Annotated in this window: 54 protein-coding genes, 1 tRNA gene and 1 other RNA gene (2 of these 56 running past the window's edge); 24 read left to right on the forward strand and 32 right to left on the reverse strand. The window is 53.4% G+C overall.

Annotation, left to right across the window (positions count from 1 at the left end):
- Both J1778_RS08995 and J1778_RS09000 read left to right on the forward strand, forming a co-directional pair.
- On the forward strand, positions 1-1,661 hold the 3' portion of the coding sequence (locus tag J1778_RS08995) for a carbon starvation CstA family protein (RefSeq protein ID WP_217172884.1). It extends 406 nt beyond the left edge of the window; 1,661 of the gene's 2,067 nt are visible here — the last part of the coding sequence; its start codon lies beyond the left edge, outside the window; its stop codon occupies positions 1,659-1,661.
- On the forward strand, positions 1,654-1,959 hold the full coding sequence (locus J1778_RS09000; RefSeq protein WP_217172885.1) for a YbdD/YjiX family protein: 306 nt from the start codon (positions 1,654-1,656) through the stop codon (positions 1,957-1,959). The genes J1778_RS08995 and J1778_RS09000 overlap by 8 nt, the downstream gene beginning before the upstream one ends.
- Positions 1,960-2,000: 41 nt before the next feature.
- Here J1778_RS09000 and J1778_RS09005 read toward each other — a convergent pair whose 3' ends face one another.
- On the reverse strand, positions 2,001-2,570 hold the full coding sequence (locus J1778_RS09005; protein WP_217172886.1) for a GNAT family N-acetyltransferase: 570 nt from the start codon (positions 2,568-2,570) through the stop codon (positions 2,001-2,003).
- 161 nt (positions 2,571-2,731) lie between these two features.
- On the opposite strand from J1778_RS09005, the gene dapF reads away from it, so the two are divergent.
- From dapF to aroQ, 5 genes are all read left to right on the forward strand, one after another.
- On the forward strand, positions 2,732-3,571 hold the full coding sequence (gene dapF, locus J1778_RS09010; protein ID WP_217172887.1) for a diaminopimelate epimerase: 840 nt from the start codon (positions 2,732-2,734) through the stop codon (positions 3,569-3,571).
- 323 nt (positions 3,572-3,894) lie between these two features.
- On the forward strand, positions 3,895-5,274 hold the full coding sequence (locus J1778_RS09015; protein WP_217172888.1) for an MFS transporter: 1,380 nt from the start codon (positions 3,895-3,897) through the stop codon (positions 5,272-5,274).
- Between the two features lie 125 nt (positions 5,275-5,399).
- Entirely contained in the window at positions 5,400-6,662 is a 1,263-nt protein-coding gene (locus J1778_RS09020) for a gallate dioxygenase (protein WP_217172889.1), read from the forward strand.
- Positions 6,659-7,492 (forward strand): amidohydrolase family protein, encoded by an 834-nt coding sequence (locus J1778_RS09025; RefSeq protein ID WP_217172890.1) that lies wholly within the window; start codon positions 6,659-6,661, stop codon positions 7,490-7,492. The genes J1778_RS09020 and J1778_RS09025 overlap by 4 nt, the downstream gene beginning before the upstream one ends.
- A 15-nt stretch (positions 7,493-7,507) precedes the next feature.
- Positions 7,508-7,948: a type II 3-dehydroquinate dehydratase gene (aroQ, locus tag J1778_RS09030; protein ID WP_217172891.1), complete on the forward strand. Its 441-nt coding sequence runs from the start codon at positions 7,508-7,510 to the stop codon at positions 7,946-7,948.
- 1 nt (position 7,949) lies between these two features.
- Here aroQ and J1778_RS09035 read toward each other — a convergent pair whose 3' ends face one another.
- Entirely contained in the window at positions 7,950-9,164 is a 1,215-nt protein-coding gene (locus J1778_RS09035; RefSeq protein WP_217172892.1) for a LysR family transcriptional regulator, read from the reverse strand.
- A gap of 152 nt (positions 9,165-9,316) precedes the next feature.
- Between J1778_RS09035 and galB the strand changes: the two genes are divergently transcribed.
- From galB to J1778_RS09060, 5 genes are all read left to right on the forward strand, one after another.
- Positions 9,317-10,063, forward strand: a complete 747-nt coding sequence (gene galB / locus J1778_RS09040; RefSeq protein WP_217172893.1) for a 4-oxalmesaconate hydratase — start codon at positions 9,317-9,319, stop codon at positions 10,061-10,063.
- The gene (locus tag J1778_RS09045) at positions 10,060-10,785 is read left to right on the forward strand and encodes a 4-carboxy-4-hydroxy-2-oxoadipate aldolase/oxaloacetate decarboxylase (protein WP_217172894.1); all 726 of its coding nucleotides are present in this window, start codon (positions 10,060-10,062) and stop codon (positions 10,783-10,785) included. Before galB ends, J1778_RS09045 begins: the two co-directional genes overlap by 4 nt.
- 9 nt (positions 10,786-10,794) lie before the next feature.
- Positions 10,795-11,919, forward strand: a complete 1,125-nt coding sequence (locus tag J1778_RS09050; RefSeq protein WP_217172895.1) for a 4-oxalomesaconate tautomerase — start codon at positions 10,795-10,797, stop codon at positions 11,917-11,919.
- The gene (locus J1778_RS09055; RefSeq protein ID WP_217172896.1) at positions 11,912-12,799 is read left to right on the forward strand and encodes an NAD(P)-dependent oxidoreductase; all 888 of its coding nucleotides are present in this window, start codon (positions 11,912-11,914) and stop codon (positions 12,797-12,799) included. Before J1778_RS09050 ends, J1778_RS09055 begins: the two co-directional genes overlap by 8 nt.
- A gap of 134 nt (positions 12,800-12,933) precedes the next feature.
- Positions 12,934-13,015: non-coding RNA, RtT sRNA (locus J1778_RS09060), on the forward strand.
- Between the two features lie 192 nt (positions 13,016-13,207).
- Here J1778_RS09060 and J1778_RS09065 read toward each other — a convergent pair.
- The 7 genes from J1778_RS09065 to J1778_RS09095 form a co-directional block, all read right to left on the reverse strand.
- Positions 13,208-14,164 carry an oligopeptide/dipeptide ABC transporter ATP-binding protein gene (locus J1778_RS09065; RefSeq protein WP_217172897.1) on the reverse strand — a complete coding sequence of 319 codons (957 nt, stop codon included), beginning with the start codon at positions 14,162-14,164 and terminating at the stop codon, positions 13,208-13,210.
- Complete coding sequence (locus J1778_RS09070; protein ID WP_217172898.1) at positions 14,164-15,192, reverse strand: ABC transporter ATP-binding protein; 1,029 nt, start codon at positions 15,190-15,192, stop codon at positions 14,164-14,166. Before J1778_RS09070 ends, J1778_RS09065 begins: the two co-directional genes overlap by 1 nt.
- Before the next feature lies 1 nt (position 15,193).
- Positions 15,194-16,105: a D,D-dipeptide ABC transporter permease gene (gene ddpC, locus J1778_RS09075; RefSeq protein WP_217172899.1), complete on the reverse strand. Its 912-nt coding sequence runs from the start codon at positions 16,103-16,105 to the stop codon at positions 15,194-15,196.
- Between the two features lie 3 nt (positions 16,106-16,108).
- Complete coding sequence (locus J1778_RS09080) at positions 16,109-17,125, reverse strand: ABC transporter permease (protein WP_120161840.1); 1,017 nt, start codon at positions 17,123-17,125, stop codon at positions 16,109-16,111.
- Positions 17,126-17,265: 140 nt separating this feature from the next.
- Positions 17,266-18,846 carry an ABC transporter substrate-binding protein gene (locus J1778_RS09085; protein WP_217172900.1) on the reverse strand — a complete coding sequence of 527 codons (1,581 nt, stop codon included), beginning with the start codon at positions 18,844-18,846 and terminating at the stop codon, positions 17,266-17,268.
- Between the two features lie 47 nt (positions 18,847-18,893).
- Positions 18,894-19,475 (reverse strand): D-alanyl-D-alanine dipeptidase, encoded by a 582-nt coding sequence (gene ddpX, locus J1778_RS09090; RefSeq protein ID WP_217172901.1) that lies wholly within the window; start codon positions 19,473-19,475, stop codon positions 18,894-18,896.
- Positions 19,476-19,502: 27 nt separating this feature from the next.
- On the reverse strand, positions 19,503-20,375 hold the full coding sequence (locus tag J1778_RS09095; RefSeq protein ID WP_217172902.1) for a MurR/RpiR family transcriptional regulator: 873 nt from the start codon (positions 20,373-20,375) through the stop codon (positions 19,503-19,505).
- A 395-nt stretch (positions 20,376-20,770) separates the two neighbouring features.
- Between J1778_RS09095 and J1778_RS09100 the strand changes: the two genes are divergently transcribed.
- A tRNA-Asn gene (locus tag J1778_RS09100) sits at positions 20,771-20,846 on the forward strand.
- Between the two features lie 86 nt (positions 20,847-20,932).
- Here J1778_RS09100 and J1778_RS09105 read toward each other — a convergent pair.
- The 3 genes from J1778_RS09105 to J1778_RS09115 all read right to left on the reverse strand — a co-directional run bounded on the left by J1778_RS09105 (position 20,933) and on the right by J1778_RS09115 (position 21,957).
- The gene (locus J1778_RS09105) at positions 20,933-21,235 is read right to left on the reverse strand and encodes a helix-turn-helix domain-containing protein (RefSeq protein WP_217172903.1); all 303 of its coding nucleotides are present in this window, start codon (positions 21,233-21,235) and stop codon (positions 20,933-20,935) included.
- On the reverse strand, positions 21,235-21,594 hold the full coding sequence (locus J1778_RS09110) for a type II toxin-antitoxin system RelE/ParE family toxin (protein WP_217172904.1): 360 nt from the start codon (positions 21,592-21,594) through the stop codon (positions 21,235-21,237). The genes J1778_RS09105 and J1778_RS09110 overlap by 1 nt, the downstream gene beginning before the upstream one ends.
- A gap of 210 nt (positions 21,595-21,804) precedes the next feature.
- The gene (locus J1778_RS09115; protein ID WP_217172905.1) at positions 21,805-21,957 is read right to left on the reverse strand and encodes a Hok/Gef family protein; all 153 of its coding nucleotides are present in this window, start codon (positions 21,955-21,957) and stop codon (positions 21,805-21,807) included.
- Positions 21,958-22,303: 346 nt separating this feature from the next.
- Here J1778_RS09115 and J1778_RS09120 point away from each other — a divergent pair, with 346 nt between their 5' ends.
- The gene (locus tag J1778_RS09120; RefSeq protein ID WP_217172906.1) at positions 22,304-23,617 is read left to right on the forward strand and encodes an NAD(P)/FAD-dependent oxidoreductase; all 1,314 of its coding nucleotides are present in this window, start codon (positions 22,304-22,306) and stop codon (positions 23,615-23,617) included.
- Positions 23,618-23,659: 42 nt separating this feature from the next.
- On the opposite strand, the gene J1778_RS09125 is transcribed toward J1778_RS09120, so the two are convergent.
- From J1778_RS09125 to J1778_RS09165, 9 genes are all read right to left on the reverse strand, one after another.
- Complete coding sequence (locus tag J1778_RS09125; protein WP_120161833.1) at positions 23,660-24,316, reverse strand: methionine ABC transporter permease; 657 nt, start codon at positions 24,314-24,316, stop codon at positions 23,660-23,662.
- The gene (locus J1778_RS09130; RefSeq protein WP_217172907.1) at positions 24,297-25,451 is read right to left on the reverse strand and encodes a methionine ABC transporter ATP-binding protein; all 1,155 of its coding nucleotides are present in this window, start codon (positions 25,449-25,451) and stop codon (positions 24,297-24,299) included. Before J1778_RS09130 ends, J1778_RS09125 begins: the two co-directional genes overlap by 20 nt.
- Before the next feature lie 10 nt (positions 25,452-25,461).
- Positions 25,462-26,304 carry a MetQ/NlpA family ABC transporter substrate-binding protein gene (locus J1778_RS09135; protein ID WP_217172908.1) on the reverse strand — a complete coding sequence of 281 codons (843 nt, stop codon included), beginning with the start codon at positions 26,302-26,304 and terminating at the stop codon, positions 25,462-25,464.
- Between the two features lie 245 nt (positions 26,305-26,549).
- A complete protein-coding gene (gene opgB, locus J1778_RS09140) occupies positions 26,550-28,862 on the reverse strand; it encodes a phosphatidylglycerol--membrane-oligosaccharide glycerophosphotransferase (protein WP_217172909.1) in 2,313 nt (770 codons plus the stop codon).
- A gap of 416 nt (positions 28,863-29,278) precedes the next feature.
- A complete protein-coding gene (locus tag J1778_RS09145; protein ID WP_217172910.1) occupies positions 29,279-29,995 on the reverse strand; it encodes an ABC transporter ATP-binding protein in 717 nt (238 codons plus the stop codon).
- Positions 29,992-30,885: an ABC transporter ATP-binding protein gene (locus J1778_RS09150; protein ID WP_217172911.1), complete on the reverse strand. Its 894-nt coding sequence runs from the start codon at positions 30,883-30,885 to the stop codon at positions 29,992-29,994. The genes J1778_RS09145 and J1778_RS09150 overlap by 4 nt, the downstream gene beginning before the upstream one ends.
- Positions 30,882-32,171 carry a high-affinity branched-chain amino acid ABC transporter permease LivM gene (gene livM / locus J1778_RS09155; protein ID WP_217172912.1) on the reverse strand — a complete coding sequence of 430 codons (1,290 nt, stop codon included), beginning with the start codon at positions 32,169-32,171 and terminating at the stop codon, positions 30,882-30,884. The genes J1778_RS09150 and livM overlap by 4 nt, the downstream gene beginning before the upstream one ends.
- Before the next feature lie 10 nt (positions 32,172-32,181).
- A complete protein-coding gene (locus tag J1778_RS09160) occupies positions 32,182-33,096 on the reverse strand; it encodes an ABC transporter permease subunit (RefSeq protein WP_217172913.1) in 915 nt (304 codons plus the stop codon).
- A gap of 189 nt (positions 33,097-33,285) precedes the next feature.
- On the reverse strand, positions 33,286-34,410 hold the full coding sequence (locus J1778_RS09165; RefSeq protein ID WP_217172914.1) for a branched-chain amino acid ABC transporter substrate-binding protein: 1,125 nt from the start codon (positions 34,408-34,410) through the stop codon (positions 33,286-33,288).
- A 456-nt stretch (positions 34,411-34,866) separates the two neighbouring features.
- Here J1778_RS09165 and J1778_RS09170 point away from each other — a divergent pair, with 456 nt between their 5' ends.
- Positions 34,867-35,082, forward strand: coding sequence for a YgdI/YgdR family lipoprotein (locus J1778_RS09170; RefSeq protein ID WP_217172915.1), 216 nt, complete (start codon positions 34,867-34,869; stop codon positions 35,080-35,082).
- Positions 35,083-35,208: 126 nt separating this feature from the next.
- On the opposite strand, the gene J1778_RS09175 is transcribed toward J1778_RS09170, so the two are convergent.
- From J1778_RS09175 to J1778_RS09190, 4 genes are all read right to left on the reverse strand, one after another.
- On the reverse strand, positions 35,209-37,038 hold the full coding sequence (locus tag J1778_RS09175; RefSeq protein WP_420804072.1) for a methyl-accepting chemotaxis protein: 1,830 nt from the start codon (positions 37,036-37,038) through the stop codon (positions 35,209-35,211).
- Between the two features lie 337 nt (positions 37,039-37,375).
- Complete coding sequence (gene hemB / locus J1778_RS09180; protein WP_217172917.1) at positions 37,376-38,350, reverse strand: porphobilinogen synthase; 975 nt, start codon at positions 38,348-38,350, stop codon at positions 37,376-37,378.
- 216 nt (positions 38,351-38,566) lie between these two features.
- Entirely contained in the window at positions 38,567-40,666 is a 2,100-nt protein-coding gene (locus J1778_RS09185) for a peptidase domain-containing ABC transporter (protein WP_217172918.1), read from the reverse strand.
- Entirely contained in the window at positions 40,653-41,939 is a 1,287-nt protein-coding gene (locus J1778_RS09190) for an HlyD family secretion protein (RefSeq protein ID WP_217172919.1), read from the reverse strand. Before J1778_RS09190 ends, J1778_RS09185 begins: the two co-directional genes overlap by 14 nt.
- Before the next feature lie 423 nt (positions 41,940-42,362).
- On the opposite strand from J1778_RS09190, the gene J1778_RS09195 reads away from it, so the two are divergent.
- Positions 42,363-42,554, forward strand: coding sequence for a hypothetical protein (locus J1778_RS09195; protein ID WP_015697753.1), 192 nt, complete (start codon positions 42,363-42,365; stop codon positions 42,552-42,554).
- Positions 42,555-42,681: 127 nt separating this feature from the next.
- Here J1778_RS09195 and J1778_RS09200 read toward each other — a convergent pair whose 3' ends face one another.
- The 6 genes from J1778_RS09200 to pspA all read right to left on the reverse strand — a co-directional run bounded on the left by J1778_RS09200 (position 42,682) and on the right by pspA (position 46,801).
- Positions 42,682-43,749, reverse strand: a complete 1,068-nt coding sequence (locus J1778_RS09200; protein ID WP_217172920.1) for a YcjF family protein — start codon at positions 43,747-43,749, stop codon at positions 42,682-42,684.
- Entirely contained in the window at positions 43,746-45,143 is a 1,398-nt protein-coding gene (locus J1778_RS09205) for a YcjX family GTP-binding protein (protein WP_217172921.1), read from the reverse strand. Before J1778_RS09205 ends, J1778_RS09200 begins: the two co-directional genes overlap by 4 nt.
- Complete coding sequence (locus J1778_RS09210) at positions 45,118-45,369, reverse strand: phage shock protein PspD (protein WP_217172922.1); 252 nt, start codon at positions 45,367-45,369, stop codon at positions 45,118-45,120. The genes J1778_RS09205 and J1778_RS09210 overlap by 26 nt, the downstream gene beginning before the upstream one ends.
- Positions 45,370-45,453: 84 nt before the next feature.
- Positions 45,454-45,813: an envelope stress response membrane protein PspC gene (gene pspC / locus J1778_RS09215; protein ID WP_120161817.1), complete on the reverse strand. Its 360-nt coding sequence runs from the start codon at positions 45,811-45,813 to the stop codon at positions 45,454-45,456.
- Positions 45,813-46,040, reverse strand: coding sequence for an envelope stress response membrane protein PspB (gene pspB / locus J1778_RS09220; RefSeq protein WP_013576050.1), 228 nt, complete (start codon positions 46,038-46,040; stop codon positions 45,813-45,815). The genes pspC and pspB overlap by 1 nt, the downstream gene beginning before the upstream one ends.
- Positions 46,041-46,129: 89 nt before the next feature.
- Positions 46,130-46,801, reverse strand: coding sequence for a phage shock protein PspA (pspA, locus tag J1778_RS09225; protein ID WP_112287897.1), 672 nt, complete (start codon positions 46,799-46,801; stop codon positions 46,130-46,132).
- A gap of 233 nt (positions 46,802-47,034) precedes the next feature.
- On the opposite strand from pspA, the gene pspF reads away from it, so the two are divergent.
- A complete protein-coding gene (pspF, locus tag J1778_RS09230) occupies positions 47,035-48,042 on the forward strand; it encodes a phage shock protein operon transcriptional activator (RefSeq protein WP_217172923.1) in 1,008 nt (335 codons plus the stop codon).
- Between the two features lie 220 nt (positions 48,043-48,262).
- Here the strand turns inward: pspF and zigA are convergent, their stop codons facing one another.
- Positions 48,263-49,450 carry a zinc metallochaperone GTPase ZigA gene (zigA, locus tag J1778_RS09235; protein WP_217172924.1) on the reverse strand — a complete coding sequence of 396 codons (1,188 nt, stop codon included), beginning with the start codon at positions 49,448-49,450 and terminating at the stop codon, positions 48,263-48,265.
- A gap of 238 nt (positions 49,451-49,688) precedes the next feature.
- Between zigA and sapA the strand changes: the two genes are divergently transcribed.
- From sapA to dtpA, 7 genes are all read left to right on the forward strand, one after another.
- The gene (sapA, locus tag J1778_RS09240; protein ID WP_217172925.1) at positions 49,689-51,371 is read left to right on the forward strand and encodes an ABC transporter substrate-binding protein SapA; all 1,683 of its coding nucleotides are present in this window, start codon (positions 49,689-49,691) and stop codon (positions 51,369-51,371) included.
- Positions 51,368-52,333: a putrescine export ABC transporter permease SapB gene (gene sapB / locus J1778_RS09245; protein WP_217172926.1), complete on the forward strand. Its 966-nt coding sequence runs from the start codon at positions 51,368-51,370 to the stop codon at positions 52,331-52,333. Before sapA ends, sapB begins: the two co-directional genes overlap by 4 nt.
- Entirely contained in the window at positions 52,320-53,210 is an 891-nt protein-coding gene (gene sapC / locus J1778_RS09250; protein ID WP_217172927.1) for a putrescine export ABC transporter permease SapC, read from the forward strand. The genes sapB and sapC overlap by 14 nt, the downstream gene beginning before the upstream one ends.
- Entirely contained in the window at positions 53,210-54,202 is a 993-nt protein-coding gene (gene sapD / locus J1778_RS09255; RefSeq protein WP_217172928.1) for a putrescine export ABC transporter ATP-binding protein SapD, read from the forward strand. The genes sapC and sapD overlap by 1 nt, the downstream gene beginning before the upstream one ends.
- Positions 54,202-55,011: a putrescine export ABC transporter ATP-binding protein SapF gene (sapF, locus tag J1778_RS09260; protein ID WP_217172985.1), complete on the forward strand. Its 810-nt coding sequence runs from the start codon at positions 54,202-54,204 to the stop codon at positions 55,009-55,011. The genes sapD and sapF overlap by 1 nt, the downstream gene beginning before the upstream one ends.
- 252 nt (positions 55,012-55,263) lie before the next feature.
- Positions 55,264-56,466, forward strand: coding sequence for a CMD domain-containing protein (locus J1778_RS09265; protein ID WP_217172929.1), 1,203 nt, complete (start codon positions 55,264-55,266; stop codon positions 56,464-56,466).
- Positions 56,467-57,047: 581 nt separating this feature from the next.
- Positions 57,048-57,501: the 5' portion of a dipeptide/tripeptide permease DtpA gene (gene dtpA, locus J1778_RS09270; RefSeq protein ID WP_217172930.1), read on the forward strand. 1,061 nt of this gene lie beyond the right edge of the window; only the first 454 of its 1,515 coding nucleotides appear in the window; it begins with the start codon at positions 57,048-57,050; its stop codon lies off the right edge, out of view.

The following is a 57,501-nucleotide window of genomic DNA, read 5'->3' on the forward strand; positions in this document are numbered from 1 at the left end:
TGTTCATATCCACCCGCCGCGACGGGCGTTCATTAGGTGAAATGGCTAAACAGGAACTGGGCGATTTTGCCGGCGTGATCACTATGCTCGGCGCACTGGGCGTGATGATCATCATTCTTTCCGCGCTGGCGCTGGTGGTGGTCAAGGCACTCGCCGACAGTCCGTGGGGTCTGTTCACCATCGCCGCCACTATTCCCATCGCCCTGTTCATGGGCATCTACATGCGTTTTCTGCGTCCGGGAAAAATCGCTGAAGTGTCAGTGATTGGTTTCGTGCTGATGATGCTGGCGATTGTGTACGGCGGTAACGTGGCGGCAGATCCTTACTGGGGACCGTTCTTCACCCTGCACGGCACCACGCTGACCTGGGTTCTGGTGATTTACGGCTTTATTGCTTCGGTATTGCCGGTGTGGCTGCTGCTGGCACCGCGTGATTATCTCTCGACGTTTCTGAAAATCGGCGTGATTGCCGGTCTGGCGGTCGGTATCGTCTTCGCTATGCCGGAAATGAAAATGCCCGCCGTCTCACGCTTTATCGACGGCAGCGGTCCGGTGTTCTCCGGCAGCCTGTTCCCGTTCCTGTTTATCACCATTGCCTGCGGGTCGATTTCCGGTTTCCACGCGCTGGTTTCCAGCGGTACCACGCCAAAGCTGATTGAACGCGAAAGCCATATCCGTTTTATCGGCTACGGCGCGATGCTGATGGAATCGTTCGTGGCGATCATGGCGCTGATTTGTGCGTCGGTTATCGATCCGGGCGTATATTTTGCGATGAACTCACCGGCGGCGCTGATTGGCACCACGGTGGAAAGTGCTTCGCAGGTGATTAATGGCTGGGGCTTTGTCATTACGCCGGACGTTCTGACGCAAATCGCCAAAGACGTCGGCGAGCAATCCATTCTTTCCCGTGCCGGTGGCGCACCGACGTTTGCGGTGGGTATGGCGCACATCATCACTGACGTGTTTAACAGCCGCGCGATGATGGCCTTCTGGTATCACTTCGCCATCCTGTTTGAAGCCTTATTTATCCTGACTGCCGTCGATGCCGGTACCCGCGCCTGCCGGTTTATGGTGCAGGATCTGGTGGGCGTCGCCGTTCCGTCGCTGGCGAATAACCGCTCATGGATTGGCACGTTTGCCGGTACCACCGTTGCAGTCGCTGGCTGGGGTTTCTTCGTTTATCAGGGTGTAGTCGATCCATTAGGCGGCATCAATACGCTGTGGCCGCTGTTCGGTATTGGCAACCAGATGCTGGCTTCAATGGCGCTGATTCTGGGTACTGTTGTGCTGTTCAAAATGAAGAAACAGCGTTACGCGTGGGTGACGATTTTGCCGACCATCTGGCTGTTTATCACCTCAATGACCGCAGGCTGGCAGAAGATTTTTCACGAAAAACCGTCGATTGGTTTCCTGGCCCAGGCGAAGAAATTCAACGCAGGCATCGACAGTGGTGAAATCATCAAACCGGCGAAAACGCTGGCGGATATGCACACCATCGTACTGAACAATCAGATCAACGCTATTCTGTGCGGCTTCTTCATGCTGGTGGCGGTGACCATGCTGATTTCCGCCTTCTTTGTTATCCGTCGTGCGCTGAAATCTGCTACGCCAACCGTGCATGAAACTGCCGTCGTCAACCGTCGCGAGGCCCGCCATGTCTGAATCACGTGCATTATTTAAGACACCACGCTTAGCGACATTTCAGGTGACGCGCTGTCAGCCGTTATTTGTACCGCAGGCGAAACCGCATAACGTGGCCGAGTGGCTGAAACTGGCCATGAAGCGCACCGCGCAGAGCTTCCGGCTGATGGTCGGCGTGCAGGATTATCAAAATTATGTCCGGCATATGCAGGTGCGACATCCTGACAGCACGCCGATGACGGAGCGGGAATTCCACCGCCGTTGTCTGGAGGCGAGATTCCCGAGCGAAGGCGGGAAAATGGGCAAATGCCCTTGCTGAAAATGAATGGCTCCCTCTGAAAAGAGGGAGCCATATTGGGTTCAGGAGCGCGGTAAACGGTACAGACAATGTTCCCGCAACCAGTGCCCTTCTTCCAGCGCCGGATGCATGAAGTTCTCTCCGGGATCACATATCATGCCGAGCTTCTTCATCACTGCCTGAGAACGTACATTCGGCAGCGCCGTAAATGCCACAATTTCGCTTAGCCCAAGATGGGTAAACCCGGCATCCAGCGCGGCGCGGGCTGCTTCGGTGCAATAACCTTTTCCCCAGGCATCCACTTTCAAACGCCAGGCAATTTCGACGCAAGGTACAAAAGGCAGATCGTATCCCGGCGTATGTAAGCCGACAAAACCAATAAATTCTCCCGTCTCACGCAACTCAACGGCCCATATTCCCCAGCCACGCTCATTGATCAAATTCTGACAGCGCATCAGCATTTCGTCACTTTTCTCACGGGTCATGGTGGCGGGGAAAAACTCCATGACCTGCGGGTCTGCATTCATTGCAGCAAATGGATCAGCATCGCTGTCCTGCCACTGACGCAGGATCAGGCGAGGTGTGGTGACAGCCAGCGGCGGAACAGCCACAGGAACAGTAAAAGCTTCCATCAATAACTCCTTGTTTATGGCGGGATCTCAGGGACATCCGCTGAGCATCTTTGTACTGATTATTTTGAATTTACGTGGCGCTATTGAAACAGGCAAGATTTCCTATTAAAGCTATTCACATCAATTATGTGTGAGCAGGAATTGCCAAAGGAAGAACTAACATGATTTTTCACCGCTATCACGGGCTGGGTAATGATTATCTGGTCTGCCATCACAGCGTAGCCGCCCTGCTCAGTAATGAGCAAATTCAGCGACTCTGCGACCGTCATTACGGTATCGGGTCCGACGGTTTGCTGATTGACCATGACGACGCTGATATTTCTTCCCTGCGCATCATCAATCCCGACGGTTCAGAGGCCGAGAAAAGCGGCAACGGCCTGCGGATTTACGCCCGCTATCTGTTTGATATTGGCCGCGTGAAGCATGAACCGTTTCTGGTGAATACCCCCGGCGGGCAGGTGCGTTGCGAAGTCACCGAAGGTGCGCATCAGGTGATTGTCGATATGGGGCAGGCAAAATTTTCTCCGGCGGCTTTACCGGCAACCGTTGAAGGTAATGAAGCCCTTGCCTTGCCACTGCTCGCGGGCGGACATAACCTCAGTGCGACGCTGGTGTCGATGGGCAATCCGCACTGCGTGATCCGCGTGGATAAACTGGATTTAGAACAGGTGAAACAACTGGGTTCTGAAATCGAAACACTGGCGATTTTCCCGAAACGTACCAACGTGCAGTTCGCGCAGGTGCTGGACAGAAACAACATCACGATCGGCATCTGGGAGCGCGGCGCGGGTTATACGCTGGCCTCCGGCAGCAGCAGTTGTGCGGCCGCCAGCGCGATGCGCAAACTGGGGCTGGTGGATGAAAATGTCACGGTACATATGCCGGGCGGAAAACTGGCCATCAGCTTCAGCGGCGATTTTCAGGTCAACATGCGCGGGCCGGTGCAGAAAATTGCCACAATTACCCTCGATAACGACTGTTTCTGGGATATGACGACGTAGTTCAGTCGCCTTCTGTAGGCTTCGTCTCCTTCTCTTCTGACGTCCTCTTTTGATTGCGGCAGTCCGACTGCCGCAATTTTAAACACCTCATCATAAATAAAACTCATACCTGCATAATGATTTTATGGCAGACAGCGCGCTTTACAGCCCCTAAGTTGGTTATCAGGAAGCACAACAATGAATAACCAACTCATTGTTTAATAAAAAAAATAATCTTAATAAAAACCCATCATGACCGGTCTTCGTGCTAAGCCGGTTAGTGAAATTTTGTCCAAAGTTTTAATCCGATCACATATTAATAAAAAAAACAGAGAGCGTACCCTATGAGCAACAACACCATCGTGGACGTGAAAACGTGGATAGACGAGCGCCCGATATCGAAATATCAATGGGTGGTTTTATCCCTGTGTTTCATCATCATCATGTTCGACGGTTATGACGCCGCGGTGATGGGCTTTATCGCCCCGGCGCTGATCGAAGACTGGGGCATCAGCCGCACTGAAATGGGGCCGATCCTGGGTGCTGCTATGTTTGGCGTGGCTATCGGTGCACTGATTGCCGGACCGAACGCGGATCGCTTCGGTCGCAAACGGGTGCTGATGTGGTCGATTTTCTGCTTCGCGCTGTTCAGCCTGCTGAGCACCTTTGCCCGCACGCCGATGGAAATGGCGATCCTGCGTTTTCTCACCGGCCTCGGTTTAGGCGCGGTGATGCCCAATACCGTGACGCTGGTGTCGGAATACATGCCCGAACGCCGCCGCAGCCTGATGATCACCGTGATGTACAGCGGCTTTAACGTCGGTTCCGGCGCGGGCGGTTTTGTCGCCGCGGGTTTACTGCCGCACTACGGCTGGAAGTCGGTCATTTTCGCGGGCGGGATTGTGCCCTTGCTGATGCTGCCTTTGCTGCTGTGGATCCTGCCGGAATCGGCGATGTACATGGTGGTGCGTAAAGTGGCGAAGGAAAAAATCGCCAAAGTACTGACCCGCGCCGGTGGCGTATTCAGCGAAGGCACCCGGTTCGTGCTGAAAGCGCCGGTGATCCAGAAAAAAGCCAAGGTCTTCCAGCTGTTCACTAACGGTTATGCCAAAGGCACGATTGTCCTGTGGGTCACTTATTTCATGGGACTGTTCGTGATTTATCTGCTCAACGGCTGGCTGCCAACCATTATGCGTAACGGCGGATTCTCGCTGGAACGTGCAGCTATCGTCGCCGGTTTGTTCCAGTTAGGCGGCACTTTCGGCGGCCTGATGGTCGGCGGGCTGATGGACAAATTCATCGCCAAACGGGTCATTGCCGGTTTCTACATGATGGGCGTGGTCAGCCTGCTGTCGCAGGGTATCGGCAACTTCGGCCCGGATATTCTTGCCCTGCTGGTGTTCATCAGCGGCGTTTGTATTAACGGCGCACAGACCGGTTTGCAGGCATTTTCTCCGGCTTTCTATCCGACGGAAATGCGTGCCACCGGCGTCTGCTGGATGCACGGTATCGGACGCAGCGGCGCCATTATCAGCTCGTCCATGGGCGGCGTCCTGCTGGGCGTTTTCTCCGGCCAAAACATGATCTTTATTATTCTGGCGCTGCCTGCATTGCTGGCGGGACTGAGCATTCTTTTACACCGTGCGGCGCACCCGGCCGAGATGATCAAAGGCGTTGATATTACTGACATCCCGGAGTTGTCGCGCACCATGAATATCCGCTAGTCTCTGGATTAGCCACCTTATAATTAGAAACCTATTAAGCAACATATTCATCAAGATATTCATCAACATAAATAAAACGCGACGCTGGTGTCGCAGTGACCCTACAAAAGTATTGAGGATTTAAGATGGCGAAAATCATAGGCGGTTTAGCAGTTTCACATACCCCGACCATCGGTTTTGCGGTTGACCACAACAAGCAGGAAGAAAGCGCCTGGGCACCCATTTTCGAAAGCTTTGCGCCGATGCAAAAGTGGCTGGATGAGAAAAAACCGGACGTGCTGGTGTACATTTTCAACGACCATGTCACCTCGTTTTTCTTCGATCACTATTCTGCCTTTACGCTGGGTATCGACGAGCAGTATGAAGTCGCTGACGAAGGCGGCAGCCCGCGTGATTTGCCTGCGGTTAAGGGCCATGCGGCACTGTCGCAGCATATCGGTGCCAGTCTGATGGCAGACGAATTTGATATGTCATTCTTCCAGGATAAGCCTTTGGATCACGGTTTGTTCTCGCCGCTTTCTGCCCTGCTCCCGCATGAAGGCGGCTGGCCGACGCAAATCGTTCCGCTGCAAATCGGCGTGTTGCAGTTCCCTATACCGACTGCCCGCCGCTGTTACAAACTCGGCCAGGCGCTGCGCCGTGCGATTGAAAGTTTCCCGGAAGATTTAAACGTGGCGATTGTTGCGACCGGTGGCGTTTCACATCAGGTGCACGGTGAACGCTGCGGCTTTAACAACCCGGACTGGGATGAGCAGTTTGTCGATATGATTGTTAACGACCCGGAACGTCTGACCGAAATGACGCTGGCCGAATTTGCCACGCTGGGTGGTATGGAAGGCGCGGAAGTCATTATGTGGCTGGTGATGCGCGGCGCGCTGTCGGCCAATGTGAAGAAACTGCATCAGGCCTATTATCTGCCGTCGATGACCGGTATCGCCACGCTAATCCTTGAAAATCAGTCACGTGAAGCACCGTATGACGTGCAGCAGCGCCAGCGTGACAAAATCGCGCAGCAAATGGCGGGGGTCGAAAAACTGCCGGGCACCTACCCGTTCACTCAGGCGCGCAGCCTGAAAGCGCTGCGTATTAACCGGTTCCTGCACCGTCTTATCCAGCCTGCATGGCGCGAGCGTTTCCTGACCGATCAGAAGGCTATGTTTGCTGAAAACAAACTGACGGACGAGGAACAAAAGCTGCTGCGTGAACTCGACTGGCGCGGCATGATCCATTACGGCGTCAGCTTCTTCCTGCTGGAAAAACTCGGCGCAGTAGTCGGTGTCTCCAATTTACATATTTATTCCGCGATGCGTGGCGAAACGCTGGAAGAATTCCAGAAAACCCGCAATCAGCAAGTTCTCTATTCAGTAGCAGGTAAAGCGAAAGCATGACGATTTTTGAGCAACCCAAGATCGACACACATCACCACGTGTTTGATCCGGCGCGCTTCCCGTACCTTCCGGACACGCCTTATCGTCCGGAAGGACACGAGATTGGCACCACCGATTATTACCGCGCCGTGATGCAGGCGTATAACATCCGCCACTCGCTGATTGTCGGCCCGACGTCGGGTTACAACACTGACAGTACATGTTTGCTGGATGCGCTGGAAAAGGGCAACGGCCGCTTCAAAGGCATCGCTGTCGTCCCGTTTGATATCAGCACTGAGCGGCTTGCCAGCCTGAAACAGGCCGGTGTGGTCGGCATTGCGATGAACGTTGCGATGCTCGGCACGGAGCCTTTTTTGCATCTCGATGGCCTGATGGGGCGTCTTGCCGAACTGGATATGTTCGCTGCCATTCAGGTGCAGAACGATCAGCTTCTGGCGTTATTGCCGCTGATCAACCGCAGTAAAACGCGGCTGCTGATTGATCACTCCGGACGCCCTGACATCACGCAGGGCCTGCAACAACCGGCGTTTCAGGCTCTGCTCAGTCTCGCTGACCAGCAAAGAACCTGGGTTAAGCTGTCTGGCTTAGCGAAATTCAGCCGCCAGCCTTTCCCTTATCAGGACGGGCACGCCTATCAGCATGCGCTCCTTAATGCGTTCGGCGCAGAACATTGCATGTGGGGTTCAGACTGGCCGTTCCTGCGGGCAGAACACCGGATGGATCTCGGCACGCTGCTGATGCTGGTTGAACAATTATTCCCTGACGAAAAAATCCGTCAGCAGATTTTGTGGCAGACGCCGAAAGATTTGTTTGGATTTACGGATTACTGAAGAAAGGAAAGACCGATGAACTATAAAATTGCCGTCTTTAACGGCCCGAATCTCAATCTGCTTGGCACCCGTGAACCGGAAACCTACGGCCACGACACGCTGGCGACCATCGAAAAGTTATGCCGTCAGACCGGTGAAAGCTGCGGCGCAACCATCGAATTCTTCCAGACCAATCACGAAGGCGATCTGATTGACCGCATTCAGGCCTGCCGGGGAACGGTGGACGCGATTGTGCTGAACGCCGCCGCGTGGACGCACACCTCCGTCGCCATCCGCGACGCTGTGACCGCCGTCAGCCTGCCACTGTACGAAGTCCACATCACCAACGTGCATAAACGCGACGCCTTCCGCCATCACTCATTTCTTTCCGATGTTTCCGTCGGTGTGATCTGCGGTTTTGGCATTCAGGGGTATGAATATGCAATCAGGCAGGCAGTGGTGAATTTGAATAAGTGATTTAGCTGCAAACCTTTCGGATTTCTGCCACCAGTGCTTCCGCCGCCGGTGACAGCAGGCTGCCGGCGCGGAATGTCAGGCCGATGGCGCGGTGCGTATCGGCCAGATCCAGCGGCAGTTTAACCAGTTCGCCGGACTCAAGTTCGTGCTCCAGCTGGCGGGCTGATACTGCTGCCAGCATGTCCGAACCGAGCAGCAACCCGCGTACAATCCCGAGATCGCCGCTTTCAACCACCGGATCGGGCGGTGGCATATTCATTGCGGCAAAACTGTTGTCCAGCAGTCGCCTTGCCGGTGTTTCGGCGCGCGGCAATACCCATCGCGCCTGGCGTAAATGTGCCTGCGTCACAGCGCCGCCCAGCAACGGATGTCCCTTTCTTGCCAGTATCACCATACTTTCGGTAAACAACGTTTCCGTCGCCATATCCGCCGCGTAATCACTGGAACGCAGCGCACCAAAAATGAAATCCACTTCGCCGGAACGCAGTTCCGATGCCAGTGCGCTGAAGGCACTTTCGTTAGTCACCACTTTAACGCCACTGTAGCGTTGCGTGAGGCCGATAATCGCCTGTGGCAACAGTCGCGTGCGCCCGAGCGGCAACGCACCCACCTGCACCATTCCTTCCAGTACACCGCGGCGGGCGGCAATATCAGCGGGAATATGCCGGAGTTCGTTGAGCGCGCGGCGCAGGTTCGGCACGATATCCTGCCCGGCAAGCGACGGCATCATGCCGTGCGGCGTACGCTCGAGCAGCGCCAGACCGGCTCCGTTTTCCAGCACTTTCAGGGCGGCACTGACCGCGGGCTGGCTGAGGCCGAGCAATGTGGCGACCGTCTGCATATGCCGCGTTTTGCACAGCGAGATAAAAATTTGCAAACGCCGGACGTTAAACAGATACAGCGGTTCGGTATCACCGCGCCGTTGCCCGCTTTTACCCTGTAATTTCGCCAGCTGTAAGGGGATCTGACGCAGCTCGGCAATCGCCCGTCGCGCACGTGGCAGCACGCATTTACCGAAATCGGTCAGCAACATGCCGTTGGCATGACGTTCAAACAACGGGACATCAAGCGCCTGTTCCAGGTCGCGGATCGCCCGTGTGACCGCCGACTGCGTGCGGTAAAGCTCATCGGCCGCGCGGGATACGCTTCCCTGATCGACAACCTGACAAAATGCCCGTATTTGCATCAGGTTACTCAGCACCTCAGACTCTGCCATCCCCTTCTCCCTTCTGGTTTTTTTTCGTGACCTCTCCCTGCAATATAAATAAAACGCATACCCCCTGCAATCAAATGAATTACCCGTCTCAGGCGCAGACTGACAGCATGGAACTCAGACATTTTGAGAACAATAAAACCAAGGACACCCTCATGACTCAGCCAAAAAAAGATGATGTTAAAAGCGCATTAGTCGTCAGCGCCCACTCCGCCGATTTCGTCTGGCGTGCGGGCGGTGCCATCGCCAAACATACCCAGGCCGGTTATGCCGTCCACATCGTTTGTCTGTCTTTCGGCGAGCGCGGTGAATCCGCCAAACTGTGGCGTAAAGGCAACATGACCGAAGAAATTGTGAAAGCGTCGCGTCGCGAAGAAGCCATGGCCGCCGCTGAAATTCTCGGTGCCACCGTTGAGTTTTTCGATATGGGCGATTATCCGCTGCGTGCCGATAAAGAATCGTTGTTCCGCCTGGCCGATGTTTACCGCCGCGTGCAGCCGCATTTCGTACTGACCCATTCGCTGAAAGACCCGTACAACTACGATCACCCGATGGCGACACATCTGGCGCAGGAGGCGCGGATTATCGCGCAGGCCGAAGGCTATAAACCGGGCGAAACCATTGTCGGCGCACCGCCGGTTTACTGCTTTGAACCGCATCAGCCGGAACAGTGCGACTGGAAACCCGATGTTCTGCTCGATATCACCGACGTCTGGGACAAGAAATATCAGGCCATTCAGTGCATGGCCGGTCAGGAACATTTGTGGGAATACTACACCCGCGTCGCCCAGCAGCGCGGCGTACAGGCCAAACGCAACGTCGGGATCACCAGCACAAAAAATATCGTTTACGGCGAAGGCTATCAGAGCCTCTTCCCGCGCGTGACGGAGGATTTAGCATGAGTCTGGTCGGCAAAAAAGGCGTCGTGGTTCGCCATATTCCACGGGCAAATAAAGCAGATGTGTCAGCCCTCGCGGCTTTTGGCGTCGCCACCGTGCATGAAGCGCAGGGGCGCAAGGGGTTGCTGGAGGCCGGCATCCGTCCGATTCAACAGGATTGTGCGATTTCCGGCAGCGCTGTCACCGTGCTGACCGCACCGGGCGATAACTGGATGTTCCACGTTGCCGTAGAGCAATGTCAGCCGGGCGACATTCTGGTAGTAGCGCCAACCTCGCCCTGTTCCGACGGTTTCTTCGGCGACTTGCTGGCAACGTCGCTGAAAGCGCGCGGTGTGACCGGACTGGTTGCCGATCTGGGCGTGCGTGATACCAAAACACTTCGCGATATGGGATTCCGCGTCTGGTCGCGCTCAGTTCATGCACAAGGCACTATTAAGGAAACGCTCGGTTCAGTTAACGTGCCGGTGGTCTGTGCCGGACAACTGGTGTATCCGGGTGATGCCATCGTGGCCGATGATGACGGCGTGGTGGTCGTTCGCCGCGAAGAGGTCGCGCGAGTGGCGCAGGCCAGTCGTGAGCGTGAAGCGCTGGAAGAAAGAAAACGCGCACGAATGGCAGACGGCGAACTCGGGCTGGATATCTACAATATGCGCCCGCGTCTGGCAGAAAAAGGCCTGAAGTATTTCGATTCCACTGAAGAATTAGAGCAAGCCGAAAAGCGCTGAGGAGCTGATATGCCGCAGACCCGAATTCCCTGCCTGCTGATGCGCGGCGGCACCTCGAAAGGCGCATTCTTTCTGGCGGACGATTTACCGGCAGACCAGACCCTGCGCGATAACGTGCTGCTGGCGGTGATGGGTTCGCCCGATCCGCGCCAGATTGACGGTCTTGGCGGTGCCGACCCGCTGACCAGCAAAGTGGCGATTGTGCGTCCTTCGGCACGTCCTGATGCCGACGTCGATTATCTTTTTGCACAGGTGAATGTCGATAAAGCGGGGGTGGATTACGGGCAAAATTGCGGCAATATTCTGGCCGCCGTCGGCCCGTTCGCCCTCGAACGTCAGCTGATCAGCGCGATCGAAGGGATAACGCCGGTGCGGATCTTCATGGAAAACACCGGCCAGATCGCGACCGCTCATGTGCCCGTAGAAGACGGTCAGGTTTGCTATCAGGGTGATTTGCGCATTGATGGCGTACCGGGCACTGCGGCGAAAATCAGCGTGGAATTTGCCGATATCGCCGGTTCCAGTTGCGGCGCGTTGCTGCCAACCGGTAACGCCCGCGACACGTTCGACGGTATCGAGGTCACCTGCATCGACAACGGCATGCCGGTTATTCTGCTGCGCGCAGCCGATTTCGGGCGCAGTGGTTATGAAACCCGTGAACAGCTCGATGCTGATACAGAACTGAAAAAACGCCTCGAATCGATCCGTTTGCAGGCGGGTCCGAAAATGAATTTGGGAGATGTCACGCAGCGCACGGTCCCGAAAATGACGCTGATCGCCGAACCGCGAAATGGCGGCGCTATCTCAAGCCGGACGTTTATCCCGCACCGCTGTCACGCGTCGATTGGCGTTCTCGGCGCGGTCAGCGTCGCCAGCGCCTGCCTGATCCCCGGTTCTGTTACCGAAGGGCTGGCACATGCGTCCGCCGGCGAAACACCTTTAATCAGCGTGGAACATCCGACCGGCGAATTCAGCGTGGAATTACAACTCGACCCGGCAAAAAGCGGTGCGGAACGCCTGAAAGGTTGCGCGTTGTTACGCACCGCCCGGCTGATTTTTGAAGGCCGCGTCGCGATCCCTGCCAGCATCTGGGACGGTAACCAGGACAACCATCAGGAACCCCATCATGAATAACGTGACCCGCATTACCCTCATTGGCCTTGGCGAAGTCGGCACCATTCTGGCAACGGATCTGAAAAAGCAAAATCCGGCGCTGGATGTTATGGCATTTGATAAGCAGACAGATTCAGCGGTTATCCTTCAGCACGCCCGTGATGCCGGAGTGAATTTTGCGCTTTCTGTGGAAGACGCCGTAAAAAACAGTCAGATCATTTTCTCTGCCGTGACCGCCGCCGAATCGCTGAATGTAGCCGACGCCGTCGCCCGGCATCTCGCCCCCGGACAGTTCTTTCTCGATCTGAATTCCGTTTCCCCGCACACCAAACGCGAGGCAATGGCGCTGATTGAACAGGCGGGTGGCCGTTATATCGACGTCGCGGTGATGGCGCCTTATCCGCCTGCCCGCCTGAAAACGCCGCTGTTGCTGGGAGGCACGCATGTTTACGCCATCAGCGAATGGCTGAATGAAAACGGATTTAACAGCAAAGTTCACAGCACCAGCGTCGGCGAGGCCTCGGCGATCAAGATGTGCCGCAGTGTGATGATCAAAGGCCTGGAAGCGCTGACTGCCGAATGCCTGAGTGCTGCGCGGCAATACGGCGTCGAGCAAGAAGTGCTGGCCTCGCTGCACGCCAGTTTCCCCTCACTCGGCTGGGACGCGCAGTTTCCGCACTATCTCATCAGCCGGATTGCAGAACACGGCAAACGCCGCGCCGAGGAAATGCGTGAAGTGGTGAAAACGCTCGAAGATGTGGGTATCGCACCGAATATGAGTTCCGGCACGGTGCTCGCCCAGCAGGAACTGGTGGATGCGCTGGCCGCGAAGGGGATCAGGTATTCGGATCTGCAGCCGTTTGACTGGGGGAAAACAGTGGATCTGTTGCATCATCGGTGATGCGAACCGGAACAGGCCTTAAGGTCAAGGTCGTGGGCGTCTGAATCGCCCGCAGGATCTTAAATTCAAAATCAAAATGGTTTTATCTTTAAAAATGTCGATTGGCGTGCTCAAAAATGGCACCGAATGAACGGTTCGAGACCTATGGCTCGAGCCGAGCGAAGCGAGACAACGTCACGAAGTGACGGCCCGAAGGGCGAGGCCGTAGGCCGAGTAAACCTGAAATGAGGGAATCGCGAAGCGATGACATTTTGCGCCACTCACTGATGCACCAGAACAAGTCCGTCATACCTGCGACAGCGCGCAGTGAAAGAGCCCGGGGGGTCTTGGGGGGTGGCGGCGATAGGCCGCCCCCCAGGTCGGTGTGGGCCGACGCCCACGACCTTGACCTTGACTTAAAAAGCGCCTTTATGCCCGCTCCGGCATAACCCGATGACATCTCGTCACCACACCCTCTGCCCCGCAGACAAGCTCCTGCGGCATCTGGCAGCCGTCACCTGCCAGCGGGCAACGCTCGCGGAAATAACATCCCATCGGCAGATTGCGGTTGCTGGGTAATTCGCCCTTTTTATCAACGATGCCCTCATCCAGTGCCCGTCCGGCGCGGGGCACAGAGTCGAGCAACAAACGGGTGTACGGGTGCTGCGGCTCGGACAGGACTTTTCCCGCCGCGCCCAGTTCAACAATTTGCCCCAGATACATCACCGCCACACGGTCGCTCATGTGGCGCACAACGGACACGTTATGGGAAATCAGCACGTAGGTCAGATTACGCTGGCGTTGCAGTTCCACCAGCAGATTGAGGATTTGCGCCTGCACTGAAATATCCAGCGCCGAGGTGGGTTCATCCAGCACGATGATGTCTGGCTCAGAAGATAACGCGCGGGCGATGGAAATACGCTGACGCTGGCCGCCGGAAAATTCATGCGGCAGGCGGTCGAGGTATTCTTTGCGGATCCCCACCTGCTCCGCCAGCGTAGCGGCCAGTTCGCGGCGTTCGCGGCTGCTGTTGTGTTTTTGCACATATACCGGCTCGGTGATGATTCGCCAGACCGGCAGACGCGGGTCCAGTGACGATTGTGGATCCTGAAACACCATCTGCATACCGGAACCAAACCACGAGTTGTCGTGTCGCGCACGGTGGATTTCTCCGCTGCTCGGTTTTTGTAATCCCATCAGCAATTGTGCCAGTGTGCTTTTTCCGCAGCCGGACTCGCCAACAATCCCCAGCGTTTCGCCGCGGATAATATTGAGATCAAGCCCGTTCAGCGCATGAACATAACCGGTGGGTTTACCCCGCCAGTTATAACTTGCAGGAAATCTCACGCGCACATCCTGCAACTCGACCAGGGCTTCAGCAATCATCAGAAATGCTCCTCAATGCGTTGAATGTTGATTTCGGCGGCATGACGCTGCGGATGCCAGCAGGCAACGGACTGCTGTGGAAACGGAGCCAGCGGGGACAACGCAGGTGTTATCAGACAGTGCTCGTCGGCGTGATGACAGCGGCCGCGAAACGCACAGCCTTGCGGCAGTTTTTCCAGATTCGGCACCGTGCCGGGAATGGCTTTCAGCAGGCTGCGTGGTTCACCGTTTTCAGGTGCCGCCTGTAATAAGCCAACGGAGTACGGGTGCGACGGCGTTTCTATTACGTCCGCCGTGTTGCCGCTTTCAATGACGTGCCCGGCGTACATCACATAAACCCGGTCACAAAGCTGAGACACCACGGCCATATCATGGGTGATAAATAACACCGCGGTGCCGCTGGCGCGGGCTTTACGCTGGAGCAAACGTAAAACCTGACGCTGCACCGTGACATCCAGTGCGGTCGTCGGTTCGTCGGCGATGATCAGTTCCGGCTCACAGGAAAAGGCCATCGCGATTAATACCCGCTGACGCATCCCTCCGGAAAGTTCGAACGGATAACGCGACATCACCTGTTCAGCATCAGCAATCTGCATGTCATCGAGCAGCCCGATGGCTTTTTGCCACGCCTGCGCCTTGCTGAGTTTCTGATGCAGACAGATGACCTCGCACATCTGACGGCCAATTTTTCGCGTCGGGTTCAGCGCATTCATTGGCTCCTGAAAAATCATCGCCACACGTGCGCCACGTAAGGTGCGCATCTGTTCTTCACTGGCGTGAACCACGTCAGTGCCCAGCATGCGTAACGCGCCCCCCGTGATGGTGAAACCGTCGGGCGGCAGCAGACGCATGGCCATCATCGCGGTAACCGATTTACCTGAGCCGGATTCGCCAACCACGCCGACGATTTCCCCGGCGTTCACTGACAGCGAAACCTGATTCAGTGCTTTGACTTCGCCGCCGTAAACCGGAAAGACCAGTTGCAGATTGTCGATTTCCAGTACCGGCGCGTGGGTTTGTTCAGTCATTTCAGCGCCCTCTGCTTTTCGGATCCAGCAGGTCGCGCAGACCGTCGCCGAACAGGTTAAAACCGGTGGCAGTGATCAGGATCGCCACCCCAGGAAATGCCGAATACCACCACTGGTCGAGAATATAATTGCGGCCATTGGACACCATCGCGCCCCATTCTGCGGTCGGTTGTTGCGCACCAAGGCCGATGAAGCCGAGCGTTGCCGCCATCAGAATCGAGGTACCGATATCCAGAGAAGCCTGCACCACCAGCGGCGGCATGACGTTTCGTAAAACGTGCCAGGTAATGAGATGCCAGCGCGATGCGCCGAACGTTCGCGTGGCCTGCATATACGCCTGATGACGCAACATCAGCGTCTGCCCGCGCGCCAGCCGCACATAAAACGGGATGCGGACTACGGCAATCGCCAGCATGGCGTTAAACAAACTCGGCCCGAGCGCGGCGGCCAGCGCCATCGTTAAGACCAGCGAGGGTACTGACAGCATGATGTCCATGCAGCGCATGATCAGCGCGTCCACTACGCCGCCCACCACACCGGAGAAACAGCCGACTAATGAGCCAATCGTGCCCGCAATCACCACCACCGCCAGCCCTGCCGCCACTGACTGCTGACTGCCAATCAGCACGCGGCTGAACAGATCCCTTCCGACTTCATCGGTGCCAAACCAGTGCTGCGCGGAAGGCGCCTGCAACCGGTCAGTCAGGCTGATAGCATTCGGGTCATGCGGCACCAGCCACGGCGAGAAAATCATGATGAAAAGCACAATCAGCATGATCGCCAGCCCCAGCATGGTCAGCGGACTGCGGCTCAGCAGATGAAATGTGCGCCGCCAGTTGGCGAAACGCGGTTTGACGTCCGGAGCCACGATGTCGGCCCGATGATTATTGACGCCCGGTTCAATCACAGACATGCTTCACCCCTCACGGCCAATGCGCGGATCAATCCACACATACAGTAAATCCACACATAAATTGACGATGACATAAGCGAACGACACCACCACCGCGAAGCCCATCACAGCCGGGAAATCCAGCGCCTGAATCGAGTTCACCACGTACGCGCCCATGCCCGGCCAGGCAAATACGGTTTCGGTCAGCACCGCCCCGTAAAGTAAATCGCCCATCGCAAGCCCGAGCACGGTGACCGACGGGATCAGCGCATTCGGCAAGGCGTGACTCAGGATCACCCGCCAGCGTGATAGCCCGTTAGCGCGGGCCGTACGGATGTAGTCTTCGCTTAGTTGCTCAAGCATCGCCGAGCGAATTTGCCGCGCCACGATACCCATATGTACAAACGCCAGCGTCAGCGCAGGCATCGCCAGATGTTGCAGACTGTTCCAGAAGGCGTCCCAGTTACCGGTCAGCAGCGAATCGAGGACATAAAAACCGGTGATATTGGCCGGCGGATCCATCCAGTCATCCAGCCGCCCGCCGCCCGGCAGCAGGTTCAGATGACCATAGAACAGGATAATAACGCCCAGCCCCAGCCAGAAAGCCGGTGTGGAAATCCCCAGCACGGAAAGCAGTCGCACCAGATGATCCGGGAATTTATTGCGATACACCGCCGACAGCACACCCAGCGGAATACCGAGCACAATCGCCAGAAACAGCGCACTGACCGCCAGTTCAAGCGTCGCCGGGAAAAATGCTTTCAGGTCTTCGAGTACCGGACGACCGGTACGGATCGAAGTGCCTAAATCGCCGTGCAGCAAATCACTGACGTAACGGAAGAACTGGACGTACAGCGGCTGATTCAGCCCCAGTTGCTCACGGATATGTTCGACCATTTCATTACTGGCACGATCGCCCGCCAGCAGGCGCGCCGGGTCACCCGGGATCATATGCGAGATGATAAAAGTGATAACGCAAACGCCTGCCATCACCAAAATCAAACCCCAGCATCTTTGTCGAATCAGAGTCCAAAAAGTCATCCTACCCCCCCCGCCAATCCCCAAAAATTCGGGCTGCAGGAAGGCGGCAAGCTCACAAGTCCCCGGGAGCATGGATATACCCTGTGACCGGGGCGAATGAGTGCAGCCAACGCATCTGCAGTTCGAAGTATGACGGGGATTTATTTTTTACTCATTTGACCCACGTTAAACACCTGCTCCAGCATCGGGTTGAAAACAAAGCCTTTTACGTCTTTGTTCATCGCCACCTGATAGTTTTTCTGGAACAGGTAAACGTACGCCGCTTCATCAATGACTATTTTCTGCGCCTGCTGGTAATCGTCAGTGCGCTGTTTCTGATCCGTGACTGAAACGGCCTTTTTCAGCAACGCATCCACGTCAGGATTTGAGTAGAAGGAACGGTTACCCGGCAGGCCTTTTTTGTCGGACTCAAACCAGTAGTTCATAAACATGTACGGGTCGGCGAAATCCGGGCTCCAGTTACCGATTGAAATGTCGTAATCGCCCTGCCCGATGCGGTCGCGCATGGTGGCGTTAGCCAGTTTTTCCAGCTTCACGTTGATACCGGCCTGACCGAGGCTGGCCTGCACGGAAAGCGCGATGGATTCCCAGTTCGGGTCGTTGTCGGAATACAGGAAGTCCAGCGTTTGCGGCTTGTCTTTGACTTTCCCGAGGTCAGCTTTGGCCTGCGTAAGATCTAAGGTGTATTGTTTCGCCGCCGGGTCGAAACCCCACATCCCCTCAGGGATTGGCCCGCGCATTTGCTTGGCATTACCGCCGAGAATGCCCTTCACCATGCCCTGATAATCCACGGCAGAAGAAATCGCCCGACGCAAATCCACCTGATTCAGCGGCGCTTTGGCGTTATTGAGATACAGATAGGTCACGCGCAATGAAGGGAATTCTTCCACCGCGACTTTGTCCTCTTTTTTCAGCGCGGCCAGTTGATCCATGGGCAGAGAATCGGCGATATCCAGATCCCCCCGCGACAGTTGCAGGCGGCGGGTGGCGCTTTCACCAATAATTTTCACGGTCACACGTTTGAACGCCGGTTTCGTGCCGTTGTAATGCGGATTCGGCACCAGTACCAGTTGCTGACCTTTTTGCCAGCGATCGAGCTTATAAGGGCCGGAACCGGCAGTATGACCGGCGAGCCATGCCTTGCCTTCATCAGCAGGATTGGCTTTGGCAATCGCCGGATTGACGATGCCTGCGCCGTCATTCGCCAGCGTGTAAAGGAAAGGCGCAAACGGCGTTTTAAGCGTAAAGGTCACGGTCATCGGATCGACGACCGTCACCGTCATGTCTTTCGGGAAAGCTTCAGACGGACCCTGACCGATTTTCATCAGACGCTCGAACGACCATTTCACCGCGTCGGCATTGACGTCGGACCCATCATCAAATTTAGCGCCCGGTTTGAGTTTGAACGTCCAGACCAGTTGATCGGGTGAAGCCGTCCAGCTGGCTGCAAGATCGCCTTCCACCTGCGTCGAGCCTTTGCCGTCTTCGGTTTTATACTGCACAAGACGCTGATACGCCGGATACGTGACTGTCCAGTCGTTGTTGTCGATAGTCACCGCCGGATCCAGCGTTTGCGGATCCGCCGCTTTACCAATGACCAGCATGTCTTTGGGTACGGCAGCCTGAGCGGCAAAACTTAAGCCTGACAAGGCGAGAAAAATAGCACCGGCCACCTGTGTTTTCGTATTTTTGCGGAACGTGTTGATTGCTGTGTTGCTCATCGGAGAACTCCTGGCTCTGTCAAAAAGTGATAAGAGACGTGCAATAATTACGCGGCATCCACCGGCGGATAGCAGCCGAACCGCTCTTCCAACAACGGATACGTTTTGGCATCCGGTAATTCAAAGTGCCACCACTCGCTGGTGATACCCTTAAAGCCGCCCGCTGCCATGACGGCGTTGAGCAACAGACGGTTACGCTGAATTTGCGGCGGTAAGTCGGGATAAAAAGGGTGCGAGACTTCAGTCATTTCATCAAAGCCCGCTCCCATATCCACCACTTCACCCTTCTCATCCAGCAAGGTCAGATCTACCGCCACACCGCGGCTGTGGTGCGAACCGAGTTTGATATCCACCACGTAATCAGGATTCGGAAAGGCCGCCCACAAACAGGCCTGTGCTGCCTGCGGCCGGTAAGCGTCATAGATTTTCAGGGTAAATCCGGCCAGTTTCGCCACGGCGTTGCAGCGGACCAGCGCGGCAGCCGCATCAGGATGTAACAGGCAGCGGGATTCGCGATAAATCGGCTGACCGGTCAGGTTATCGGCAGTGGCATATTTCAGGTCGATCACAGCGTCAGGCAGAATTTCAGCCAGATCGATCAGGTCAACATCAGGGGTTTTCGTATTCATCAATAACTCTGTCCGCAGGTTTAAAAGTCAGGATTCGAATTGTCCGAGCTGTTTTTGCAATATCCGGTTATTCGCCAGACGCTGTTCTACGTCGTTGCCACGCAGTTCGAGCACCGCCGAACACAGCAGATTGAACAGACAACTCAGCGGTGCCATCGAATCCCAGAACTGGCCGGTGTCAGTTTTCACCTGTAATAAATCCACCGGATAATCGCGCGCCCACGGACAATAAATGTCGGTGATCAGCGCCACGTTCAGCCCTCGCTCGCAGGCCGCTTCGCAATAGGTTTGTGCCATCTTCGAATACGCGCGGGTGTCGGTGACCACCAGATAAGGCTGGGTGAATTCCGAATTCAGGGATTCGACATACGTGCCCGACAGCCCGTCGGCGAAATAGACTTTTGGTCGTAAATACTCAAGATAACTGGAGAAATTATTGGCGATGCCGCGCACCGACTGAATGCCGAGAATAAATACCGCGTCTGCGTCAGCCAGACGACGGCTGACCTGGGCAAAAGCCTCAGTCTGCGCCAGCTGGTAAACGTGATTAATGGCTTCAAGTTCCAGCGCCAGTGACTGTTGCAACTTTTCCTGTTGCGGCTGTTTGCTGCGTTCGCGGTACGCGCCAAGGCGATCGGTGACAACCCAGGGCTGATAAGACGTTCCGCTCTGCAGACGCAACGTTTGTTTAAAATGATCCAGATTTCGATAGCCGAGACTGCGCAGATAACGCCCGACGGATATCCCGCTGGTCGCCGCGCTGCGCGCAATGCTGTCCGCCGTCTCAAAAGGGATCTGCGCCAGATTGGCCAGCAAATAACTGGCAATGCGTTTGCCGGTTGGTGTCTGTCCGGCGAACGACGCTTCGAGTTGCTCGATCACATTCTGCGCTGGCTGCATCAGTTGATCCTTTGTTGCTTCATTGTCAAAAAGCTAGCTGCTGTTAGTAAAATAACAATGCACGGGGTGTGCCAACTCCCAAAAATGAGTGAAATTTGTGCAGCAGATCTGAATTTATGACGTTTTCATGGCAGGTTCCTGGCAAAAAACTTGCAGAAGACCGGCCAGAATCGAACTTGTCGATAACGGCTGCACAACAATCATGCAACTTGTGTTTGCTTTTAGTGCAATCCGTCAGGGAAATGGCGTGAAGATGAGAATAACGGGCAGAGGATTTAATCACTTTGCCTTAATAGTCAACAAGTTGAATATTAAGGCAGCAGTCAGACAACTTTTTGCGTTAACCCTTTGACATGCTTCGGGGCAGTCGCTATTATTCGCCCCGTTCAAACGATTCCTCTGTAGTTCAGTCGGTAGAACGGCGGACTGTTAATCCGTATGTCACTGGTTCGAGTCCAGTCAGAGGAGCCAAATTAGAAAAGCCCGCTTAAGGAAACTTAAGCGGGCTTTTTGCTTTGTGTTTGCATGACTGCAACGGTTAGCGTCATACCCCGTTTTTACATAGCAAATCCAAAATGACTGCCGTCCGGCAGATCGATTTCCAATCGCAGCTTGCCACCAGCTGCTTCTACATACCGCTTCAACGTCGACAATTTTAGGTCACGGCCCGGCTTTTCCATACCAGCAACTGTCGGCTGTTTAATGCCCAACGTTTCAGCCAACTCACATTGTGTTTTATTCATTCTTTCACGCAGTTCGGCCAGCTCAATCGTGATCAAAATATCGGCGGCCATTGCCTGTGCCTGCGCGGCAACCTCAGGTTTTACCGATGCCAGTAACTCTTCAAGGGTTCTGCTCATTAGGGCAATTCCTTTTCTTTTATCGTATTCAGGTGCCGGGAAAATTCATTATCGGCAACCGGTATCATGACATTATAAAATCGTTTTTCATTTCCGGCTTTGTGTCCCGCGCAAAGCAATATACCCCTGCGTAAAGGGTCAAAAGCAAAAAACGCCCGGATGGGTTCGCCTTTACTCTGTATACGCAGTTCTTTCATATTACGATGACAGGAGTTATTCACTGTATCTGCGTAAGGCCTGGATAACGCAGGGCCTTTGTCTTTTAAGACGATCGCCAAAGCCAGCACACTCGCCTGATCAACATGGTCGAGACTATCGAACCAGTCATCAAATCTCTCTGTCGTATTAATTATCCACACAGTCACTCCTTGTCGATTATAGGCTAAAAGCTATATAGGTCAAATGCTATAATCGAAAGGTACTGCCCGGAAGGTATCGTCACAAGGCGGAAGGTAAAAATACGGAAGACGTATTCCAGAAATTCGTGCGATGAAGATAAAAAGAACGGGTGCCTGAGACCAACATGCTTCGTCAACGACCAAAAAGGCGGGGCGAACCCCGCCTTACGGTTAGTTCTTAATTTCGTAGCTTAAGACTGCCGCAATCTCTGTCATACCCTGTTTGATATGTAACTCGCAGAGCGAATCACGCACCATCCAGGTCCAGGCCAGCAATGTGAAACAAACCACGATGAGTCCGTGTAACACAAGCTTTCGCGACATCTTGCCCTCCGTTGCATTTCTGCTTTTAAGAGGCTATCCTGCTGTTGCTTAGACGTGCAGGGATAGCCCCAGGTTGATTGAAAAATCCCCTGGGGCTTTCGTCTTATTACGCCTTGAACAACTATTATATCTTTCTGCTCAAGCCAAATAAGCCTCAAGCACCCGCGGGCATTCTAACAGCTCACGCTGTATAAAATCCCATCAGTTCGTCTGCACTTTGTCCTAATTATCCCCAGATAAAACTTCCCACCCTGACGATAATATATCGTTATCTCTATTGTGCATTAGACATCCATACGTCTATCCCTTAGGATCGAACCATCCGGGATAACGACCTCACATAACGATGAAAATTAAACATTTACCTCTTGATCAAAATATTAATGGCTGGGCGGCGCTGCGCGGCAACACTCCCCGTCATCCTGCTCTGCGTGGCGCAGTGACGGCTGACTGGCTGGTGATCGGCGCAGGTTTCGCCGGGCTGGCGTTTGCACGTCGTATTGCCGAGCTTCGTCCGCATGAGCATGTCGTGGTGCTTGAGGCGCTCGACGTGGCCGATAACGCCTCGGCGCGCAATTCAGGCTTTGTGATTGATTTACCGCATACCGTCGGCAGCACTTCGGCTGAGCTGGAACACGCCAATGCGTACCGGCGTCTGTTACAGTACGGTCTGCATCATCTGAAAGAGACCGTCGATAAGCATGATATTGCGTGCGACTGGCTGAATTCGGGGAAATACCATTGCGCCGTGAGCGAGCAGTTTGACGGTGAAATCGCGCATTATCAGCAGGAACTCACTATGCTCGGCGAAAGCTTTGAGCTGCTGGACAGAGCCGCTCTGCGCCAGCGTCTGGGCACAGATTTTTACCGCAGCGCGGTGTATACGCCCAACTGTATTCTGGTGAATCCGGCGGCGCTGATCAGCGGTCTGGTGGCAACGCTGCCACCGAACGTCACGGTTTACGCTAACTCGCCCGCGTTGCAGATTGACACTCAGGGCAGTATCCGCGCAGAAACGCCGCATGGCGAAGTGCGCGCGGGTAAACTGATGCTGGCGATCAACGGTGCGGCACGCGGGTTACCCCTGTTCAAAGGCAACGTTTTCGCCATGTCCACCTTTGCCACATTGACCGAACCGCTCACGGCAGAACAACGCGCACGTATTGGCGACATAGCTCCGTGGGGCTCGACGCCGGTGAATGCGCTGGCGGGCGCAACGTTACGTTATACCGCTGATCATCGTTTCCTGATCCGCGAGCACGTTAACTTTACGCCGGGTCTGGTGACCAGTGCGGTCGAAACTGGCCGTCATGCGCGCCGCCATCAGGAATTGTTTGCCCGCATTTATCCGCAGTTGCAGGACGTCAATATGGCCTACACCTGGTCGGGGCTGATCAGTATTACGCGCAACGGGGCGCCGGTGTGGGGGAATATCGGGCCGAACGTGTATTCGTCGGCGGGCTGCAATGGCTCAGGTAGTTCCAAGCAAAGCGCGTTCGGGCGATTGCTGGCAGAGCATGCGCTGGGAGAAGATAATTCGCTGCTGGCCGATATGCAGGGCATCGGACGCGCCAGTTATCTGCCGCCGCGCCCGTTCCTGGATGTCGGTGTTAAAGGCTTTATGGCGCGTGAACGCTGGCGCTCACGTAGTGAAATGTAAATCCTGAACCTGCCGGTCGCCATACACTGACGACCGGCTTTTTTAATGACGCTTATCCACGCGCGCCACAACGCGATCTCCCAGCCACTGAATGCCGCACACCATCACAATCAGTACGACGATCACTTCAATCATCACTACCGTTTCAAACCGCTGATAGCCGTAACGGATTGCCAGATCGCCCAGTCCGCCTGCGCCGATTGCCCCCGCCATCGCCGAAGCACCAATCAGCGCCACCAGCGTGACGACAAATCCGGACAATATCCCCGGCAACGCTTCAGGGATCAGCACATCCCAGACAATGCGCAATTTACTGGCTCCCATAGCGCGAACGGCATCAATCAGGCCGCGATCGACATCACGCAATGACACTTCCGCTACTCGGGCGAAATACGGCGTTGCCGTTATCGACAAGGGCACAATCGCCGCCCATGTTCCGAGTGACGTACCGACCAGAAAACGGGTGACCGGGATCAGCGCCACCAGCAGAATGATAAACGGCAGTGAACGGAACCCGTTGATAACCAGCCCGAGCGAGCGGTTAACCCAGCGGTTTTCGGCAATACCGCCGGGACTGCTCATCACCAGGATCAGACCGAGCGGTAAACCGGCGATCAGTGAAAACAGCCCGGAAATTGCCGTCATCAATAATGTTTCTTCGATGGCGTTAATCAGCAAATCAATCATTACCGGAGACATAACCTGTCAGCTCCACGGTGGCCTGGTGCTGTTGCAGCCAGTCTAAAACAACCTGCTCAGACGCCGTATCGTTCGCCGGTACTGAGAAGAAGAAACGCACAACGGCGTAATGCTGGATATGATCGACACCGCCCTGAATCAGCCGGAATTTGCCTGGTAAAGCGGTTGCCATCTGAGTGAGGATTTCACCTTGCCTGCCCTGTTCGGCATACTGCACGCTGTAAATCGCCTCGCCCTGACGTACCGGTGAAAGGCGTTCAGCCAGCGCTTCCGGCAGTTGTGGCAGCAAACCCTGCAGCAAGGTTCGGGTCAGCGGGGATTGAGGATGCGCAAACACCTGCCACACCGGCCCTTCTTCGATGATTTCACCGACATTAATGACTGCCACGCGATGCGCGATTTTTTTGATCACTTCCATCTCATGTGTGATCAGCAAAATGGTGATACCGAGTTTCTGATTTAGCGATTGCAGCAGTGCCAGAATCGAACGGGTGGTTTCAGGATCCAGCGCCGACGTCGCTTCATCGCAGAGTAAAAGCGCCGGATTGGCCGCCAGCGCACGGGCAATACCGACACGCTGTTTCTGCCCGCCGGATAAAGCCGCCGGATAGTTTTTGGCTTTGTCCTCCAGCCCGACCAGCGCCAGCAATTCGGCGACGCGCGCCTGACGCCGTGCCTTATCGTATCCGGCAATTTTCAGTGGCAACGCAACGTTTTGCTCTACGGTTTTGGCAGAAAGCAAATTGAAATGCTGAAACACCATTCCGACCCGGCTGCGTACAGCCTGTAAGGCTTTTTCGCTAAGGCCGGTAATCGGACGCCCTTCGATTTCAATCACGCCTTCATCAGGCTGCTCAAGGCCGTTAAGGCAGCGGATCAGCGTCGATTTACCCGCTCCGCTTCGTCCGATAATACCGAGGATCTCGCCCCGCCGGACTGTCAGCGACACATCTTTCAGCGCCTGTGTCGTGCCGAACTGGCGGCTGACGCGATGCAGACGTACGACATTCTCCGTGCTGTCCTGCCCCACATCCATCCCGGTATGTGTAAACAGCCCGGAATTAACCGGGCGGGCAAAGTCGTTATCTGAAGGCGTCGCGGTAAATTGCGCGCCGGTTTCAGAGAGGATCGTCATGCTTACATCCTTACCAGGCCGTCACGCCGGTGCCTTTATAAACCTTATCAAACTCCTGTTTGACGGCATCATTCTGGTAAGAACTGACCAGCGTTTTCACCCACGGCGCGTTAACATTCTCTGTTTTCACCGCGATGAAGTTATTGTAAGGGTTACCTTTTACCGGCTCCTGCGCGATACGGTCCGCAGGCGTCAGACCACTTTTCAGCGCCCAGTCGGTGTTCACAATTGCCGCATCTAAATCAGGTACGGAACGGCCAATAATGCCGGAGTCCAGCTCTTTAATAGTCACATGGCGCGGGTTCTCGGTGATATCCGCCGTCGTTGCGAAAATACCCGCACCGGGTTTGAGCTTAATGACGCCAGATTGCTGGAGCAGGATCAGACCGCGCGCTTCGTTCGACGGATCGTTCGGCACGCCAATCACCGCGCCTTCTTTCAGTTCGTCAGCCGATTTTACTTTTTTGGAATACAAGCCGATTGGCCACACGGCGGTATCGCCCACACGCACGATGTCGTAATGATTTACTTTGATCTGATTATCAAGGAACGGCTGATGCTGAAAGGCGTTGGCATCCACTTCGCCGTTTTGCAGCGCTTCGTTTGGCTGGTTGTAATCATTGAAAATAACCGGTTTCACGGTCAGCCCTTTCGCAGCCGCCTGTTTAACCACTTCGCGCCAGACATCTTCATCTTCCCCGCTGATAATGCCGACTTTAATGGTGGTTTTGTCGGCAGCCTGTGCCGCACCCAGTGGTGCCAGAACGCTGCCGGAAAGAATGGCGGCTGAAGTCGCGGCAAGCAAAAATGCACGGTGAATACGGGTCTTAGATTTGGTAAATGTCTTGCGCATAGAGTATTCCCAAAAGTGTGATGAGAGGCCTGCACACGGCTGTGTTTCAGTGCAGGAATTTGGCGAGTATACCCATCGGCTTATTTCTTTATAATATTGTTTTAATGAAAGTTATTCTAAAAATGAATAACTGATTTGGGATAGTAAATCGATAAAAATGCTTTAGACGCAAGGACTGAATTTTGGCAATAAAAAACCCGCCGGAGCGGGTTTTCATTTAAGCCGTAGAGTATCTTAAACGCGTGTCAGGATTGCGGCTCTTCTACCGGCTTCACTTCCAGTGACACCATCCCGATGCCCAGTTTACGTGGCTGGAAGCCGCCGCTGGTGCCTTCGGTTGGCTCGGTCGGTGCAGGTGGCGTGATAACAATGCTCTGGGCCGCTTCAGGGTTGGTAAACTGCACTTTCACAATGCCGTCCTGATCGCCGAAGGTGACAAACTGTTCCTGATCGCCAACGCGGACGGAGACCGGTTTATCAATGTTATTACCGTAAGCACGTGCGCGGATCACTACGTCAAATGTGGTTGGCAGCGGTTTGACGTAATCGATTTTCACCGATGGCGCGAGATTGGCATCCGACCAGCGCCCCCAGTTTTCTACTGTCGAAACCCCGGTAATCGCTTTCACCTGTTCTGGTAAACCCGGCACCATGAACGCGATGGCCGGAGACTGATAACGCGTCGCTTCATCATCAATATTCAGGGTTTTCAGCGTTTGCTGATAAATGGCGTTGCTGCCCGAGGTGTCTTTAGCGAAATCGACTTTCCCTTTGAAGGTGTCACCGGTGACCTGCACGATAGACGGCTTCGCTCCGAGGTTACCGGAAGCCACGCACAGACCGGTATTCAGTGAAAGTTCCGGTGCCCAGACGCGCCCCATTTCGTAGCATTTATCCACCCAGACAAAGTTGTCACTGGTCGCCAGACCCGCGAGTTGTTTTTTCAGCGGCGTGGACAGATAAACGTCAAACATGGGTTCAATTTTCTCGCCGGTGACCTTCAGGATAAACGGCGTTTTGATGGTCATGCCGGAGAAGGTAAAGGTATTGTCTTTAGTATTCACTGCGTAATTTTTAATGCTGTTCGGGAAGCCCCACTGTTTGATAACCGCCGGTTTCCAGGCATTCACTTTGTCATCAATGTTGAGGAACTGCGCGGTCATCGAGGTGGCCGAAATCCCGCTGCGCCCGAGGCCGATAAAGTTATCACCGCCCATGATATCGAGCACCGTAGCGCCGTTATCCAGCGTGCTGCGTTTCGCCGCATTCTGATCGGCGGCTGCCGGATGACGTCCGTCCATCACGAAGAACAGGTCTTTACGGTTCTGTTTGGTGAGAATGTTATACGCGGTATTGTTCATCGCCAGATGATCGGAAGACACCACGATGATGGTGTTATCGTAATAACCGGATTTTTTAATTTTATCGATAAAGGCCGCAATCAGTTCCTGGCTGCAGGACACCGCGCTCAACGACTGGTTAGCCTTACCGTTCACTTTATATTCATTGCGGGTACAGCCGCGCGAAATAAAGCCGTCCGGATGGTGGGTATCGACGGTCAGCGTGAACAGCGAGAAAGGTTTTCCCTCTTTGCTCAGCGTCACGAATTTTTTGTATACCTCATCCAGCAAGGTATCGTCATACCAGCCCCAGTCATTTTTATATGAGGGGTCAGCAACGGTCGGACGCAGTTCGTTATAACCGTAAAGATGGTCGAAGCCATGTGATTTCAGGAAGGTGCCTTTACCCGCAAACGCCAGTTCAGCGCCCTGGTAGAAATAGTTGGTGTAACCGGCCCCTTTCAGCACATCGCCAATACAGACGTTTTCCGGATAGAAGGTCGCCAGCGCGCTTGAGGCGTTGCCATCGAAAGGCGCAAAAAGTGGAATGCCACATTGTGAAGCGACCATACCGGCGATGGTATAGCCGGTGCCCGGCACCTGTTTAGTGTTGGTGAAATCGATACTCTGCGCTTTGTGCTGGCTTAATTCAGTCGTCAGGCCCGGGAACACTTTGTCATCAAAATAGGTACGTTCCAGACTTTCGCCATAGATATAAACCAGATTAGGTTTTTTCGCGCCTTTAACGATTTTTTCCGGCACTTTGTAATAAGTATCGAAATCAGCGCCATGTCCGGAAATCTGCGTTTTCACCAGGCGGGAAATATTCTGGAATGCCTGAGTTGAACCGACCGAGAAAACTGCCAGCACGACGGCCAGCATGCTGTACATCACACTGCTGTTTTTAGTCCGGCGCTGTTTGAGCCCCCACGCCAGTAATGCGAAAACGGCAATCAGCCCGCTGAGTAAGCCGATGAATGGCAGGATATATTTATTCAGACCCGCACCTTTCAGACTGCTGGTGACGGTATACAACACCGCATCCGTGATGCCTTCACCCGTGAAGTAATTGCTGCCAATCAGAATGACATTCAGGATGACGTAGAGGCCGAGGAAAAACAGTACCAGCGAAAACCAGACGCGGCTGGCCGACGCCCGGGTGACGTATAAGAAAATTGAGGAAAGAAATAAAATAAACGAAATTATCTCAGAAGCCATTTCAGCACCCTGTCTGATTAAAACAATAAACTCTACGACCCTTCTCTGCCGCTTTACGGGCAGCGCCGACGGTTCAACTCATCGAGCGAATGACTGATTTGTCACTCACTTCATCCCTGAGACAGGAAAATGTCATGCCAAAAACGGATAGCGCTATATAGCCTGTTGCCACGAATGGGTCAACGCCTTAACACTGCGTCAGGTCACTGATTTATCCTAAAAAACTGACTTTTTACAAATTATTGACGGCAGGCTCCGGATAATAGCTTAAAAATTTAACAGTGCCGTCACTTTTCGGTAAGAATTGCATGATAGCCGATTAGTATGAGCGAAATGTGGAGGGAGATTGAAAATGCGAAAAATAGTTGGCGGGAAAGCCCGCGATACAGGGTATTGCGGGCTTTGATAATGAAAAATCAGATTCCTCCCAGATAGGCTTTACGCACTTCCTGATTATGCAAAAGTTCATCCCCCGTGCCGCTCAGGCGGATCTGCCCGTTGACCATGACGTATCCGCGATCAGAAAGCTTCAGCGCGTGATGTGCATTTTGCTCGACCAGAAAGATAGTCATCCCGCTTTGCGCCAGCTCGCGCAGGGTCTGAAAGATCTGTTTTACGATGATAGGCGCCAGCCCCAGACTGGGTTCATCGAGCAACAGTAATTTGGGACGACTCATCAGCGCACGGGCAATCGCCAGCATTTGCTGCTCACCGCCGGACATGGTCATCGCCCGTTGCTTTCGCCGCTCTTTGAGGCGCGGAAATAAATCAAACATAGTTTGCAGATCTTCCGCAGCATATTTGTTGCCAATGGGAATGGTGCCCATCAGCAGATTCTCTTCGACGGTCATGTCCGGAAAAACCCGCCGCCCTTCCGGCGACTGCGCAATACCCGCAGAGGCCACAAAGTGCGTCGATTTACGGCTGATATCCTCGCCACGAAATAAAATCTGCCCGCTCTGCACGCGCGGCTGACCGAATATCGACATCAGTAATGTGGATTTTCCGGCACCGTTCGCGCCAATCAGCGCCACGGTTTCTCCCTGATTCACCTGCAGGGAAACCTGCTGCAACGCCTGAATTGCCCCGTAAAAGACATTCACATCGCGAAACTCCAGCATCGTGTCACTCATAAGCTGACCTCGTCGTCTTCATCAGCACCGAGATAGGCGGCAATGACTTTCTCATCATTTTGAATGGCTTGTGGTAAGCCTTCGGCAATCACGTCTCCGTGGTCGAGCACGATAATGTGGTCGGAAATTTCCATCACCATGCCCATATCGTGTTCAATCAGCAACACCGTAATGTCGTGGTGATCGCGCAGAAAACGTATGATTTTACTCAGCGTCCTCGTCTCTACCGGATTGAGTCCGGCAGCGGGTTCATCCAGGCAAATCATCTCCGGCGCGGTACACATCGCCCGCGCAATTTCCAGCCGCCGCTGCTGACCGTAAGACATTTCTCCCGCCAGCCGGTTGGCACAATCAACCAGTTCCACCACTTCCAGCCAGTAAAATGCCCGGTCCAGCGCCTGATTTTCGGCACGGCGATAAGCGGGAGTATTGAGGACACCTGCGATAAGATTACGATTGGTTTGCATGTGTTGTGCGACCAGCAGGTTTTCAATCACCGACATCTCACGAAACAGCCGGATATTCTGGAAAGTGCGTGCCAGTCCGGCGCGGTTGACCAGATGCGTGCCGCCAAACATTTTGTAGAAAATACGTTTCCCCAGTTGCGCCGGTTTTATCCAGTCATCCGGCTGGAATTTCTGCCCGAGCACCTGAATCACATTGGTGGTGCGGCGGCGGGTATTGAGCAGAATATTGCCGCCGGAAGCCTTATAGAAACCGGTCAGGCAATTAAATACCGTGGTTTTCCCCGCGCCGTTCGGACCGATCAATGCAGTAATTGAACCGCGTTTTACCACCAGATTTACATCGTTCAGCGCCTTAATCCCGCCGAAATGCATGCGTAAATGCTCGACGCTAAGAATATTGTGATCCGCTAATGCTTCGCTCATGGCGCGACTCCTTTACGCACGGCAAACCCGCTGCGGCTGATGCGGATTAACCCGCGCGGTCGCCAGATCATCATCACCACCATTAACACCCCGAACAACAGCACGCGATATTCCGCAAAGCTGCGCAAAAGTTCCGGCGCGACAGTCAGGACAAATGCCGCCAGCACCACGCCGATGGTCGAGCCCATACCGCCCAGCACCACAATGGCGAGGATCAACGCAGATTCGAAAAAGGTAAAAGAGGTTGGATTAACAAATCCCTGATAGGTAGCGAAAAACACGCCCGCGATGCCGGCAGTGGAAGCGCCGAGTGTAAATGCCGAAAGTTTTACCAGCACGTGATTAAGCCCCATCGCACGGCAGGCAATTTCATCCTCGCGCAGCGCTTCCCACGCGCGGCCAATCGGCATGCGGGTCAGGCGGTGTTTGATAAACAGCACCAGCAATACCACCAGAACCAGCACCGCATAGATGAAGATAAACTTCATGTTGGGGTTGTAGGTCAGATGGAAGAATTCGTGGAACGGCACGCCGCCTTCCTTCGCCCGCCGGCCAAATTCCAGACCGAAAAACGTGGGTGGTGGCGCGGAAACGCCATTCGGTCCGCCGGTAAACGACAACCAGTTGGTCAGAACCAGACGGATAATTTCACCAAAACCGAGCGTCACAATGGCCAGATAATCGCCGTGCATACGCAGAACCGGAAAGCCGAGCAAGGCCCCGGCCAGCGCGGCCATTAACGCCGCCAGCGGCAGCATCGACCAGAATCCGAGACCGAGATACTGGTATCCCAGCGCCAGCCCGTACGCGCCGATGGCATAAAAAGCGACGTATCCCAGATCCAAAAGCCCGGCCAGTCCGACCACAATATTCAGCCCGAGGCCAAGCAGCACGTAGATCAGCCCCAGAATAGCAACGGTCAGAATGTATTTCGTGGCGACAAACGGAAAGAAAATCGCCAGCACCAGGATCAGCGGGATTATCCAGCGCAGATTGCTTTTGTGATCCGGCGGCCGCACGTACACACCTGCGCTGTCCGACTCGAAACGTGCGCGCATTTTCTGTCCGCTAGCGGTTTCCAGAAAAGCGCTGAGCAGAAAGCGCCCGAGCATGACGATTGCGATAATCCAGATCAGCCTCTGGGAATGGAAGTTAAAGCTATAACCGTCCAGCACCACGCCGACCACAGGTCCGAAAATAATCAGTGCCACCAGCCCGGCGAAAATCGCATCCAGCAGGCAGCGTTTAAGCGAAAATTCGCGGTTCACAGCAGTTTGTATCGTCATTTTATTTCCCTCACACTTTGGTCACAACCGGACGGCCCAGCAGACCCTGAGGGCGGAAAATGAGGATCACCACCAGCAATCCAAAAGAAAACACATCTTTGTAATCGGAATTCACCATGCCCGAAAACTGCGCTTCGGCGATACCCAGAATCAGGCCGCCGAGCATCGCGCCCGGTAACGATCCGATCCCGCCGAGCACTGCCGCGGTAAAGGCTTTAATCCCGATAATAAATCCGGCATAGAAATCAAAAGTACCGTAATTCATGGTCACCAGAACGCCTGCCAGCCCCGCCATCGCCGCACCGATCATAAAGACCAGAGAGATAATTCGGTCAGTGTTAATGCCGAGAATCGAGGCCATTTTTCTGTCCTGCTGCACCGCACGACACATCCGCCCGAGCCGCGTATTGCTGATAATCCAGGATAAAACCAGCATACCGACCAGCGAAGCCACCAGGATGAACAGTTTGGTGTAGGTCATCTGGACAAAACTTTCGCCGATGTGGAAGCGGATGGCACCGTCCAGCATGGTCGGGATCCCCTGCTGTCGCGGCCCCTGACTGATTTGTGCGTAGTTCTGCAAAATCAGCGACATGCCGATGGCAGAAATCAGCGGTGCAAGCCGTGTGGAATTGCGCAACGGTTTGTACGCAATGCGCTCGATCGCCCAGCCGTAAACCCCGGTCACCACGATGGTAAACACCAGTGTGCCGAGGATCAGCAGCGGAAAAGAGTGCAGCCCGAAGAAGGAAAGCAGTGCCAGCGCGATGGCGCAGAGGTAGGCAGAAATCATATACACTTCGCCGTGGGCAAAGTTAATCATGCCGATAATGCCGTAAACCATGGTGTAGCCGATGGCGATCAACCCGTAAACGGCACCCAGCGTAATGCCATTGAACAGTTGTTGCAGGAAGAATGAATCCATAAATACGCAGTCTCTTTTTGTGACCGCGCCTGGCTAAGGGCGCATTCATTAAAGCTAATAAAGCGTTATCGTTGCAGCCAGTTTGGACCCGGCCAGCGCACAAGAGCCGGCGCGTACATTAAGTACGTGAGCCAGTTCTTTCATAAAGAGTGAGCACTGCCCGGGTTCAAAATGGCCAATAAGATGGCTTTATTCCTTAACTTCCTGGTACTTTCCTTTGTCATCCCACTTATAAACCACGTAATCCGAGACTTTCAGGTCGCCTTTGCTGTCCCAGGCTTTTTTACCCATCACAGTATCGACGCTGTTGGCTTTAAGCCAGGCGCTGGCTTTAGCTGAATCGCTGCCGCCGGTGGCTTTGAATGCGGCGGCAATCGCCTGTACGGAGGCGTAGGAATACAGCGTGTAACCTTCAGGTTCGAATTTATTGGCGCGGAATTTATCGATAACGGCTTTACCGTCAGGGATCAGACGCGGGTCTTTGCCGAAAGTCATCAGAATGCCGCTGGTGTATTGCGGCCCCCCTGCTGCGGTAACCATTTCTTCGTTGACGATACAGTCGCCAGAGAAGAACGTCGCCTGAACGCCCTGCTCACGCATCTGGCGAACCAACGGACCGGCTTCCGGATGGCAACCGCCGAAGAACACCACATCCGGCTTTTGCGCACTGATTTTGGTGACCAGTGCGTTGAAGTCTTTTTCGCCGCGCGACAGGCCTTCATACATCACTTCTTTCACGCCACGTTTGTTAAGCGCCGCTTTGGTGGCATCAGCCAGACCCTGCCCGTAGGTATCTTTGTCGTGAATGATGACCACTTTTTTGGCTTTCAGTTTGTCGACGATGTAATCGCTGGCGACCAGACCCTGCTGGTCATCACGGCCACACATACGGAACATATCGCTCATGCCGCGTTCGGTGATTTGCGGGTTAGTAGAACCCGGTGTGATGGCGATGATCCCGGCGTCGTTATACACCTCAGATGCGGGCATGGTAGAGGATGAACAAAAGTGCCCGATGACCGCCTGCACTTTATCCTGATCAACCAGGCGGTTAGCCACCGCGACCGCTTGTTTTGGCTCGCAGGCATCATCACCCTGAACCAGTTTGATTTTCTCGCCGTTGATCCCACCGGCGGCATTAATGTCTTCAGCGGCCTGAGTCGCGCCATGCCAGTATTGGTCACCATAGGTGGCATTCGGGCCGGTGAACGGGCCGGCCACGCCAATCACAATATCCGCACGCGCGGAGAACGCCGTGACCAGACAACCTGCCAGTAAAAGAGAGAGAGGACTTTTCATAAATTTCATCGACATCATCATGATCCTTAGGACTGAGTTTATGCAAACGGGTTATGGGCAACGCATGCAGCAAAAACACCAACGCAAAGTCGTAATCTGAAAATCTGAAATTTAAAGCACAAGCCAATGGAGGGAATATCCCGTTTGTCCACCGCTGGCGGACAACATCAAAGGTAAGAAACGTAAGCAAAATATCTGCCAGTGTTACCAGACGTCTGTGAATGTTACGGTTATGTGAGTATAGATAGCGCCTGTCAGGCGTTGCGGGGAACTCGCAGAAACAACGACGGGATCACATCGCACCGCACTGGTGCTGAAGAGATTAGGAAAATGACGATACTGCAAAGTCCTGCACCAAAATGTACCGTGTAGATCCCCACGGCTAATCCGTTGATATATTTTTTTCTTTGCTTCTTTCGGCGGGTTGTTTTGTAATGCGGTCAGATGATTGCAACAGGAAACGACTGAACAATGAAGAAATTATCCTGCCTGACGGCTGTGGTTTTGGCCCTGACATTATCAGGCTGTGCCAGTGATTATGTGATCAACACCAAAGCGGGCGACCAGTTTTTCGCTCACGGCGAACCAGACCGTGACCGCGGTACCGGCATGACCAGCTACACCGACATGAACGGTGATTATCATCTGATGAATACCAATGATATTGCGGGTATTGTGAAGAAATAGAGTGACGGATGGGAAATGCAATTATCCTAAAGCCCGACCGATGAATGACACGGCGGGCTTAATAAAACAGTCATGCTATGGGGTGTCTGAACAGCACGTAATATCACGACTGTTTTGAAGATAAAATTACCCGGTAATAAAACGCGAAACAGACGAAGCCAGATTTTGTGCCTGATCTCGCAGCGCATTAGCCGCAGCAGAAGATTCTTCCACCAGGGCCGCGTTTTGCTGAGTCACGCTGTCCATTTCTACTATTGCTTGCCCTACCTGCAATATTCCCCTGTTTTGTTCATCCGATGCCTGAGTAATTTCATTAAGTATTTCGGTAACGTTAGCCACTTTAGTCACAATGTCATGCATGGTGGTTCCCGCCTGTTCTACCAGCTCTGACCCTGCATTAATGCGTTCTACCGATTCACCAATTAAACCTTCGATCTCTTTTGCAGCCTGAGCGCTGCGCTGTGCAAGACTTCTCACTTCACTTGCTACAACAGCAAACCCACGCCCCTGTTCTCCGGCACGTGCCGCTTCCACGGCTGCATTGAGAGCCAGAATATTGGTCTGAAAAGCGATGCTGTTAATTACCGTCGTAATCTCAGCAATTTTTGCTGAGCTCGCAGTGATTTCATTCATCGTTTTCACCACATGAGAGACCAGTTGCCCGCCTTTGTTCGCCGTTTCCGATGTACTCCCCGCCAGTTGGCTGGTGTGGTGAATATTGTCCACGTTCTGTTTAACTGTCGCCGTTAACTGCTCCATGCTGGCTGCCGTTTCTTCAAGCGCAGCAGCCTGTTCCTCAGTACGTGCGGATAAATCATTATTTCCTGCCGCAATTTCTGCGGAAGCATGGCTCACCTGCGTCACACCGGTACGAATATCCCCGATGATACGGCGAAGATCGGTATTCATCTCATCTACGGCTTGCATCAGTTCCCCCAGCTCATCACGACGCGTGGTATTGAGATGAGCTCGTAAATCACCGCGCGCTATCTGTCGCGCAACCTCAAGCGTATCAGCCAGAGGCTTCACAATCTGGCGGGAAATGAGCAGCGCAATGCCAATACTTAATAAGACTGCTGCCCCCAAAAGCGAAGTCATCCATATCACCGCCTTTCTGATATCGTCATGAGCCGCGCTCAGTTCCGATTCAAATAGGTTGTCACTCAGGGTAGTCAGCTTGCCGCCTGCTTTCGCAAGCAGCTGAGTCGCTTCCTGCTCCGCAATATAGGAACGCAGGTAATGACTGGCACTCTCCTTTTTAGCCAAGACAGAGCGCTCAACCTCTTCAAGTGAGCTGACATCGGCAGGATTTAACTGTGATTTGACGGCGATCATTTGCTGAATCGATTCATTCATAAAGCCTGTTAAAGCCTGAAGTGACGCCTCAGTATTCTCAAACTGGAGAAGTTTCACGCGCGTCGCCACACCATCGATGTGACGGACGATATCCGCTAATGCTGTCGCGGTAACAGAACGTGCCGGGTCTTGTGCATAGGACTGCGCCAAACTGTTAATTTTAGACTCTTCACGGGTCAGCACAAAACTACTCACAACAAGATCACGTTGCTGTGTCTCACGGACAGTTTGAGCACGGTTTTCACGATACGTTTTGATGACCTCTGACATTTCATTAAGCATCTTCAGGTGCGCTGTATCCCAATGAAGCGACCTGAGAGTTTCAATTTTCATATCAACCTGCTGCAAGTTCATCTCATTCATTGCGACGTATTTTTCATCATGCGTTTTCACATATTCCAGTCTGTCAGCTTTTGCCATAGCAAACTGGTCAGTGATCACTTTCAGCTGGCTTATTTTGTCTGCCCGGGTGGAAATATCATACAGATTTTTAATACCGCATAAAGCAACTGCAATACTCAGCAATAAGATAAATCCGAAACCAAATGCTAATTTTTTCCCGACTTTTAGATTTTCAAAATATTTCATAAACATTTTTATGGCTCTCCATTATTTTTATAAAAAGGTTGTATGTGAAGCACATGGAGTATCGGCAGGCTATAAAAATTAGTTAATGAAAAACTCATTTTCTTAAGTTACATAAGTCAATAATTTAACAGTAATAAAACCTTATTCTTAGTATGAAAACTTATTTACTTAATCACACCGTATTAATGGTGAAGTGATTATTTTAAAAAAAAGTATTATTTGAATGTGCTGCTGTTATTAAATTATGAAAGTGTGGTCAGCGCATATATCGCGCAGTATCAGATTCAGCCGCGTGGACATAAAAAAACCGGGCGAAAGCCCGGTTTTTAGTGTGCAGCATGAGCAGAAATTACAGCCCGTTTTCGGCAATATCCATCGCGAAATAGGTCAGGATAATATCTGCGCCTGCACGTTTAATCGCGCCCAGGCTTTCACGCACCACGGCGCGCTCATCGATGGCGCCGGCTTGTGCCGCGAACTTGATCATCGCGTATTCGCCGCTGACCTGATACGCCGCCAGTGGCAGACGGGAGGCTTCGCGGATATCGCGGATCACATCCAGATATGCCCCAGCCGGTTTCACCATCAGCGCATCGGCGCCTTCCTGCTCATCCATCAGCGATTCACGCACGGCTTCGCGGCGGTTCATCGGGTTCATCTGGTATTGCTTGCGGTTGCCTTTCAGCACGCTGCCGCCCGCTTCACGGAATGGCCCGTACATGGATGACGCAAACTTGGTGGAATACGCCATGATCGAAGTGTCGATGAAACCGGCTTCATCCAGCGCGCTGCGGATGGCCTGTACCTGACCGTCCTGTGCGGCGGATGGTGCAATAAAATCTGCACCTGCGGCAGCGGCAACGACAGCCTGTTTGCCGAGGTTGATCAGCGTAGCGTCGTTGTCCACCCCATGGTCATGCAGCACACCGCAATGGCCGTGCGAGGTGTATTCGCAGAAACAGGTGTCAGACATGACAATCATTTCAGGCACGGTGTCTTTACAGATGCGCGCCATACGGGCGACAAGACCGTTTTCGTTCCAGGTGTCGCTGCCGGTGGCATCCATATGATGCGAAATACCAAACGTCATGACCGAGCGGATACCGGCGCGGGCGTAACGTTCGATTTCAAACGCCAGGCGGGATTCAGGAATGCGCAGTACGCCCGGCATAGCTTCAATCGGTACGTATTCAGAGGTCTCTTCTTCTACGAAAATCGGCAGTACCAGATCGTTGACGCTAAATTCAGTTTCCTGAAAAAGAGTGCGCAGGGATTCGGACTGTCTCAGGCGGCGAAGGCGTGAGCTCGGGAACTGATTCGACATGAAAACTCCTAAAAATTAGTCTGTTGCACTGAAATTTTTTAAGAAACAGGAGTGCAGACAGTTCAGACGGCAGGAGGCATGGCAGCGCCGTCAGACGATGGAGGCTGCATTTTATAATAACTTTTAAACAAATGATGAACTTTCCGTGAGGAGATGTAACAGAGACCGCATTTTTGGAAAGGCGATCCCGGAAAAGGGACCGCCTGAAGGAAGAATTTAACCGAGCCTGATCTCGCGATCGGCTGAGGCAATCGTTGACGGACGGTGGGCGATAAATATCCGCGTAATATCCAATTCGCTGATCGCCTGATTGATGCGCATTTCGTTGTCCAGATCCAGATGGCTGGTGGCTTCATCGAGAAACAAAATTGCCGGGCGACGATACAGCGCGCGGGCAATCAGCACCCGCTGTTTCTGGCCGCCGGACAAGCTGCCGCCCAGTTCGCTGATCAGCGTTTCATAGCCCATCGGCATGCGTTCGATATCGTCGTGGATGTTACAGCGGCGGGCGCAGTCGATAATCCGCGCTTCGTCTTTCTGCTCGTCAAAGCTGGCAATGTTCTCGGCGATAGATCCGGCGAACAACGTATCATCCTGTAACACACAGGCGATGCAGCTGCGGTAATTGTTCAGCCCGGCGGTGGTGATAACCATGCCGTTAATCAGAATGCGGCCTTCAGTTGGCGTCAGCAGACCGGTCATGATTTTCATCAGCGTGGTTTTGCCCTGCCCTGAAGGTCCGGTGATCGCCACGCTTTCCCCCGCCGCCACCGACAGATTCAGGCCATTGATCAGCGGCGCAGAAAGGCTGTCGTACTGAAACACCAGATCCCGCACGTCCAGCGACGCCGCCTCACCTGCCCGCAGCAGTTCACGCTCCGGCAGCGATTTTTCAGTGTCGGTCAGCGCGATATCGGCGATACGGTCGCGGTGCAGGGAAAGCATCCGCAGCTGCAACACCATGTTCAGCAGATTGGCCGCACGCTCGGAAAACTGGCCGCGATAGGTGTTGAACGCCACGAACATCCCAAGTGTCATATGGCCGTCGATGACCTGCGTCGCGCCAAGCCACAGCAGAGCGACCTGATCGAGCGTAGCGATCAGCGTGTTACCGCCGGTAAACATCATTTCAAATTTGGTTTTACGCACCGTCGCATTGGCGTTATCAATGTTCAGGTTGAGCCAGAAATTGGCGCGCGCTTTCGATAAACCGAGCGCTTTCAGCGTGCTGATGCCGTACAGCGTTTCCATAAAGTGGGAACCGGCACGCGCTCCTTTAACGATTTGTTCTTCCGAAACCTGACGGTAGGCGTTGTAGGTCGTCAGACGGAAAACGACATAAATCGCTGTAAAACCGAGAATTACCCAAATCAGCCAGCCGCCGTACAACACCATCATCACGATCAACCCGACCGACATAATGCCATCGATAATACTGTTCACCACATTGGTGGTCAGCGTCGTACGCAGTGTGTCGAGCGAGGTAAAACGCGACTGGATATCACCCAGTTTGCGCTTCTCAAAGTAATCGAGCGGCAGCTTCATCAGATGGTCGAACAGCCGCGCTTTCCACTGCACGTCAATCAGCGTACTCATCACCAGCGACGTCCAGGCGCGCAGCATACTGACGCCGGTGCGGAAAATGATAAAGAACAGCAAGCCGAGACATATCAGCGTCAGCAAATCCGGGTCTTTCGCCGGGATCACGTGATCCATTACCAGCTGCATTCCGACCGGCAGCAGCAGGTTGACCGATTCGATCATCAGCGACAGGCAAAAGATTTTGGTCAGCGCAGGGATCAGCCCGCTGACATTGCCCATCATCTTGCGCAAATTGAGCCGCACGCGCGGTTTTTCGGAGGTAAAACCATTGTCCGGCCACAACTCCAGCGCCACGCCGGTGAAATGCTCCGACACTTCACGCATGCCCAGCGAACGACGCCCGAAAGCCGGATCGTGAATAATCACTTTGCCCTGTTTAACACCGACCAGCACCACAAAATGGTTGAGGTCCCAGTGCAAAATACAGGGTGTTTTCAGCGCATTAAGTTCATCGATATCCAGCTTCAGGGCGCGGGATTTCATCTCATTCGCCGCGGCGATATCCATCAGCGTGCGCAGTGTCGCACCGCGCGAGGAAATGCCGTACTGCTGACGCAGACTCTGCAAATCGACGTGTTTACCGTGATAGCCAAAGACCATCGCCAGACTGGACAGCCCGCATTCAGCGGCTTCGGTTTGAATAATCTGCGGCACCCGGTGGCGCCAGCTAAAGTGCAGGCGGTCAGCCAGCTCCCGTACGTTATCGAGATTCATTAATTGGCCCCACCACGCTTTTCTTCATGCTGTAATACGGAGATAACATCCACTGATACAGCGGTCTTTTCTCCAGGAATAATGTTGATTCGGCTTTCATACCGCTGGATAAATTCAGCGTCTCGCCGTGCCAGTCCATCGCTTTTTTATCCAGTGACACAATCACTTTGTAATACGGCCCGCTGACCGTGCCGTTGGCGGTGCGCGGTGCGCTGGCGTAGGAATTCAGCTCCTGTTCAGAAACCGGCGCGGAAGAAATTGACTCCACCTTGCCGGGGAACTGGCCATATTTTTCAAACGGATAGGCTTCGTAACGGATATTGATGTGCTCACCGGCTTTCACGTAAGGCACGCTTTCATTGGGCAGCCAGGCGACAAGGAAGAATGGCGAATTACTGGCAGGCACCAGTTGCGCAAGGCTGTCACCGGCATTGACCATCTGTCCGGGCGTCACGCTCAGCGAGGAGATTTTGCCGGACGTCGGCGCGGTGATGAGCAAGGAACCCTTAGCATCGGCCTGCGCCAGCTGACGTTCGAGGTCATTACGCTGATAGCCGTACTGTGAAATCTGATTATCAAACTCGGCGGCTCGCGTCACCAGTTCACTGCGCAGATTGGTGATTTGCAGCGCTTCCTGAATCGCCTGAGTATTCAGACTCTGGAACGACGTCTGCTGCTGATAAAACAGGTAACGCTGGTTGTTCAGCTGGTCAGTATTGATGAGACCTTTCTTTTGATATGCGCCGTAGTTTTGCATGCTCTTTTTCATGGCATCCAGCCCTTCCTGCGCCGAATCCACCATGCTCTGCGAAACCTGATGCGCTTTCTCATATTGCTCTAACTGCTGTTGCAGGTTTTGCAGCGTTTCCTGCTTGTTGTGCTCAAGCTGTGCAACGATCGAATCGATTTGCTCACGCTGTTTTTTGATGGCGGCAAGCGTGGTGGTGCTGACATTCCCCGCCTGCGTCACGCGGCTGACGTCAATTTCATACAGCGGCTGGCCTTTTTTAACCGGTTTGCCGGTATCGACATACAGTTTAGTGATCACGCCCTGCTCGGGGCTGAATAAATTGATGCTGTGTGGCTGGGTGATAATTTCACCGCTGACGTTGATACGCCGGGTGTAATTAGTGAAGATTAGGAATATCAGTAAGGAAATAAGAAAAATAGCGGTCAGCGACGTGACAATCCATATCGGCCAGCCGGCAAGTAATAATGCCTTACCCGTCCAGTGGTTTTGCTGATGTTCATTGACCTCTTTACGAAAGAGCATATTTTTTGTTCCGGTAAAACAGGCTGTAAAAACAGAATCTTTGAAAGATAGCAGCCTCAAAACCTCCTGCCACCGCGATTACTCTGAAACATGGGGACCAGTATTCCCGGTGAGCGATAGTTACGCCGTAATATTAAATAGCTTTATGTAGTAAAAATAATATCCCTGGAGCTGATCGATTATTTTTTATACCTGAAATAAATAAATCGATCTTCTTAACTATTAATTTAACTTAAAAAACAATTAGTTATATGTAAATCTCCACTTAGGAGATTATTCCTAGTCAAATTCCGCCGCCAGTGCTCTAGGCTTAATCCCTGTGAAGACATTGCGTAGAAATTATCTCCATAGCATTACTCAATGTTTTCATCGCCCCCGGTTTTTAAGGGGACTTGCTTTAACAGATTAAAAGGAAGGCCTAAGATGAAACAATTAACAGAACATGATATTGAAATGGTTAATGGTGCGGGTTGGTCGGAAGATGTGAATAAAGTTGCCGATCGCCTATCAAGCTTTGGTCAGGACGCGGTAAGTGACACCAGTAATGCGGTGAACAAGGCGTATTCACAAATTTCCGATGGTCTTGCTAAAGCACAGAACTATCTGACAACCTAGTTTATAAACCGCTTTCGCTTTAAGGAAAGCAGCGTTATAAGCAACCCAGTCAGAGTAATACAAGCCCCCGCTCACGCGGGGGCTTTTTTTGTTTAGTTTTGTTTAGCCAGGTTTATAAACATAAACGTCAAACACCCGCTTTCGTTTTATCGCTCTTCACCATGCTGTTTTTCAGCTTGCCGATAAGTTCGCGGCGAAAATCACCCAGTTTTGGTTTATCGCCCTCAAGCCAGGGTAACGGACGGCAGAGTTCCATGGTTTTGATACCCAGACGGGCAGTCAGCAATCCGGCACCGATACCTTGTGCTGCGCGGGCAGAAAGACGTGCCGCCAGATCCTGTGACATCCAGTCCATCCCCACTTCGCGTACCAGTTCAGACGCCCCGGCAAACGCCATATTCAGCAGCACCAGACGGAACAAACGGATACGGCTGTAGTAACCGAGTTCGATGCCATACAGCACCGCGATACGGTTGACCAGACGCAGGTTGCGCCAGGCGATAAAGGCCATATCCACCAGCGCCAGCGGGCTGACGGCGATCATCAGCGCCGATTCCGCCGCCGAATGACTGATTTCACGGCGTGCCTGCGCGTCGAGGACCGGCTGAACTAATCGCGCGTAAAGCTCGACCACTTCACGGTCATTCTGCGTTTCGTGCAGTGACGCCTTCCAGCGCTGTAATGCCGGATGGCTGTTATCCAGACCAGCCTGCGCCGCCAGTTTTTCGCAAAATGCGCGCCCCTGCCCTAAGCCATGACTGTGCATTAATTCCCGCGCCTCATCACGCTCATCGGCGCGCTGACGCAGGCGGTACAAGCGCCGCCATTCGGTCGCAATGGAACCGACACCGGCGAGGATAATCAACCCGCCCGCCGTGCATGCGCCGAGTGCCACCCAGTCCTGCTGGATCCACGCCTCGTGAACCCATTGGACGCCCTGCGCGACTACGCTGATACCCAGCACCGCCACGCCGAGGCGGACAATTTTGCCCCACAAACTGCGGCGCGGTTTCAGCGCACGGTTAAGCACCGCTTCGGCTTCACCTTCTTCCTGCTGTTCGTCGGTTTCGACGGTGACCGGAATAAAGCGTTCTGAAATCTGTTCGTCAAACGCCAGCGCCGGTTTAATCACCGGTTCAGCCGGGGCTTTTAATTCCGTTTCAAAATCGATACGCGGTTTGATGGGTTCGCTCATCGCATTTTATCTCCCAGTAAAAACTCCATCACCGCATCCAGACGGATGTGCGGCAACGGCGTATCCACGCTCATTTCACGCGGACGAAACTCGTCAAAGTGGAACCCCTGTTTTTGCCAGAATGCATGCCCCGGCAAACGCGCCGGTACTTCGCCGGGGAACACTGTCAGCGGCGCGCCATCCTGTAACCGGTGACCTTTCAGCGCGGGCAAACTTTGCCCCTGATATTCGACCATGCCGGTTTCTGTCGCCTGAACCGACGCCAGACCAGCGCAGTCCATGCTGATGCCTTCGAAAGCGGCGTTCTGCCAGGCTTCCTGCACCAGTTGCTGCAACAGCGACACCAGGCTGGCGTGCTGATCGCCGGTAATGTGATCGGCTTTAGTGGCGGCGAACATCAGTTTGTCGATGCACGGATTAAACAGACGGCGGAACAGCGTGCGTTTACCGTAATGGAAACTTTGCATCAGCTGCGTCAGCGCGAGGCGCATATCGTTGAACGCCTGCGGTCCGCTGTTGAGCGGCTGCAGACAATCGACCAGCACAATCTGGCGGTCAAATTTCACAAAGTGATCTTTGTAAAAACCTTTCACGATGTGCTGGCAGTAATAGTCGAAACGCGCACGCAGCATACCCAGATTGCTGTTTTTATCCGCCTGTGCAAGTTGCGCATCGGAATAGCGGTTCAGCTCCGGCCACGGGAAAAATTGCAGCGCAGGCGCACCAGCCATATCTCCCGGAAGAACAAAACGCCCCGGCTGGATAAAGTGCAAACCTTCGGTTTTGCAGCGCACCAGATAATCGGTGTAGGCCTGTGAAATTGTGCCCAGCAGATTTTCATCGGCCGGGGCCAGCGGATCACATTGTTCGCACAGCGTCAGCCACGGCTTCGCCCATTCTGCGCGATCGCCCTGCAACAGCCCCGCCATCTGGCGTGACCAGTCGAGATAATTTTGCTCCAGCATCGGCAAATCCAGCAGCCATTCGCCGGGATAATCTACGATCTCCAGATATAACGTGGAGGTATCTTTGAAGTGACGCAGCAGGGAATCGTTGGAGCGGTAACGCAATGCCAGACGGATTTCGCTGACACCACGGGTTGGCGTTGGCCATGCGGGCGGCGTGCCGTAGAGTGCCGCCAGACCTTCGTCATAGGAAAAGCGCGACACGCCCAGATCACGCTGGGGAACGCGTTTTACGCCAAGCAGACGCTCCTCGCGGGCAGCCGAAAACAGCGGTAAACGTGCGCCGCTGTGCATATGTAAAAGCTGGTTAACGAAGGCGGTGATGAAAGCGGTTTTTCCGCTGCGGCTTAAACCGGTGACGGCCAGCCTCAGATGCCTGTCCATGCCGCGATTGATCAGTGAATTAAAGTCGTTTTGTAGTCTTTTCATTGCTCTCCCTGGCGTAGCGCCCAAACAGCGCGGTAAGAATACGTTTGAATAACGGTTCTAATAATAGTGCTAAAACATACCGCAATGGGCCTTTTCCCACCACGCCCAGCACACGCGCTGCCAGTCCGGCAGGGCCAAAGGTCAGCGCCAGTGTAATGATCACGCTGAAAACTTTCGAAAACAGGCTGCGCTTACCCGGCAGCGAGGAATTCAGGTAACGGGTCATAAAGATTCCTTAAGCGGGAGGTGAGAAGGAAAATAGCAGCCGGAGCCAGGTCCGGCAGCCAGAGGCAAAGCGGCAGATAAAGAATTAAAGCTGGCGGAACCGGCTACGTACGCCGAAGGTTTCCGAAGTGACATAGCGTTCGACCTGACGTAAACGCTGCTCGCTGGCTTTCAGTTCACGGTCGGCTTCTTCCAATAAATTACGCGGCGATGGCGCATTTTCATCTTCATATTCGCTGGCCGGAACAGGGTCAAGTACGTAGCTGAGAATAATGTAGGCCACGACAGTGAACATGAACAAACCAAAGAAAATCGACAGCACCGCCATGATGCGCAGCAGTTTTACCGGTACGCCCAGATAGTGCGCGAGCCCGGCCAGAACGCCTTTAATTACGCCCTCTTCCGGCACGCGGTAGAGTTTTTTCTCAGACAGACGGGTCGCCATTATGATTGCCTCCAGCCCGGATGTTCGGCGTCGAGAATTTCTTCCAGCGCCTGAATACGTTCGCGCATACGTTGCGCTTCATGGGTCAGACTGGTGAGATTTTGCATCTCATGCTGACTAAGCTGACTGCCATTTTGCTGGCGATTGCTGTAGTGAAGCCACAACCAGACGGGCGCCACGAATAAAACGAAAATAGTCAGCGGAATAGCTAAAAACAGGAAGCTCATTGTCTCTCCTTATGAGTCTTTTTTGTTACCGGTTACGGCGTTTATCCTGCGATAACCTGCCTGCGAACAGGCAGGTTTGATGGCAAACATTACGCGTCCTGGTTGCCGTTCATTTTAGCTTTCAGGGCAGCAATTTGTGCGCTGATTTCATCGTCGGCTTTGAGTTCGGCGAACTGCTGGTCCAGCGATTTCTTTTTGCCGATGCTCACACTTTCAGCTTCCGCTTCCATATGATCAATACGACGTTCGAACTGCTCAAAACGCGCCATCGCTTCATCAATTTTACCGCTGTCGAGCTGACGGCGAACGTCACGGGAAGACGCCGCAGCCTGATGACGTAAGGTCAGCGCCTGCTGACGCGCACGGGTTTCGGTCAGTTTGCTTTCCAGCTCGCCAATCTCTGACTTCATGCGATCCAGCGTTTCTTCTACGACAGTCACTTCGTTTTTCAGCGTGGTGACCAGCTCGGACAGTTTTTGCTTTTCGATCAACGCCGCACGGGCCAGATCATCTTTATCTTTACGCAGCGCCAGTTCGGCTTTGTCCTGCCATTCGTTCTGCTGGGCTTCACCCTGATCGATACGGCGGATCAGTTGTTTCTTTTCTGCCAGCGCACGGGCGGAGGTCGAACGCAGTTCCACCAGCGTGTCTTCCATTTCCTGAATCATCAGACGAACCAGTTTTTGCGGATCTTCAGCTTTATCCAGCAAGGTGTTGATGTTGGCGTTAATGATGTCAGCGAAGCGAGAAAAAATACCCATAATCGAAATTCCTCTTTGTTTCTGTTTGGTTTCCGGCCAAATGATTACCGGTCAAATCCGCAGGAAAATTTTCAACTGCGGCAATAAACCTATATCAGGATCCGTGCCAACTTTTTAAAATCATTATCTCCATGAATAAATTGAATTTTTTATTTTCGTCTCTGCTATGCTTATTTTTAGAGATGATTATTTTCACTAAGAGTTAGTGTGTTTCACCACACAAGGAATGCCAAATGACGGATAACACAGACAATTTGCTGGGCGAAGCTAACGCCTTTATTGAAGTGCTGGAACAGGTCTCGCAACTGGCTAAGCTGAACAAGCCGGTTCTGGTCACCGGCGAACGCGGCAGTGGTAAAGAACTGATCGCGCATCGTCTGCATTATCTGTCGCCCCGCTGGCAGGGGCCGTTTATTTCACTCAACTGCGCGGCGCTGAATGAAAACCTGCTCGATTCCGAGCTGTTCGGCCACGAAGCGGGCGCGTTTACCGGCGCGCAGAAACGCCATCTCGGGCGGTTTGAACGCGCTGACGGCGGCACATTGTTTCTTGATGAACTGGCGACCGCACCGATGCTGGTGCAGGAAAAACTGCTGCGCGTGATTGAATATGGCCATCTGGAGCGCGTCGGCGGGAGCCAGCCGTTGCAGGTGGATGTGCGGCTGGTGTGCGCAACTAACGATGATTTACCGCAACTGGCGGCAGACGGAAAATTCCGCGCCGACCTGCTGGACCGGCTGGCATTTGATGTCGTGCAGTTGCCGCCGCTGCGTGAACGCCAGCAGGACATCATGTTGCTGGCCGAGCACTTTGCCATTCAGATGTGCCGGGAACTTTCGCTGCCTTTATTTCCCGGTTTTACCGATTATGCGCGTGAGACGCTGATGGCCTACCGCTGGCCGGGCAATATCCGCGAGCTCAAAAACGTGGTGGAACGCTCGATGTACCGTCATGGAACCAGCGATTTTCCGCTCGATAACATCATTCTGAATCCGTTTGCCCGGCGCACTTCTGTTACCGGGCCCGCAGATATCAGTCAGCACGATAATTTGCCGACACTGCCGTTAGACCTTAAACAATGGGTGACGGAGCAGGAAAAAAATCTGATTGAACAGGCTTTACGGCAGGCGAGATTTAATCAGCGCAAGGCGGCCGAATTACTGAACGTGACGTATCATCAGTTGCGCGGAATGTTGAAGAAGCATGGGATACAGGTGAATGCGCAGGAAATCGCTGAATAACAGACAAAAAAAAGCCAGCACCCGAGCTGGCTAAGTAATACTGGAAGCAATGTGAGCAATGTCGTACCTCGCGATTAACGCCCTGGCGGGTCGCCTCTCGTTCGGTGAAAAGAATGATAATGGTTCTCAGTATCGTCTGTAAAGCACTTTGTTGAGAATATTTCTCATTACCACAATGACGTTATGGCTACTTAATGAACACCCTCAACGTCATTAAGGTCTACCATTCGGGGAACGGATCGGCCATCTCCATCCAGCTTTCGATGCCTTCCGCCATCTGTACTTCGCTTAGCAGGCACGCATCGAGGCGCCGGATAATCTCTTCTTTATTCAGATGCTGGCCGATAAACACCAGCTCCTGACGCATATCGCCGAACGGCTCCACCCATTTTTCCATAATATGTTCCCTGGTCTCCTTGTCCTGTGGCCAGTCACTTTCCGGCAGCGCCCGCCAGAAAATCCCCGCCATACCATAACGGGCAATGCCGCCCGCCTGACTCCATTGCCCGGCAAAACGCGGACGCGTCGCCAGCCAGAAGAAACCTTTCGAACGCAGCAAGGTGCCACCGCCCCAGTCGCCATGCACCACGCGATAAAATTTATCCGGATCAAACGGCCTGCGCGCCGTGTAGACAAAGCTGCTGATGCCGTACTCTTCGGTTTCCGGCGTGTGTTCGCCACGCAGTTCTTTCAGCCATCCCGGCGCAAGTTGCGCCTTAGCAAAATCAAAACGGTGCGTATTTAGCACGGCATCAACCGGCAGGCTGCCGGGACAAATCGGGATGATATGCGCATCGGGGTTCAGACTCCTTAACAGCGCAATCACTTCGCGCTGCTGCTGGCTGTCGAGAAGGTCGGTTTTGCTCACCAGCAGTACATTACAGAATTCAATCTGGTCGATGAGTAAATCCGTCACGCTGCGCGTATCGTCATCACCCAGACTTTCACCGGCCTCCTGCACGCTGCGCGCTTCCTGATATTGCTGCATAAAGTTGACGCCATCTACTACGGTGACCAGCGTGTCGAGGCGCGCAAACTGCGACAGGCTCTCGCCATTTTCATCCTCAAAGGTAAAGGTTTCCGCCACCGGCAGCGGTTCCGAAATGCCGCTTGATTCAATCAGCAGATAATCAAAACGTCCGGCCTGCGCCAGTTCACGCACGGAAATCAGCAAATCTTCCCGCAGGGTACAGCAGATGCAACCGTTGCTCATTTCCACCAGTTTTTCCTGCTGGCGGTCAAGGGTGATTTCACTGGCGACCAGCGCGGCGTCGATGTTCACCTCGCTCATGTCATTGACGATCACCGCCACGCGTAATCCCTGGCGGTTATTCAGAATATGGTTGAGGACGGTAGTTTTGCCGGCGCCGAGAAATCCCGACAGCACGGTAACGGGGAGTAAGGACATCGTTAACCTCTTTTCGAAGGACAGTGCAGGAATACTTCGCCTGCGATTATTGTTACAATATAACATAACAACAGCAATCCAAATTCAAGGGTTTTATTTTCAGCGCCTCTTTTTTGCCGGAAAACGAACGGTTTTTGCGCGAAGTGCCGCAGTACCTCACGCTGATTTGCTCAATGGATTGGGGTACCTCGCAGAGTACGGTACACTTAGGGTATTGCACCTTAACTTTGAAGCCTTTATGCGTCGTCTAACTTTGTGGATGCTTTTACTGAGCGGCTTGTCCACAGCAGTTTTTGCTGAGACTGCCCCAACACACGCCAGCCCGACGCCAGTTACGGCGCCGGTGAAAGATATTCGTCAGAGCGGCTTTGTCTACTGCGTGAACGGCATGGTTAATACCTTTAACCCGCAAAAAGCCAGCAGCGGGCTGATCATCGACACACTTGCCGCGCAGTTATATGACCGCCTGCTGGACGTTGACCCCTATACCTATCGCCTGATCCCCGAACTGGCGCAAAGCTGGGAAGTGCTGGATGACGGCGCGACCTACCGTTTCCACCTGCGCAAAGACGTGCCTTTCCAGAAGACCGGCTGGTTTTCGCCGTCGCGTAAAATGAATGCTGACGACGTGGTATTCAGCTTCCAGCGCATTGTGGATCCGAAAAATCATTATCACGCGGTGAACGGCGAGGAATATCCGTATTTCGACAGCCTGCAGTTTGCACGGGCAGTGAAAAGCATTAAAAAACTCGATAATTATACAGTCGAGTTTCGTCTCAATAATCCTGATGCCTCGTTCCTCTGGCATCTTGCAACGCACTACGCACCGGTACTTTCGGCTGAATATGCGGCGAATCTGACCAAATCCGGTAATGAAGAAGAGATTGATCGTCAGCCGGTGGGGACAGGCCCGTTCCAGCTGGGCGAATACCGCACCGGTCAGTACGTACGTCTGGCGCGTAACGGGCAATACTGGAAAGGTACGCCACGCATGTCACAGGTGGTGATTGATATGGGCGTCGGCGGCACCGGACGTTTGTCCAAACTGCTGACCGGCGAGTGTGATGTGCTGGCGTACCCTGCGGCCAGTCAGCTGTCGATTTTGCGCGAAGATCCGCGTTTGCGTCTTTCCCTGCGTCCGGGTATGAACGTTGCGTATCTGGCCTTCAACACCAATAAAGCGCCGCTCAACGATCCGCGTATCCGTCAGGCGGTCGCACTGTCTATCAATAATCAGCGCCTGATGCAGTCAATTTATTACGGCACCGCCGAAACCGCTGCCTCTATTCTGCCGCGCGCGTCGTGGGCCTATGACAGCAATGCACAGGTCACGGAATACAATCCTGAAAAAGCGAAGCAAATACTGAAAGATCTCGGTCAGGAGAAACTCAATCTGCATTTGTGGGTACCGACGGCCTCCCAGTCATTTAACCCGAGTCCGCTGAAAACCGCCGAACTGATCCAGGCAGATTTATCACAGGTCGGGATCAAAGTGACCATTGTTCCGGTTGAAGGGCGTTTCCAGGAAGCCAAGCTGATGGAAATGAACCATGATTTGACGCTGACAGGCTGGTCAACCGACAGTAATGACCCCGACAGTTTCTTCCGCCCGATGCTCAGTTGTGCGGCACTTCATTCGCAGACCAACTATGCTCACTGGTGTGATCCTGCATTTGACGAATTACTCCGTCAGGGGCTTTTGTCACAGCAACTTTCACAGCGCATCGAGTTTTATCAGCAGGCGCAAAAAATCCTTGAGCTGCAACTGCCGGTGTTGCCTCTGGCCTCTTCCCTGCGACTTCAGGCTTATCGTTACGACATCAAAGGACTGGTATTGAGCCCGTTTGGTAACTCTTCGTTTGCTGGCGTCTTCCGTGAAGATGAAAAAAGTCGTAATGACGAAGGAAGGAAAGCCCCATGATTATCTTCACGTTACGTCGCATATTGCTGCTGATCGCCACGCTGTTCTTTCTCAGCCTGGTGGCGTTCAGCCTGAGCTATTTTACGCCCAACGCGCCGTTACGCGGTGCATCATTATGGGATGCTTACCGTTTCTATTTTATTGGCATCTGCCAGTTTGATTTTGGCGTGTCGAGTATCAATGGCGAAAGTATTACCTATCAGCTTAAAGCCGTATTCCCGGCGACCATGGAACTGTGCGTGCTGGCCTTTGCGCTGGCGTTAGTGGTGGGCATTCCGCTGGGGATACTGGCGGGTGTCATGCGCGGGAAATGGCCTGACGTGGCGATCAGCAGCCTCGCCCTGCTCGGCTTTTCCATTCCGGTATTCTGGCTGTCCGTATTGCTGATGCTGTTCTTCTCGATGCAGCTTGGCTGGCTGCCGGTGTCCGGTCGCCTCGATTTGCTCTATCAGTTAAAAACCGTTACCGGCCTGACGCTGGTGGACGCGTGGCTGTCTGACTCACCTTATCGCCATGAGATGATCATGAGCGCCATCCGCCATATGATTTTGCCTATCGCCGCGCTTGCCGTTGCGCCGACCACCGAGGTTATCCGCCTGATGCGCATTTCCACCGACGATGTGCTGGCGAAAAACTACGTGAAAGCCGCCGCAACGCGCGGTTTATCGCGCTTTACCATAATCCGCCGTCATGTGTTGCATAACGCGCTGCCGCCGATCATTCCTAAACTCGGCCTGCAATTTTCGACAATGCTGACACTGGCAATGATTACCGAAGTGGTCTTTAACTGGCCGGGTATTGGCCGCTGGCTGATCAACGCTATCCGCCAGCAGGACTATGCTGCGATTTCCGCAGGTGTAATGGTGGTGGGATCGCTGGTGATTGTGGTTAACGTACTTTCAGACATTCTCGGTGCATTAATGAATCCATTGAAACATAAGGAATGGTATGCCCTTCGATAATGTATACCGCGAAAAACAGGTACCCAGCCCGCTGCGTCACACCTGGGGGATTTTCTATCGCGACACGCTGTCGATGATCGGCTTTTATGGCGTGATCGGACTGTTGTTTTTATGTATTTTCGGCCATCTGCTGGCGCCTTATGCGCTCGATCAGCAATTCCTCGGCTACCAGTTGTTGCCGCCTTCATGGTCGCGCTACGGCAATGTGTCCTTCTTCCTCGGCACGGACGATCTGGGCCGGGATTTGCTCAGCCGGATGTTAACCGGTGCGGCACCCACCATCGGTGGCGCGCTGGTGATTACCCTCGCAGCCTCGCTGTGTGGCGTGATTATTGGCGTGCTGGCCGGGATCACACGCGGTCTGAAATCAGCCATTCTTAACCATATTCTGGATACGCTGCTTTCAATTCCTTCCCTGCTGCTGGCGATTGTGGTGGTGGCCTTTATCGGCCCGAAACTTGAGCACGCGATGCTGGCCGTCTGGCTGGCGCTGTTGCCACGCATTTCGCGCACCATTTACAGCGCCGTACATGATGAGCTGGAAAAAGAATATGTGGTTGCCGTGCGTCTCGATGGCGCATCGACGTGGCAGATCCTGCGTTATGCCGTATTGCCCAATATTGTGGCGGTGCTGGCAACGGAGTTTACCCGCGCCTTGTCGATGGCAATTCTGGATATCGCCGCGTTAGGTTTTCTGGATTTGGGCGCACAATTACCTTCGCCGGAATGGGGAGCGATGCTCGGTGATTCACTTGAACTGGTGTATGTCGCACCCTGGACCGTCATGCTGCCGGGTGCTGCTATTCTTATCAGCGTATTGCTGATCAATCTGCTGGGTGACGGTGTGCGTCGGGCGATCAATGCGGGAGTGGAATAATGCCTTTACTCGATATCCGCAATCTGACCATTGAATTTATGACTGCCGACGGGCCGGTCAAAGCGGTTGATCGCGTCAGCATGACGCTGAATGCCGGTGAAATCCGCGGACTGGTGGGTGAATCTGGCTCAGGCAAAAGCCTGATTGCCAAAGCTATCTGCGGCGTAACCAAAGATAACTGGCGCGTGACGGCAGACCGTATGCGCTTTGATAACATCGATCTGTTGCAGCTGTCGCCACGCGAGCGGCGCAAACTGGTCGGGCAAAACGTGTCGATGATTTTTCAGGAGCCACAATCCTGTCTCGATCCTTCCGAGAGTATTGGCCGTCAGTTAATTCAGGCGATCCCCGGCTGGACATATAAAGGCCGCTGGTATCAGCGCTGGAAGTGGCGCAAAAAACGCGCTATTGAGCTGCTGCACCGCGTCGGGATTAAAGATCACAAAGACATCATGGCCAGCTATCCGTACGAACTGACCGAAGGTGAATGTCAGAAAGTGATGATTGCCATTGCTCTGGCGAATCAGCCGCGTTTGCTGATTGCGGATGAACCCACCAACGCAATGGAGCCGACCACACAGGCGCAGATTTTCCGCCTGCTGGCACGGCTGAACCAAAACAATAACACCACGATTTTGCTGATCAGCCACGACCTGCAAATGATGAGTAAATGGGCGAACCGCATAAACGTATTGTATTGCGGTCAGACCGTTGAGAGCGCCGTGTGTGAAGATCTGCTAGCCGCACCGCATCATCCTTATACACAGGCACTGATCCGCGCAATGCCTGATTTTGGCCGTTCCCTGCCACATAAAAGCCGGCTGAATACTCTGCCGGGGGCGATTCCTTCACTGGAACATCTGCCGATCGGCTGTCGTCTGGGGCCACGCTGCCCTTACGCGCAGAAAAAATGCATCGAAACGCCACGTCTGCGTCTGGCAAAAACACATGCTTACGCCTGCCACTTCCCGCTGAACATGGAGGAGCAATGATGGGCGAAACCCTGCTCGAAGTCCGTAACCTGAGCAAAACGTTCCGTTATCGCACCGGGTTGTTCCGCAAAATGAATCTGGATGCTGTAAAGCCGGTCAGCTTTACCCTGCGCGAAAAACAAACGCTGGCGATCATCGGTGAAAACGGCTCAGGCAAATCAACACTGGCGAAAATGCTCTCCGGCATGGTTGAACCGAGCGGCGGCGAAATCCTGATTGATGAGCATCCGCTTGAGTTTCGTGATTACCGCTTCCGCAGTCAGCAAATCCGTATGATTTTTCAGGATCCCAGCACTTCGCTCAATCCGCGTCAGCGCATCGGTCAGTTGCTCGAAGCACCTTTACGTCTCAACAGTGAAATGAACGCACAGCAGCGTGAACAACGCATCAACCAGACCCTGCGGCTGGTTGGTATGCTGCCGGATCATGCGAATTATTACCCGCATATGCTGGCTTCCGGTCAGAAGCAGAGCGTTGCGCTGGCGCGCGCACTGATCCTGCAACCGAAAGTGATTGTTGCCGATGAGGCGCTGGCGTCTCTGGATATGTCCATGCGTTCACAAATCATCAACATGATGCTGGAGTTACAGGAAAAGCAGGGCATCTCATACATATACGTCACCCAGCACCTTGGCATGATGAAACATATCAGTGATCAGGTGTTGGTGATGCATGAAGGTGAAGTGGTCGAGCGCGGCAATACCGCTGAAGTGCTGGCGGCACCACTGCATGATCTGACGAAAAGGCTGATCGCCAGTCACTTTGGCGAAGCACTCACAGCAGATGCCTGGCGGCGCGACGGAAATTAACGATTTCTGAAGGGGCGATTCACAGAATCAATACCAAACGGTGCCTGAAATGGGTGCCGTTTTTTATGTTTGCAATCGGGTAAATTGCCGATGAAATTCGCGACCAAACCCGTTCCTCTGGCATATTTGCCGTTTTCTATTCCTTTTAGATATGATTTATCGCTTAACATTATTTTATATCGACAACAGTATCGGCAAGGATAGGGTCTGATAATTTGCCTGGAAGCCAGGCTTGAAGCAAAGGACCCTTTCATGGAACAACAACGCAAGGCCGCACACAGCGGCTGGTATCATGAAACACAATCCAGCCAGTATGGACACCTGCCGCTCGATCCCCATGCTGCGTTAGTTCAGGATCGCTTTCTGCTCGGACTGGATAATCAGCTTGATCCGACACTTCGCCAGTTGCTTAATGAGCGCCAGAAACTTCTGCGTGCTTCCCGCGCCAGCTATGAGGTGCTTTTCCCGGATCATCTCAGCGTATCGCGTACAGAAACGCTTTCTTTATATGACCGCCTCAGCAGTGCGCTGACCGTTGCGCAGGTGACCGGAGTACAATCACTTTGTAGCCATTACGCCGCCCGCCTCGCCCCGCTTTCCAGCCCTGATGCCTCCCGTGAAAGTAATATCCGCCAGACTCATATCACTCAGTTCGCCCGGTTACTCGCCACTCAGCCCACGCTTATCACGCCGTCTATGCTGGATCAGCTCAGCCACGTAGGGTTCAGTACGCGGGATATCGTGACCTTCACGCAACTGATCGGTTTTGTCAGTTATCAGGCGCGCGTGCTGGCCGTAGTGAATGGTTTGCGCGGGCGTGCGGCCGCGGTGCTCCCCGGATTCCCGGCGCCGGAAGGTTGCGAGCAGAAAGGGTTTTCGCTGGCCATGTTGCAATGGAAATCAAGGCTGCCGGAAGTGGCACCGGATGCCGCAAGCAAGCATCAGCAGGATGTTCTGGATTTGATCGCGCCCGATGCGCGCTCTTCTTCTTTTTACACTTTGCTGGTGCATGACGCCGATGCGCTGAGCGAATTCTCTGCCGTCTTTAATCATGTGATGCAGGCCGGTGAGCGTCCAAAAGCTGCGTGGCGCGAGTTATCGGCGGTGGCAACCTCACAGTTAAATGGTTGCCTGTACTGCGCAGGGATCCATGGACGTCTGTATCTGGAAGCCGGCGGCAACGCAGCCATTATCGGCTCCTTGTTCGAAGAAAATCATCGCGACGATGCCGTTGATGCACTGTCGAAAACGCTGTCCGACAGAAAGGAAGCTGCCTTGCTGGAGGCCGTGATTACGCTGACCCGCACGCCGGAACGTTTTGACGCGCGCCAGTTACACGGATTATCAGATGCCGGTTATTCGGCAACACAATCTCTGGATATCCTGCTGACCGCCGCGCTGTTCAGCTGGTCAAATCGTCTGATCCAGACACTTGGCGATACGCTGAACGGCTAAGTTCAGTCCGGAACCCTTCATGCTATTGCTTCTCTTTCCGGCAGGATATTCCCCTGCCGGAAAAGCCAAATGTAAATACCCCCGCCACCTAACCGCCATAAGTCGTACTAATCTTATTTTCAATCGGAAATTTAGTGTTAAAACGAGATGCAGATCACACTAGACTGTGTCTCATTCTGAATACCTTCGCAGCGTTGTTTTTCCGTTTCATAAAACCCCGTAAAGAGCGTCACAATCCAGACGTATTCACTATTTATTCACCTCTCGATGGGTGAATAATCCAGTTAAGAGTTTTTGAGAAAAACAATAACAAAATTAGAATGTGGAATATTATTTATACAACATATTCACATTGTCTATTTAGAAAACATAAACGTTAATTCTGCATAACATTTCGAACACAGTTTAATCAGGCCGGATAAGTTAAATGTAACAGCATATGTCAAACTCCTTGCCTCATTTACGAAGATAGTGAACATTACTTGCCGTCATCCCATCTTATAACAATGCAAAGGGTGCTTATTTCGCGCCACTTATGCGTTTCTGCTCTATAAAAGCAGAAGGAATAAACAGAGGTACGAGTGTCAACTGCAAACAAAACACCCAACAATGAAAGCGTGAGTCTGAACGCCTTCAAACAGCCAAAAGCGTTTTATCTGATCTTCTCCATCGAATTGTGGGAACGTTTCGGTTATTACGGCCTGCAAGGGATTATGGCGGTTTACCTGGTCAAAATGCTTGGCCTGAGTGAAGCTGACTCCATCACCCTGTTCTCATCTTTCAGTGCGCTGGTTTACGGCTTCGTGGCCATTGGCGGCTGGTTAGGTGATAAAGTTCTCGGCTCAAAACGCGTGATCGTGCTCGGCGCGATAGTTCTGGCGTTAGGTTATTCCTTCGTTGCATATTCTGGCCACGAAGTGTTCTGGGTTTATCTGGGTATGGCGACTATCGCCGTCGGTAGTGGCTTATTTAAAGCAAATCCATCCTCATTGCTTTCTACCTGCTACGAAAAAGATGACCCGCGTCTTGATGGCG

This window comes from Rahnella bonaserana, from assembly GCF_019049675.1.
GTDB classification, from domain to species: domain Bacteria; phylum Pseudomonadota; class Gammaproteobacteria; order Enterobacterales; family Enterobacteriaceae; genus Rahnella; species Rahnella bonaserana.

What these genes read in the sequence shown, in the direction of transcription:
- J1778_RS09000 (WP_217172885.1), top strand. Translation starts at nt 1,654, where the DNA reads ATGTCTGAATCACGTGCATTATTTAAGACACCACGCTTAGCGACATTT.
- J1778_RS09005 (WP_217172886.1), bottom strand. Translation starts at nt 2,570, where the DNA reads ATGGAAGCTTTTACTGTTCCTGTGGCTGTTCCGCCGCTGGCTGTCACC.
- dapF (WP_217172887.1), top strand. Translation starts at nt 2,732, where the DNA reads ATGATTTTTCACCGCTATCACGGGCTGGGTAATGATTATCTGGTCTGC.
- J1778_RS09015 (WP_217172888.1), top strand. Translation starts at nt 3,895, where the DNA reads ATGAGCAACAACACCATCGTGGACGTGAAAACGTGGATAGACGAGCGC.
- J1778_RS09020 (WP_217172889.1), top strand. Translation starts at nt 5,400, where the DNA reads ATGGCGAAAATCATAGGCGGTTTAGCAGTTTCACATACCCCGACCATC.
- J1778_RS09025 (WP_217172890.1), top strand. Translation starts at nt 6,659, where the DNA reads ATGACGATTTTTGAGCAACCCAAGATCGACACACATCACCACGTGTTT.
- aroQ (WP_217172891.1), top strand. Translation starts at nt 7,508, where the DNA reads ATGAACTATAAAATTGCCGTCTTTAACGGCCCGAATCTCAATCTGCTT.
- J1778_RS09035 (WP_217172892.1), bottom strand. Translation starts at nt 9,164, where the DNA reads ATGGCAGAGTCTGAGGTGCTGAGTAACCTGATGCAAATACGGGCATTT.
- galB (WP_217172893.1), top strand. Translation starts at nt 9,317, where the DNA reads ATGACTCAGCCAAAAAAAGATGATGTTAAAAGCGCATTAGTCGTCAGC.
- J1778_RS09045 (WP_217172894.1), top strand. Translation starts at nt 10,060, where the DNA reads ATGAGTCTGGTCGGCAAAAAAGGCGTCGTGGTTCGCCATATTCCACGG.
- J1778_RS09050 (WP_217172895.1), top strand. Translation starts at nt 10,795, where the DNA reads ATGCCGCAGACCCGAATTCCCTGCCTGCTGATGCGCGGCGGCACCTCG.
- J1778_RS09055 (WP_217172896.1), top strand. Translation starts at nt 11,912, where the DNA reads ATGAATAACGTGACCCGCATTACCCTCATTGGCCTTGGCGAAGTCGGC.
- J1778_RS09065 (WP_217172897.1), bottom strand. Translation starts at nt 14,164, where the DNA reads ATGATTGCTGAAGCCCTGGTCGAGTTGCAGGATGTGCGCGTGAGATTT.
- J1778_RS09070 (WP_217172898.1), bottom strand. Translation starts at nt 15,192, where the DNA reads ATGACTGAACAAACCCACGCGCCGGTACTGGAAATCGACAATCTGCAA.
- ddpC (WP_217172899.1), bottom strand. Translation starts at nt 16,105, where the DNA reads ATGTCTGTGATTGAACCGGGCGTCAATAATCATCGGGCCGACATCGTG.
- J1778_RS09080 (WP_120161840.1), bottom strand. Translation starts at nt 17,125, where the DNA reads ATGACTTTTTGGACTCTGATTCGACAAAGATGCTGGGGTTTGATTTTG.
- J1778_RS09085 (WP_217172900.1), bottom strand. Translation starts at nt 18,846, where the DNA reads ATGAGCAACACAGCAATCAACACGTTCCGCAAAAATACGAAAACACAG.
- ddpX (WP_217172901.1), bottom strand. Translation starts at nt 19,475, where the DNA reads ATGAATACGAAAACCCCTGATGTTGACCTGATCGATCTGGCTGAAATT.
- J1778_RS09095 (WP_217172902.1), bottom strand. Translation starts at nt 20,375, where the DNA reads ATGCAGCCAGCGCAGAATGTGATCGAGCAACTCGAAGCGTCGTTCGCC.
- J1778_RS09105 (WP_217172903.1), bottom strand. Translation starts at nt 21,235, where the DNA reads ATGAGCAGAACCCTTGAAGAGTTACTGGCATCGGTAAAACCTGAGGTT.
- J1778_RS09115 (WP_217172905.1), bottom strand. Translation starts at nt 21,957, where the DNA reads ATGTCGCGAAAGCTTGTGTTACACGGACTCATCGTGGTTTGTTTCACA.
- J1778_RS09120 (WP_217172906.1), top strand. Translation starts at nt 22,304, where the DNA reads ATGAAAATTAAACATTTACCTCTTGATCAAAATATTAATGGCTGGGCG.
- J1778_RS09125 (WP_120161833.1), bottom strand. Translation starts at nt 24,316, where the DNA reads ATGTCTCCGGTAATGATTGATTTGCTGATTAACGCCATCGAAGAAACA.
- J1778_RS09130 (WP_217172907.1), bottom strand. Translation starts at nt 25,451, where the DNA reads ATGACGATCCTCTCTGAAACCGGCGCGCAATTTACCGCGACGCCTTCA.
- J1778_RS09135 (WP_217172908.1), bottom strand. Translation starts at nt 26,304, where the DNA reads ATGCGCAAGACATTTACCAAATCTAAGACCCGTATTCACCGTGCATTT.
- opgB (WP_217172909.1), bottom strand. Translation starts at nt 28,862, where the DNA reads ATGGCTTCTGAGATAATTTCGTTTATTTTATTTCTTTCCTCAATTTTC.
- J1778_RS09145 (WP_217172910.1), bottom strand. Translation starts at nt 29,995, where the DNA reads ATGAGTGACACGATGCTGGAGTTTCGCGATGTGAATGTCTTTTACGGG.
- J1778_RS09150 (WP_217172911.1), bottom strand. Translation starts at nt 30,885, where the DNA reads ATGAGCGAAGCATTAGCGGATCACAATATTCTTAGCGTCGAGCATTTA.
- livM (WP_217172912.1), bottom strand. Translation starts at nt 32,171, where the DNA reads ATGACGATACAAACTGCTGTGAACCGCGAATTTTCGCTTAAACGCTGC.
- J1778_RS09160 (WP_217172913.1), bottom strand. Translation starts at nt 33,096, where the DNA reads ATGGATTCATTCTTCCTGCAACAACTGTTCAATGGCATTACGCTGGGT.
- J1778_RS09165 (WP_217172914.1), bottom strand. Translation starts at nt 34,410, where the DNA reads ATGTCGATGAAATTTATGAAAAGTCCTCTCTCTCTTTTACTGGCAGGT.
- J1778_RS09170 (WP_217172915.1), top strand. Translation starts at nt 34,867, where the DNA reads ATGAAGAAATTATCCTGCCTGACGGCTGTGGTTTTGGCCCTGACATTA.
- hemB (WP_217172917.1), bottom strand. Translation starts at nt 38,350, where the DNA reads ATGTCGAATCAGTTCCCGAGCTCACGCCTTCGCCGCCTGAGACAGTCC.
- J1778_RS09185 (WP_217172918.1), bottom strand. Translation starts at nt 40,666, where the DNA reads ATGAATCTCGATAACGTACGGGAGCTGGCTGACCGCCTGCACTTTAGC.
- J1778_RS09190 (WP_217172919.1), bottom strand. Translation starts at nt 41,939, where the DNA reads ATGCTCTTTCGTAAAGAGGTCAATGAACATCAGCAAAACCACTGGACG.
- J1778_RS09195 (WP_015697753.1), top strand. Translation starts at nt 42,363, where the DNA reads ATGAAACAATTAACAGAACATGATATTGAAATGGTTAATGGTGCGGGT.
- J1778_RS09200 (WP_217172920.1), bottom strand. Translation starts at nt 43,749, where the DNA reads ATGAGCGAACCCATCAAACCGCGTATCGATTTTGAAACGGAATTAAAA.
- J1778_RS09205 (WP_217172921.1), bottom strand. Translation starts at nt 45,143, where the DNA reads ATGAAAAGACTACAAAACGACTTTAATTCACTGATCAATCGCGGCATG.
- J1778_RS09210 (WP_217172922.1), bottom strand. Translation starts at nt 45,369, where the DNA reads ATGACCCGTTACCTGAATTCCTCGCTGCCGGGTAAGCGCAGCCTGTTT.
- pspC (WP_120161817.1), bottom strand. Translation starts at nt 45,813, where the DNA reads ATGGCGACCCGTCTGTCTGAGAAAAAACTCTACCGCGTGCCGGAAGAG.
- pspB (WP_013576050.1), bottom strand. Translation starts at nt 46,040, where the DNA reads ATGAGCTTCCTGTTTTTAGCTATTCCGCTGACTATTTTCGTTTTATTC.
- pspA (WP_112287897.1), bottom strand. Translation starts at nt 46,801, where the DNA reads ATGGGTATTTTTTCTCGCTTCGCTGACATCATTAACGCCAACATCAAC.
- pspF (WP_217172923.1), top strand. Translation starts at nt 47,035, where the DNA reads ATGACGGATAACACAGACAATTTGCTGGGCGAAGCTAACGCCTTTATT.
- zigA (WP_217172924.1), bottom strand. Translation starts at nt 49,450, where the DNA reads ATGTCCTTACTCCCCGTTACCGTGCTGTCGGGATTTCTCGGCGCCGGC.
- sapA (WP_217172925.1), top strand. Translation starts at nt 49,689, where the DNA reads ATGCGTCGTCTAACTTTGTGGATGCTTTTACTGAGCGGCTTGTCCACA.
- sapB (WP_217172926.1), top strand. Translation starts at nt 51,368, where the DNA reads ATGATTATCTTCACGTTACGTCGCATATTGCTGCTGATCGCCACGCTG.
- sapC (WP_217172927.1), top strand. Translation starts at nt 52,320, where the DNA reads ATGCCCTTCGATAATGTATACCGCGAAAAACAGGTACCCAGCCCGCTG.
- sapD (WP_217172928.1), top strand. Translation starts at nt 53,210, where the DNA reads ATGCCTTTACTCGATATCCGCAATCTGACCATTGAATTTATGACTGCC.
- sapF (WP_217172985.1), top strand. Translation starts at nt 54,202, where the DNA reads ATGGGCGAAACCCTGCTCGAAGTCCGTAACCTGAGCAAAACGTTCCGT.
- J1778_RS09265 (WP_217172929.1), top strand. Translation starts at nt 55,264, where the DNA reads ATGGAACAACAACGCAAGGCCGCACACAGCGGCTGGTATCATGAAACA.